Raw genomic sequence first — 57,671 nt, forward strand, 5'->3', positions numbered from 1 at the left:
ACATCTGCTGGAGGAGCTGAAGTGCGACGTGATGCAGGGTTACCTGTTCGCCAAGCCACTGGCGCCAAAGGACCTGGAACAGTGGGTGCGCCAGCGCCGCACGATCAAGGAACTGGCAGATCCCGCAAAAAAGCCAAAGACGGTATCGGAAAAAAATAAACCGAATTAAAGTTACGACATCATTTCAGCGTATTGTTCTGTTCCGAGGTTTCATATGTCCGCCAGACACGACGACCGGCTCCGGGCCCTTACACATGAAGATGCCGATTTCTGGGCTGATGTCGTCGATAATGTCCTGATTGTCGCCGTAACCGACAGGGCGGGCGTCATAACCTACGTCAACCAGAAATTCTGCGATGTCAGCCAGTACTCGCGCACGGAACTTCTGGGACAGACGCACCGCCTGCTGAATTCGGGAATGCACAACCGCACGTTTTTCCGCGACATGTACCGCACCATCTATTCAGGGCGGACATGGCACGGAAACCTGTGCAACCGGGCCAAGGACGGCAGCCATTACTGGGTGGCGACCACGATCATTCCCCATCACGGTTCGGACGGAAACATCATCGGCTTCGTTGCCGCGCGCTTCGAAATCACCGAACTGATGAACACCAAGGAGCGGCTGAAGGTCCAGGCCGCCACCGACACGATGACCGGCCTGCTGAACCGTGGCGGGTTCAATGCCAGCCTGATCGCGACGCTGGAACAATGCAAGCTCACCCCCACCGAGGAACGGGTGCTGGTGATGTTTGACCTCGACGGTTTCAAGCAGATCAATGACATCCACGGCCATCACGCGGGCGACATGGTGTTGCGCACGATCGGGCGGCGTATTGTCGAACTGGTCGGCACGGAGGAAGCCACCAGCCGTCTGGGCGGGGATGAATTCGCGATCATCCTGCACAAGAGCCTGCGCGAGAACTCGCTTGAAAGCATCCTCACGCGGCTTCAGGCGCTGCTGGAGGAACCGATCGAGCTGGAATCCGCCACGGTGCGCGTATCCGGCAGTATCGGGGCCACGCCGCTGACCGCGTCCGACACGCTGGAGGATGTGCAGAAGAACGCCGACGTGGCGCTGTATGCCGCCAAGCAGGCGGGGGGCAAGCAGGCCCGGATGTTCAGCGCCAGCCTGCACAAGACGGCGCTGGAACGCGCCAAGATCCTCAAGGAAGCGCGCGCAGGCGTAAAGCAGAACCAGTTCGAGGTGTATTACCAGCCGATCCTGAACTGTCGCACCGGACAGATCGAACAGGCCGAGGCCCTGATGCGGTGGCACCATCCGCAGCGCGGCCTGCTGTCGGCGGGGGCCTTTACCGACGTATTCGCCGATTCGGGGCTGGCGCAGGAGATGGAGACCCATCTGGTGCAGTCGTTCCATGACGACATCGCCATGTGGAAAAAGGCCGGCCTGCCGAACCTGCGGCTGGCGGTGAACCTGTCGCACCTCGACCTGCTCAGCCTGGACCAGCAGGTCGACCTGCTGAGTGAAATCCGGCACCTGAAGATGGATCCCGGCACCTTCATGCTGGAGGTGACCGAACACATGCTGCAGGGACGCCGCGCCGAAAAGAGCCAGTTGCGGCTCAAGAGTCTGGCCGAGGACGGCTTTGGCCTTGCGCTGGACAATTTCGGCCATGGTACCGTGCGCCTTGCCACGCTGAAGAACCTGCCGCTGAAATCACTGAAGATCGACCGCAGTCTCGTGCGGCATATCGACACGCGCGAACAGGATCGCGACATCCTGGCGTCCCTGATCCGGCTGGGGCATGGCTTTGGCCTGTCGGTCACGGTCGAAGGGGTCGAAACGCGTGAGCAGTTCGACATCGCGACGGAACTGGGGGTCGATTACATTCAGGGATTCTTCATTTCCCATGCGGTATCGGCCACGGAACTCGTCCGGGTCACGCGGGAACATGCATGGGAAAATGTGCTGGACTAAGAGCCCACCCGCAAACAATCCCTTGATAAAAAATAAAAGTTTCTGGGTGTCGCCTTTTTTCAAAAAGGCGACGTCTTCGTGATGCTTCCCGCAAAAGCCCCACCGGAAACCTGTATGACCCCAGCTTATTCCAAACTACCCCTGCGCCACACTGACGGACATATTCCCAGGGATACGCCTTCATTTCCGGCAAACGGCGCACCGGCTGCCTTTTGCTGACAGAAAAAGAAAAAGCCTTCTGCACGATCGGGGATTTCCCCGCCCATGCGGAAGGCTTTTTCATGCGTCCCAATGATCACCTCCGTCCGGGACGGGACGACCTGTCCCATCCCGGACGAAGCGCGGATCAGATATGGATGGCGCGCTTTTCCACGTCCAGCGCAGCTTCCTTGACCGCTTCGCTCAGCGTGGGATGCGCATGGCAGGTCCGGCCGATATCTTCCGACGATGCGCCGAATTCGATCGCCATGGTGCATTCGGCAATCAGTTCGCCCGCCATCGGACCAATGATATGCACGCCCAGCACCGCGTCGGTCTTGGCATCCGCCAGCACCTTTACGAAGCCATCGGTCATGCCGATTGCGCGCGCACGACCATTGGCGGTGAAGGGGAACTTGCCAACCTTGTAGGAAACGCCCTCTTCCTTAAGCACTTCCTCGGTCTTGCCCACGGTCGCGACTTCCGGCCATGTATAGACGACGGCCGGAATGGCGCCGTAATTGACATGCCCGGCCTGTCCGGCCAACAGTTCGGCCACGGCAACGCCTTCTTCTTCCGCCTTGTGCGCCAGCATCGGCCCCGCAATCACGTCACCGATGGCGTAAATGCCCGGCACGTTGGTCGCGTAATGGGCGTCCGTCACGATACGGCCACGCTTGTCCAGCGCGACGCCCGCTTCTTCCAGGCCCATGTTCTTGCTGGCGGCCGTGCGGCCGATCGCCACCAGGACGATATCCGCGTCGATCGTTTCAGCAGCACCACCCGCCGACGGTTCCACCGTCAGGGTAACGCCCTTCGCGCCCTTGACGGCTTTCGTCACCTTGTGGCCCAGCTTCATCTGCAGGCCCTGCTTGGTCAGGATCCGCTGGAACTGCTTGGCGATCTCGTTATCCGTGCCCGGCACCAGCCGGTCGAGATATTCGATCACCGTGACTTCCGCGCCAAGGCGATGCCACACGCTGCCCAGTTCGAGGCCGATCACGCCGCCGCCGATCACAACCATCTTTTTCGGCACAGCGGAAAGTTCCAGCGCGCCGGTGGAGGTCACGATCTGCTTTTCATCGACCTCGACACCCGGCAGGGCGGCGCTGTCGCTGCCGCTGGCAACGACGATATGCTTCGCCGTCACGGGCTTGCCATTGACGGTGATGCGGCCCGTGCCCTCGACGCGGCCTTCGCCCTTCAGCCAGGTGATCTTGTTCTTCTTGAACAGGAACTCGACACCCTTGACGTTGGCGTCAACCACCGACTGCTTGCGCGCCATCATGCGGGCAAGGTCCAGCTTCACGCTGTCGATGATAATGCCCATGTCGGCATATTCATCCTTGGCGGCATGAAAATTCTCGGACTGCTGCAGCAGCGCCTTCGACGGGATGCAGCCGACATTCAGGCACGTGCCACCAAGGGTCGCGCGCTTTTCAACGCAGGCCACCTTGAAGCCCAGCTGTGCCGCGCGAATGGCGCAAACATAGCCACCGGGACCTGCGCCGATCACGATCACATCGTAATCCGTTTCGGCCGGGGCTTCGGCCGCGGGCTTCGCCGCCGGGGCGGGCGTGGCGGCAGGGGCAGCGGGTGCCGAAGGTGCTGCGGCCTTCGGGGCCGCTGCTGGGGCCGCAGGCCTGGCGCCGGCGCCGCCGGGTTCCAGCGTGGTCAGGACCGCGCCGACCTCGACCTCGTCTCCTTCGGCCACCTTATGCGCGCCCAGCACGCCGGCCTGCGGGGCGGGAACTTCCACGCTGACCTTGTCCGTTTCCAGTTCGACAATCGGGTCATCGGCGGACACCGTATCACCCGGCTGCTTCAGCCACTTGCCGATTGTTGCGGTGGTGACGCTTTCACCCAGCGTCGGAACCTTGATTTCAATGGTCATTCTATCTCTGTCCTGCTTGCGGTGATCATGGAGGATCAGGCGGGAGACCGCAAACCGGCCATCCCGCCCGCCGCATCAGACCTGCAGCAGCAGACGGCGCGGATCTTCCACGTTCTGCTTGACCCGGACCAGGAAGCTGACGGCTTCCTTGCCATCGACGATGCGATGGTCATAGGTCAGCGCGATATACATCATCGGACGGATCACGACCTGTCCGTCCACGGCGACGGGGCGATCCTGGATGGAATGCATGCCAAGGATGGCCGACTGCGGCGCGTTGATGATGGGGGTGGACATCAGGGAGCCATAGATGCCGCCATTGGTGATGGAGAACGTGCCGCCCGACAGTTCGTCGATCTTCAGCGTGCCTTCGCGCGCCTTCTTGCCAAAGCCCGCGATCGTGCTTTCGATTTCGGCAAAGCTCTTCTGGTCGGCATCACGGATCACCGGCACGACCAGCCCGTTCGGGCCGCCGACCGCGATGCCAAGGTTGACGAACTTGCGATAGATCACGTCATCGCCGTCGATTTCCGCGTTGATCGCGGGGAATTCCTGCAGTGCCGCAATGACCGCGCGGCTGAAGATCGACATGAAGCCCAGCTTGGCGCCGTTATGCTTCTTGGCGAACGCGTCCTTGTATTCCGCGCGCATCGCCTTGACGGCCGACATGTCCACCTCGTTGAAGGTGGTCAGCAGCGCCGCCGTGTTCTGCGCGTCCTTCAGGCGACGCGCGATGGTGCGGCGCAGGCGCGTCATCTTCACGCGTTCCTCACGCGGGTCGTCCTGACGCGGCGGACGCGGCGCGACGGGGGCGGCAGCCGTGCGGGGCTGCGACAGGAACGCCTGCACGTCGCCCTTGGTGATGCGACCGTCCTTGCCCGAACCGGTGCCGACCTGTGCCGGGGAAACACCCTGTTCCGTCATGATTTTCTGCGCGGCGGGGAACGGCGCGTGCGCGGCACCCTGGGCCGCGACGTCGGATGCGGGCGTCGCGGGACGCGCGACGGGGCCGGTGCTCAGCGGCTGGGCCTGCACGCCAGCGGCGGGCGCGGGGGCCGGCGTCGCCTTCGGCGCGGGGGCCTTGCCCGTGCCCTTCTCGACGGTGGACAGGACGGTGCCGACCTCGACTTCCGCCCCTTCGGGAACCAGAAGCGGACCCAGCACGCCCGCCTGCGGGGCCGGAACCTCGACGCTAACCTTGTCGGTTTCCAGTTCGGCCACCGGGTCGTCAGCGGACACGGCATCGCCCGGCTGCTTCAGCCATTTCGCAACGGTTGCGGTAGTTACGCTTTCACCCAGCGTCGGCACCTTGATCTCGGCAGACATTCCTATTTTCCAATCCCTTTGCCGATCCATCCCGCATCCACGCTGTTTCGTGAACCGGGATGGATCAACGTGACAGTTCCTGAACCAGACCTTGTTCGCATGGCGGGGTGACCGCCATCCGGCCTGTTAACCCTGCCCGGCCCATGGCATGGACCGGACCCTGTTTCATGCCGTGCGCCAACATGTCCATGCGACGATGTCCATGTGGCGCCCGGCGCAATACCTGACCGGCGCGACGGAAAAGCATGTTCCACGTGGGTGCATGTTTCCCGCCACATGGTCCGTTACGCCACGCCCAGCGCCTGATTGACCAGCGCGGCCTGTTCCGCGAGGTGAACCTTCGCAAGGCCGGTGGCCGGACTGGCGGCAGCGACGCGGCCGACATATTCGGGACGCGCGCTCTTGTGCTTGATGCTGCCCAGGACACCTTCGATACGACGGTCCACGAAGTCCCAGCCCCCCATGTTGGCGGGTTCTTCCTGGCACCAGATGACCTTTGCATCCGGATAGCGCGCCAGTTCGTCGCCCAGCAGCTTTGCCGGGAACGGATAGAACTGCTCCAGCCGCACGATCGCGACCGTATCGAGCTTGCGCTCCCGACGTTCGGTCAGCAGGTCGTAATAGACCTTGCCCGAACAGATCACGACGCGCTCCACCTTCTTCGGGTCGGCGATGGGATCGATTTCCCCAATCACCGGCAGGAAGGTCGTATCCGGCCCGAAATCCTTCAGTTCCGACACCGCGAGCTTGTTCCGCAGCAGCGACTTCGGCGTCATGATGATCAGCGGCTTGCGATAGTCGAGGAACAGCTGCCGGCGCAGCGCGTGGAAATAGTTGGCCGGCGTGGTCAGGTTGCACACACGCAGGTTGTCCTCGGCGCAGAGCTGCAGGTAACGCTCCAGACGGGCGGAGGAGTGTTCCGGCCCCTGCCCTTCGTAGCCGTGCGGCAGCAGCATGACGAGGCCCGACATACGCAGCCACTTCGTCTCGCCCGAGGCGATGAACTGGTCGATGATGACCTGCGCGCCGTTGGCGAAGTCACCGAACTGCGCTTCCCACAGGACCAACGCGTTCGGATCGGCCAGGGAGTAACCGTATTCAAAGCCCAGCACCCCGAATTCGGAGAGCAGCGAGTTGTAGATCTCGATATGGGCCTGCTTGGGGTCGATATTGTTCAGCGGCACATAGGTGTTCTGGTTGATCTGGTCGATCAGCACGGCATGACGCTGGCTGAAGGTGCCGCGCTGGCAGTCCTCGCCCGACAGGCGGACGTGGTGCTTGTCCAGAAGCAGCGAGCCGAAGCCCAGTGCCTCGCCCGTGGCCCAGTCGATCCCCTCGCCCGTCTCGAACATCTTCGCCTTGGCCTTGAGCTGGCGCACGATCTTCGGGTTGGCATTGAAATCATCGGGCACCTTGGCCAGCGCCGTGCCGATTTCACGCAGGCGATCGATGGCGATGCCCGTCTTGGGCATTGTGACGATGGCGTCGACCGGCGGCGGCTTCAGCCCCTGCCACGCGCCTTCGAGCCAGTCGGCCTTGTTCGGCTTGTAACCCTGCGCCGCCTGATACGCCGCCTCCAGCTTTTCATGGAAGGCATTCCATTCGCCCTCGACCTCGGCCTCGGTCATGACGCCTTCGCGCACCAGACGCTGGGAATACAGCGTGCGGATGGTCGGGCGCGCGGCGATGGCCTTGTACATGATCGGCTGCGTGAAGGACGGCTCGTCCGACTCGTTATGGCCGTGGCGGCGATAGCCCACGATGTCGATGACGACGTCGGACGCGAACTTCTGGCGGAATTCCGCGGCAAGACGCGCGCAATAGACAACGGCCTCGGGCTCGTCGCCATTGACGTGGAAGATCGGCGCCTGGACCGCCTTGGCGATGTCGGTGCAGTACAGCCCCGAAAACGCATGGATGGATACGGTGGTGAAGCCGATCTGGTTGTTCACCACGACATGCACGGTGCCGCCGGTGCGATAGCCGATCAGCTGCGACATCGCCAGGGTTTCGTAAACGATGCCCTGTCCCGCGAACGCCGCGTCGCCATGCAGCAGGATGCCCATGTGGCGGCCGCGCTGGTGCGGGTCGTCATCGTCCTGCGTCGCGCGCACCTTGCCGATCACGACCGGGTCGACCGCCTCGAGGTGCGAAGGATTGGGCTGGAGCGAGATATGGACCGGCTTGCCGCCGATCTCCACGTCGGTGGAGGTGCCGAGATGGTATTTCACATCCCCCGAGCCCTGCACGTCGTCCGGCTTGAACGAGGCGCCGGCGAATTCGCTGAAGATCGCGGTATAGGGCTTGCGCACGATGTTGACGAGCGTGTTGAGGCGCCCGCGATGCGGCATGCCGATCGCGACCGAACGCACGCCGCCGCTTGCGGCCTGGTCGATGACGGCATGCAGCGCGGGGATGGTGACGTCCTCGCCCTCGAGCCCGAAGCGCTTGGTGCCGACATAGCGTTTCTGGCAGAAAGATTCGAAACCTTCCGCCTGCGTCAGGTGTTCAAGGATGACCTTCTTTTCCTGCGCGCTGGCACCCTGGCGCCAGTTGTCGCCCTCCAGACGGGCCTGCACCCACATCCGCTGTTCGGGATCCTGGATATGCATGTATTCCGTGCCGATCGGTCCGCAGTAAACCGCGCGCAACGCGTCGAGCACCTGATTGATGGTCGCGGTTTCCGAACCGATCAGGCTGGCGACGATACGACCCAGATAGATGGGACGGTCCATGTCCTTGGGGCCGAAGCCATAGGTCGCGGGGTCAAGGTCGGCATGGGGCTTGGGCACCTGCAGGCCCAGCGGGTCCAGCCGCGCCTCCAGATGACCGCGCACGCGGTAGGCGCGGATCAGCTGCGTCGCGCGCAGGCTGTCATCCGCCGCCGCATGCAGGCTTTCGGCGGAAACCTTGCCACCCGCCGGGGCGGGCGGGGGTTCGTCGCCGGTAATCATGGGCGCGCGCGGGGCCCACGACGCGCCTTCGGCATCATGTTCGATTTCCGCGCTCTGTTCATCCATTTCGGAGAACAGGGACGCGAAAGAGGGATCGACACTTTTGGGGTCCGCCGCCCAGCGTGCATACAATTCGGCCAGATAGGCCGTATTGGAGCCGCTGAATGCGGTCGAAAGAATATCTACGCCCGCCATCTTGAAGACATCTCCTCACTGACGACCTTGTCGGCCGCGTTATTTATCCGGTCCCGCGATGGGAAAAGCGTAACGATCTCCCCCTCCCGCAGGCCAGCTTATGGCCCTTACCCTAGCGACACCCGGCCATGGGTGTCGCCATCATTCATCAAGGTCAGGATTGCTGTGGACGCATGCTGACATTTTCGTTTACCGCCCGCGCGGCGCGGGAAAACATGATGAAAACACAGCGCCACACGGCGCAATTCCGACACTGGGAACTTCCATGACTACCCAAGCAAAGACCGGCTGCTTTGCCTACCGCCCCGCCAGTCACAGCCGCGCCATGGGCGTCACGATGGCGTGACCCCTGCGCCCCCTACGCGTCATCATGACGCCCATGGCGCGCGGCACCGTCGCGACGCCTATGCCGACAGGTGGGGCAGCTGCATGTAGGCCGCGCTCTGCATCTCCTCCAGGCGCGATGCGGTGCGTTCGAACGCCTTGGCGCCCTGCCCGCGCTGGTATAGGGAATCGGGCTGGTCCTCGGCCGAGGCGAACAGCTTCACGTTCTGTTCGTACACCGCGTCGATCAGCACGATGAAACGCCGGGCCTCGTCAAAATTGTCGGGTCCCATGCGCGGCACGTTGTCGATGATCAGGTTGGGAAAGCGCGTCGACAGCGCGAGGTAGTCGCCCGCCCCGAGGAAACGCCCGCACAGTTCGGAAAAGTCGAAGCGCGCCACCGGCCCCGCCGCGCGCGCGACGTGCAGGATGCGGCCCATGATGTCCAGGTCGACCGGCTGCACCGGCGCGCCTGCGGCAAGGTGGGTGAAGATGGTATCGAGTTCCGCCTTCGCCGCCGCGTCGGGAGGCACGATCCATGTCCGCATCCCCCGCACGCCGCCACGGCGGTAATCACGCGGGGAATCGAGGATGACGGTATCGACCTCGCGCATGATGATGTCGATGAAGGGCTTGAACGCATCCGCGCCGGGACGGTCCTGGAACAGGTCCTCCGGTTTGGTGTTGGAGGTCGCGACCACCACCACGCCATCCGCGAACAGGAATTCGAACAGCCGCCCAAGGATCATCGCGTCGGCAATGTCATTGACCTGGAATTCGTCGAAACACAGCAGCCACGCCTCCTGTGCGATCTGGCGCGCCAGCGGCGGTATTGGATCGGCAAGGTCGGGCTGCGCCACCTTCATGTCATGCAGGCGCTGGTGGACGTCCTGCATGAAACGGTGGAAATGGACCCGACGCTTGTGCGCCACCGGGGCAAGGTCGAAAAACAGGTCCATGAGCATCGTCTTGCCACGTCCGACCTGCCCGACCATGTAAACGCCGCGCGGTCGCGCGGGACCTGACTGCGCCCCACGTCCCGCGCCCAGCCCCAGCCGCGCGCGCAGGCCGCTGAACAGGCCATGGCGCGCGGCCGTGCGCTGCATCACCACAGGGTGGTAATCGCGCAGTTCGCGCCACAGCTGGTCCAGGCGGCGGGCCGCCTTTTCCTGTTCCGGATCGCGGTCGAGCTTCCCCGCAGCAACGCGGGCCTCGTACACTGCGAAGGGGCCGGCATCGCCTTGCGGAACCGGCTGTAGGGGGGCGGAAGCGGTGCGAATTTCGGTATCCATGTCCAACGCCGATAATCCCTCCGCGCACCCCCCGCAAGGGCACAAAACCGCCATATGCCGCCGTTGCGGGGGTTCTCTCCATCTGGTGAACGCAAAGGGCGGGAAATGGAGCATTTGTGATGGGTCCTTCCCACCCCGCGCCGCGTTCATTTCCCATCATGGCCCATCATTGCGACACCAGCCCCGGCGACACCGGCATGACGCCAGCCTTGCGGGGCGGATCACTCAGCCGTAATCTCGATCCCCGTACCTTTGCCGTGGCCACACAGGATCGCATGACCATACCCATCACGCCCGACTATGCCGCGCTGGAAAACGCCGGGATCATTACAGATCCGTTCCCCCATGTGGTCGTGCCCCATTTCATCGGGGCTGCGGACCTTCACGCGGCGGTGGCGTCGCTGCCGGCATTCCCGTCGGGCGGATCCTACCCCCCCGACGCGCTGAACCTTTCGCCGCTGATCCGCCAGCTGGTGGACCAGCTTGAAGGGCCGGAGCTGCGCGATATCATCGCGACGAAATTCGGGCTGGACCTGCATGACGCGCCCACGATGCTGACCCTGCGGGGACGCACGCGGGCGCAGGACGGGCGCATCCATCGCGACTCGGCCTCCAAGCGCGTGACGGTGCTGCTGTACCTCAACACCGACGACGGCGCGTGGGGCCGGCACGAAGGCTGCCTGCGGCTGTTGCGCGGCGAACATGATATCGAGGATTACGCGGCGGAGATCCCGCCCGTGAACGGCACGCTGGTGGTCTTTCCCAACGGGAAGAACACATGGCATGGCCACCGCCGCTTTGTCGGGGTGCGCCACACCATACAGCTCAACTACATGACCAACGATTCGCGGGCGCGCAGCGAACTGCGCCGTCATCGCCTGTCGGCATTGACGAAACGTCTGGGGATTGCGGCATAAGGGAGGCCATCACAGCCATGATTTCGACATGCCGGATGTTATGATGATGATCGGCTGACACGATTATCCGGCTTTATTTCCTTTTTACGCACCATTGGATAAGGGTCCTCGCATTGAAGCGGTTTTCACGATTTCCCAGGTTCCTTGCCGTCGCGGGCGCAGCGCTGACGCTGATGACCGCGACCCTTCCCCTCGCGCCCGCGCAGGCACAGGGCTGGGGCAGGCGCGGCGGTCCGCCGCCGCCGCCACGTGGTGGATGGCATGACGGCCGGGGCCGCGGCGGTGGTGCCGGGCTTGCGATCGGCAGTGGCATCGCGGGCCTTGCGATCGGGACGATGATCGGCAGCACGCTGGCGGACCGCGCCGTGGCCCCGCCGCCTGCCTATTACCCGCCGCAGCCGGTCCCGCCGCCGCCGCCGCCGACCTATTATTCCCCTTCCCCTTATGGTTACGGATACTGAACCCCGGTCTTGTCCACCGCGTTTGCATCCCACCCGACCACCTGAACAGATCTGAAGGGATACTGTCATGATTCTTCGCCGTATTCTGCCTGTCGCCGCCCTCCTGCTGCCGGGCGTCGCCATGGCCGCCGTTCCCCCCACGCAGCCCGCGCCCGCCGCCGCGACGGCCCCCCTTGCCCATACGCCGCATGACCCCACGCCGGAACAGCTGGAAGAACATATCAGCACCCTGCATCAGCAGCTGCACATCACCAAGGCGCAGGAAAAGCTGTGGGCACCGTTCGCACAGGACATGCGCGACAATGCCAGCCGCCTGCATGACGCGATCGAAAACCGTCGCTCGTCCCTCCCCACGCTGAGCGCGACCGACAACATGCAGTCCTATGCCGCCCTGGTGGCGGAACGCGCGCAGGACATGCAGACGCTGAACCAGGCGTTCGTGCCGCTTTATGCCTCCTTCTCCAAGAAGCAGAAGAAGAATGCCGACGCCCTGTTCCGCATGGGCGACGAACAGCATGGCGAGCATCAGGCCACCGCGCAGGACGGACAGGCCGCGTCCGACGCCTCCACCGCAGCGAAATAACGCGCCGCCTGCCCACGTGGCAGGAAACCGAGCGGTGGACAGCCGCCCATATGGGGTTGTGGCCGGACGACGGCCACAACCTTTTTTTGATCCGGTACCGTTCCCCTTCAGGAAACGCCGCGCGGATCAGGCCCCGTCAAGCGGATACCATTTCCGCCCGTCGCGTTCGAGCAGTTCGTCCGCGCCCTTTGGCCCGGTCGCGCCCGCGGGATAGATTTCGAGGCCCGTGCCATTGCCGGCCCATGCCTGCAGCACGGGATCAACCGCGCGCCATGCCGCCTCGATATTGTCGGCGCGCTGGAACAGGGTCGCATCGCCCATCAGGCAATCATACAGCAGGGTTTCATATCCGACGTTCGGGGACTGCGCGAAAACGTCCTCGTACCGGAAACGCACCTGCACGTCGGCAAGGTCCATCCTCGGTCCGGGGCGCTTGGCCCCCATTTCCATCGTCAGCCCCTGCGCGGGCTGGATATTGAGGATGATGCGGTTGGGCGGCAGGTCCTGCGTTTCGGTGTCGCGGAACATCATCATCGGCGGCTTCTTGAACTGGACCACCACCTCCGTCCGGCGGCCACCCAGCGACTTGCCGGTGCGCAGGTAGAACGGAACCCCGGCCCAGCGCCAGTTATCGACATGCAGTTTCAGCGCGACATAGGTTTCCGTCGTGCTGTCGGCCGCGACACCCGGACTGTCGCGATAGGCGATGACCGGCTTGCCTTCCACCGTGCCGGCCGCGTACTGCCCGCGCACCGCATCGGTGGGGGGAATGGGGCGCACCGCCTCGAACAGTTGTTCCTTGCTGGTGCGCACCGTATCGGCGGAGAAGGAATTCGGCGGCTCCATCGCCACCATGCCGAAAAGCTGGAACAGGTGGTTGGGGATCATGTCGCGCAGCGCGCCGGTGGGTTCATAGAACGCGCCGCGCTGCTCCACGCCGATCGTCTCGGCCGCGGTAATCTGGACATGGTCGATGAATTCGTTGCGCCACAGCGGCTCGAACAGCAGATTGCCGAACCGCATGGCAAGGATGTTCTGCACCGTTTCCTTCCCCAGGAAATGATCGATGCGATAGACTTGGCTTTCCTGCAGCACCGCAAGGATCCGGCGGTTGAGTTCACGCGCGCTGCGCAGGTCGGCGCCGAACGGCTTTTCGACCACCACGCGGCGGAAGTGGCCGCCCGTTTCGGTCACGAGTCCCGCGCGGCCCAGAATTTCGATCACCGGGGCGAAAAAGCGCGAGGACACGGCGAGATAGAAGATCGCATTCCCGTCGATTTTTTCCCCCAGCGCGCGGATCTGCGCCAGGTCGCCGAAATCGGCCTGGACATAATCCAGCCGGTCGCACACCCACTTCCACTGCGTGGCGTTGATGCTGGGGGCGTGGAATTCGGCGTTGGGGTCGTGGGTAAAGGATTGCATCATCTCCGTCAGGCCATCGCGCCACTGCGCGGTGGTGCTGGCGACATGGTCCACGCCGATGATGCGGAAAGCGGGATCCAGAAGCCCGCTCCCGGCGAGGTTGTACAGCGCCGGCATCAGCAGACGCTTGGTAAGGTCACCATGCGCGCCGAAAATCACCAGCGTGCAGGCCGGGGCCGGCCGGACGCCCGCAGGCGCGCGCGGCGTCGGAGAGGCAGGGTTGGCGTCAGGTAAAGACATGATCCGTGACAGTCCTTTGTCTATGTTTTCGCGCAGGGGGGGCTGTCTGCCGTGACAACGCGCCGCCCACGCAGAAAATCCGCCCGGGCGCGGGAACACGCCACCGGACACGACGGACCATACCACCATGTCGGGACCGCGCGCCTTGCGCCTGCTCAAAGAGCATCATGTGCAAAGACAGGAAGGATGTCCCGGCAATAGATAAAAACATTCGGGAAAAATATCGTGTTGCTTGCACCACCCGCACGCAGGCTCTAGGTGTCGGGACGCTTAACGACTGTCTGCCAATCCGCGTCGGCGCGTCCTTATCTGATCTGGATATACTCCAGGGACACCGGCGCATCATCAGGGGATTATCCAATGGGTTACCGCGTTGCGGTGGTAGGTGCCACCGGTGCCGTCGGGCGTGAAATACTCAAGACACTGGCCGAACGGCGCTTTCCGGTGGACGACATCGTGGCGCTGGCCTCCGCCCGGTCGGCCGGGCAGGAAGTCTCGTTCGGGGAAAACCGGGTGCTCAAGGTGCGCAACCTTGAACATTTCGACTTCACCGGATGGGACGTCGCGCTGTTTTCGCCCGGCGGGAAGGTTTCCGCCATGTATGCCCCCCGCGCGGCCAAGGCCGGATGCGTGGTGATCGACAATACCTCCCACTTCCGCATGGAACCCGACGTTCCGCTGGTGGTGCCGGAGGTCAATCCCAATGATGTGAAAAAGGCGAAGCGCAACATCATCGCCAACCCCAACTGTTCCACCATCCAGATGGTCGTGGCGCTCAAGCCGCTGCATGACCTGTTCACGATCCGGCGCGTGGTCGTCGCGACGTACCAGGCCGTCGCGGGCGCGGGCAAGGGCGGGATGGACGAACTGTTCACCCAGACGCGCGGCAGTTTCGTGGGCGACCCGGCGCAGGCCGAGCAGTTCACCAAGCAGATCGCCTTCAACTGCATTCCCCATATCGACCGTTTCATGGATGACGGCGCGACGAAGGAGGAATGGAAGATGGCGGTGGAGACACGCAAGATCCTCGACCCCGATATCGCCGTCTTTGCCACATGCGTGCGCGTGCCGGTGTTCATCGGCCATGCCGAGGCCGTCAGCGTGGAGTTCGAGGAACCTGTGGACCTTGCGCGCGCGCGCGAAGCCCTGCGCGAGGCAACCGGAGTCGTGCTCCACGACAAGCGCGAGGATGGCGGTTATGTCACCCCGGTCGAGGCGGTGGGAGAGGACGCGACCTATGTCTCGCGCCTGCGGATCGACCCGACCGTCCCCAACGGACTCGGCTTCTGGTGCGTGTCGGACAACCTGCGCAAGGGGGCCGCGCTGAACGCGGTTCAAATCGCGGAAACAATGATTGCGCTCGACCTGCTGGGACCCGGCAGGCGCGCCTGAATACATGCCTTTTTGGCGCGGATCTGCCATGCGTCCGCGCCAATGCTTGGATCAATACATTCGGGGCGTCTCTCAACCTCGTGTTCCGGGCCTGCGTTGACCACACCCATCGGGGGGCGTAGGACCGAATAATACAAGGCAACGGAACAAACCGAAGCCATAACAGGGAAATTGACGAGACGACCATGCAGGATGTCCGTGATGCGCTCTATGTAGGGCACCGAAGCGACGGAACTCTGACCAGGCGGCCAATGTCCCCGCACCTCCAGGTCTACCGCTTCCGTCTTTCCATGTTCCTTTCAATCGCGAACCGCGCGGCCGGCGTTGCCGCCACCGTGGGGTCCGCGCTTGGCATCTGCTGGATCAGCGCTGCCGCAAAGGGACCGAAATCATTTGCCAAGGTCCAGAAGGTGACCGGCCATCCGCTGGGCAAGCTTGCCCTGGCTGGCTGGGCCCTGGCCTTGGTCTATCACTTTGTGGCGGGGATTCGCCACCTGATGTGGGACAGCGGCGCCCGCTTCGAAAAGAAGGAAATCAACGAGGACGGTCCCGTGGCCGCAGGTGTGACCGTGGGCGTCACGCTGGCGCTGGTTGCCAGCATCCTTGGCGTCGCAGCCTGTCGCTCGAAGAAGAGGGCCTCCTGACATGAGTACTCAGCACAAACCGCATATCACTGTCATGCGTTCGCAGCTGTCGCGCGCGCGCGGGCTGGGTTCCGGCAAGAGCGGCGTCGCGCACTGGTGGGCTGAACGCGTGTCGGCCGTGGCGCTGGTGCCGCTGTCGGGCTGGTTCGTGATCCAGGTCTTCCGCCTTGCCGGGGCGTCGCAGCCGGAAGTCGCGAAATGGGGCGGCAGGCCCGTCAACGCCACCATGATGATGGCGCTGGTGATCCTGACATTCTACCACACGCAGCTGGGCCTGCAGGTCATCATCGATGACTATGTGCATGGCAAGGCGCATGTCCCGGCAAGCCTGCTGATGAAAAGCGTGATTTTCCTGCTGGGCGTGTTCGGCGCGATTTCCGTTCTGAAGCTGGCGCTTGCCACCACGCGCGGGCGAATCGCCGCGAGCTGACGCGCGCGCCACGCCACCGGCAAGACAGAGACATTCGCGGACTGGCGGTCCGGTCAACCCCGCCCGGCAGTCCGAACGAGCATCGGGACACGTCCAAACAATGAATGCGATCACATCCCCAATCCCCGGCAATTACAAGATCGTCGATCACGCCTATGACGTGGTCGTGGTCGGTGCCGGCGGTTCCGGCCTTCGGGCCACACTTGGCATGGGTGCGGCCGGCCTGAAGACCGCCTGCATCACCAAGGTTTTCCCCACACGCAGCCACACCGTCGCCGCACAGGGCGGCATTGGCGCGTCGCTTGGCAACATGGCCGAGGACAACTGGCGCTGGCACATGTACGATACCGTCAAGGGATCGGACTGGCTGGGTGACCAGGACGCCATCGAATACATGTGCCGCGAGGCCGTCCCCGCCGTGTACGAGCTGGAACACATGGGTGTTCCCTTCTCCCGCACGGAAGAGGGCAAGATCTACCAGCGTCCCTTCGGCGGACACATGCGCAATTATGGCGAGGCCCCCGTGCCCCGCGCCTGTGCCGCGGCCGACCGCACGGGCCATGCCATCCTGCACACGCTGTACCAGCAGTGCCTGAAGCATAACGTCGAATTCTTCGTCGAATATTTCGCCATCGACCTGATCATGGATGAAAAGGGCGCGTGCAAGGGCGTTGTCGCATGGTGCCTTGATGATGGCACGCTGCATCGTTTCCGTGCGCAGATGGTCGTTCTGGCGACCGGCGGCTATGGCCGTGCCTACAACTCCTGCACATCGGCCCATACCTGCACCGGCGACGGCGGCGGCATGGCGGTGCGCGCGGGCATCCCGCTGCAGGACATGGAATTCGTGCAGTTCCACCCCACGGGCATCTTCCCGGCGGGCTGCCTGCTGACCGAAGGCTGCCGTGGTGAAGGTGGCTACCTCACCAACTCCGAAGGCGAGCGTTTCATGGAACGCTATGCCCCGACGGCCAAGGATCTCGCATCGCGCGACGTCGTTTCACGCGCCATGACGATCGAGATCAACGAAGGGCGCGGCTGTGGTCCGAACAAGGACTATATCCTGCTGCATCTGGAACATCTCGGCGCGGACCTGCTGCATGAACGCCTGCCGGGCATTTCGGAAACGGCGCGCATCTTTGCCGGCGTGGACGTGACCAAGGAACCGGTCCCGGTCCTGCCGACGGTGCATTACAACATGGGTGGCATCCCCACCAATTACCATGGCGAGGTCATCCGCCCCACCGCCGACGATGTCGATGCCGTGGTGCCCGGCCTGATGGCCGTGGGCGAGGCCGCGTGCGTGTCCGTGCATGGCGCGAACCGCCTTGGCACGAATTCGCTGCTGGATCTGGTTGTCTTTGGCCGTGCCGCGGCCCAGCGCGCGGCCCAGATCATCAAGACCGAGGAAACCATCCCGCCGCTGCCGCCCGGTGCGGGCGACAAGGCCATCGAGCGTTTCGACCGCCTGCGTAATGCCAAGGGCAAGACGCATGTCGCCGCGATGCGCGCCAACCTGCAGCGCACGATGCAAAAGCATGCCGCCGTGTTCCGCAATACCAAGAGCCTTGCGGAAGGCGTGGAAAAGATCGCGGAAATCTGGAAAGAGCTTCCCGACATCTCCATTTCCGACCGTTCGCTGATCTGGAACAGCGACCTGATGGAAGCCCTGGAGTTCGAGAACCTTCTGGCGAACGCGACCGTAACGATGGCCGGGGCCGAAGCCCGTCACGAAAGCCGTGGCGCACAGGCGCACGACGATTATCCCGAACGTGACGACAAGAACTGGATGAAGCACACCGTCGCCCACATGGACGACAAGGGACAGGTCACGCTGACCTATCGCCCCGTGCATATGAAGACCCTGACTGACGACGTTCAGGTCTTCCCCCCCAAGAAACGCGTTTACTAAGCGCACGGCGGAAAGGGAACGAGACGATGGTCGAATTCAGACTGCCAAGAAACAGCACGGTGGGCAAAGGGCGCATCTTTACCGCCCCCACCGGCGCCAAGAACGTCAAGTCATTCCGGATCTATCGCTGGAGCCCGGATAACAACGACAACCCCGTGATCGATACGTACGAGATCGATCTGGACCGCATTGGTCCGATGGTCCTTGATGCGCTGATCCACATCAAGAACGATATCGACCCCACCCTGACCTTCCGGCGGTCCTGCCGCGAAGGGATCTGCGGGTCATGCGCGATGAACATCGCGGGTGAAAACACGCTGGCCTGCCTCAAGCCGATCCGTGACCTTGATGGCGACGTGGCGATCTATCCGCTGCCGCACATGCCGATCGTCAAGGATCTGGTGCCCGACCTCGATGGCGCCTATGCACAGCTGCGCTCCATCGATCCGTGGCTGAAGTCCGACACGCTGCCCCCGCCCGACGGGGAACGCCTGCAGAGCATCGAGGAACGCGCGGAACTGGATGGCATGTGGGAATGCATCCTGTGCTTCTGCTGCTCCACCTCCTGCCCGTCCTACTGGTGGAATGGCGACCGTTACCTTGGTCCGGCCACGCTGCTTGCGGCGTATCGCTGGATCGCGGACAGCCGCGATGAATATGCGGGCGCGCGTCTGGATGCGCTTGAAGATCCGATGAAGCTGTATGCCTGCCGCACCATCATGAACTGCACCCAGACCTGCCCCAAGGGTCTCAACCCGGCCAAGGCGATCGGGCGGCTGAAGGAACTTCAGCTGGAACGCAAGGGCTGATCCCCAGGGACTGATCCCACGGCGCATGGACCGTGACGGATTGACGAACGAAGCGCCGGATGGGACATATCCGGCGCTTTTTTCGTATCTGCACCCATGAAAGGATGCGCCCGTGTTCGATGGAACCCTGTCCAGCGCGTCAGGACGTGGACGTGCCTGGATCGACAGCCTGTTCGTGGATCATGCCATCCTGCGCATGACATGGACGAATTTCCGCACCGTCATTCCCGGCCGGGTCTATCGCTGCAATCACCCCACCCCCTGGCGGCTGGCCATGGCCACCCGGCGGCTGCGCCTGAAAACGCTGGTCAACCTGCGCGGACATCGCAAATGCGGTTCCGACGCGCTGTCGCGGGATGCCGCGCGACGGCTGGGGCTGAAGCATATCGACATGGCGTTCGAAAGCCGCAACGCCCCCCATCGCGACCGGATCGAACGGTTCGAGACCATCTACCGCTCCATCACGTTCCCCATGCTGATGCATTGCAAGTCAGGGGCGGACCGGACGGGCCTTGCCGCGGGGCTTGTCATCCTGTTCGAAGGTGGAACCGCGCGGGAGGCGCTGCGTCAGCTTTCATGGAAGAACGGGCATTTCAACAGTTCGCGCACCGGCGTGCTGGATGCTTTCTTCCTGCGCTACCAGGCCGAGGCGGAGGGACGCATTCCCTTCATGCAGTGGGTCCGCACCGAATATGACGAAGACCGCCTGCGCCACGATTTCCGCGCGGGGAAAATCGGCGCCTTCCTCAATGACAGGGTCCTGCGCCGGGAATAGCGTGGGTCAGGCCGCCATCGAGCGCACAAGTTCAAGCACGCGCCTGCGTACGGCCGGGTCGCTGATGCGATAATACGAACGCACCAGATCGATCGTCTCCCGCCGCGACAGCAGGGCCAGTTCATTGCTGGCGAAACGGTCCTCCGTGCCTTCGGGCTGGCTTGCGATCGGCACGCCGCCAAAGGATTCGCGCGATTCGGCAAAGGACGTCATCGCCGTGCCCGGCGGGACATCCGACTGCGGCGCATTGTCCTGCGGCATTCCGTCGAAAAAGAACGCGATCGGAACATCAAGCACACGCGCAAGATCATACAGGCGCGAGGCACCGACACGATTTGCGCCACGTTCATATTTCTGGACCTGCTGGAATGTCAGGCCAAGCGCCGTCCCAAGCCGTTCCTGCGACATGCCGAGCAATGTACGGCGCAGTCTGATGCGACTGCCCACATACACATCTACAGGACTGGGAGAACTAGACAGCTTGCTATTCACAACAGATGTCCTATGCCAGAAATACCATTTTCTGATAAATTATCAGTTAGTTATATATTAAACAAAACAGTTATAGGGTTCATCGTTAACCTTTTGTAAAGGGAGAATTTATATCATCCTCAAAAGACCAGCGATAATTCTTTTTATTTACAACCCCTTAACCATAAGGGCGCAAACAAGACTTTTTTTGTGCCCTTTTATTTCGCTATGTAATTTCGTTTCATATATCGGAATTTTACAGACTATCCGCAGTGGCGATCCTAACGGGACGTATGGCGAATCGTTCCGCCGGCCTGTCCCCGTACATGTTAGGACCGGCGGGTCATGCCCCGGCCACGCAGTCCCGCCACCAGTGCGGCTGTCAGCGTCAGCAATGCCAGCAGCAACGGCACCAGCCGCCCCCACCGTGCAAAGAATGGGGGGGACAGCGCCTCTGGCATGGGCTGGACTATAGTACCCGTACGATCCCAGCCCAGCCATGCCGTTTCATGGCCGTAACCATCAAATATGGCTGAAATGCCGGTATTCGCGGCACGGGCGACAGGAAGCCCTTCCTCCACCGCGCGCATCCTGACGGCGGCAAGATGCTGGCGCGGTCCCGCGCTGTTTCCGTACCAGCCGTCGTTGGTGCTGTTGAGCAACCATGCGGGACGGTCATGGGGATCGACCGTCTGTCCTGAAAAAATGACTTCGTAACAGATCAGGGGACCAAACGGGGACACGCCCGGCACGTGCCATGTCCGCACGCCCCCGCCTGCCGCCATGCCATCGCCCGGCACGACGTGAAACGGCAGCAGGGCGGGCTGGTATTCGCCAAAAGGCACCAGATGGGATTTGTCATAGATATCGGCAACCCGCCCGTCCGGCGGCACAAGCATCACCATGCTGTTGCGCCAGCGATCCTGATCATCCTGTCGCAGGGTGCCGATCACGCCCGCAGCAGCCCCCTGCCCGGCCTGCATGATCATGCGCCGCGCGATCGCATCTTCCAGCAACAGGCCGGGAAAGGCGGATTCAGGCCAGGCGAACACGATGGGCCGTCCCTGCGTGCCCTGACGCAGGGCCTGATCCACCCCCTGACGGGTCAGGCTCAGATAACGGCGGAAAATCGCCACATCCTCGTTCCCCGCCATCTTTTCCGCTTCCGGCACGTTTCCCTGCACCAGCACCACAACGGGATTGTGCTCCGAAACAGCCCTGTCCGGGTGCAGGGACAGCCGCGTGATCCCTGCCACCACCCACAGCGCAAGGGTGGCCGACATGAACATCCACCCGCGCCGTCCCCATAATGGCGCCAGCGCCAGCAGCACCGTCAGCAGCGTCAGCCCATCCACGCCAATCCATGCCGCGGGCTGGATCATTACATCCCCTGCATAACCGGGGAATTCCCATACGCTGCCTGGGGGATTCCATGGAAATCCGCTGAATATGAAAACACGCATCATATCCGCGATCGTCCACGTGGATGCCAGCACAAGGCAGCGCGCCATTCCCGCAGGGACAATCCGCGCCAGCGCCGCCGGCACGGCAGTAGTGGGCGTAAGGATCAGCGCGCATCCGGGCGAGGCCAGCGGCACCAGCCACCAGAACGAATCCATGCGCAGCATGATCGCATCCGTCAGCCAGTACAGCCCGGCCGTATGGAACCCGAGGCCAAACATGAACCCGCATCGCGCCGCGCCGCGCCAGTCCGGGGCGGCATCGATCATGCGCATCAGGACCGGGAAGCACAGCGCCAGCACCACGACCACATGCACCGGCGGCAGCGCCAGCGCCGCCAGTGCGCCCGTCAGCAGCAGCGCGACATCCGCACGCCATCCCCGCAGATGCACCAGTGCGTCGTATCTTGCGCGCAGAACAGCCGGGATCGTCATTCCGGCGCGAATATCCGCAGGCTGCTGCCCCGGCCCGTTCCCTTAATCAAGGGCGTCACGCAGGCGACGTTCGTAATGACGGTAATATTTGTCCGCCAGCAGTTCGCTTTTGACCAGCACGGCGACATCTGTCGTATTGAACTGCGTATCGATCACCGCGCCATCGCCGACATAACCACCCAGACGCAGGTAACCCTTGATCAGCGGTGGCAGCCCCGCAAGACAGCGGCGATGGTCCAGCGTCTGCGGATCACGGCGCAGCATTTCCACCCGGCGTTCCGGCAGGGCGCGCACACGCAGCGCCGGCGGCGCAAGATGGTTATGATACAGATAGGTCAGTTCGTTGCTTAACGGTTCGGGATCGGTGCCCGGCAGGCTGGCGCACCCGAACAGCACGTCGATGCGGTGCAGGAAGATATAGGATGCGATCCCGCGCCACAGAAGCTGCATCGCCGCACGACCGCGATAGGCACGATCGACGCACGACCGCCCCACCTCCAGCAGGCGTCCGGGGAATTCCGTCAGCGGCGAAATGTCATATTCGCCCGAGGAATAGAAACGGCCAAGCCTGCGTCCCGCATCGCCTTGCATCAGGCGATACGTGCCGACCACTCCCTTCGCGCCAGAGGAAATGGCGTGGTCGATGACCAGGAGGTGGTCGGCATATTCATCGAATTCATCGACGTCGCGACGTAGGCGCCGGGTGCGCTCATCCGGCTGCGCGCCCATTTCCTCGTAAAAGACGCGATAACGCAGGGCCTGCGCGGCATCGCGTTCCTCGTCCGTGCAGGCAATACGGACCCGGAGGTTACCGCCCCGCAGTTCGGGAAAGCCGTTACGCTCCAGATCCAGCGTGGAAAGGGAGTGCATGCTTTTCTCCACACTCATCGTTTTGACCTGCCTGTCGGACGCGCCGTCGTCGTGCGGGGGGGCGATTCGTCCTTTGTATCCGCAGTCCTTTTCCGGGCGAAAAGTTCCAGCCGGTGCGATACGAGATCGAAACCAAGGTCATTGGCGATCCGGCGCAGCAGCCGGGCATGCTCCTCGTCCTCGAACTCGATCACCTTGCCCGTATCGACATCGATCAGGTGATAATGGTCGCCTTCCTCCGTGGCCTCGTAGCGGGCACGGCCACCGCCGAAATCGCGGCGTTCGAGGATTCCCTTTTCCTCCAGCAGACGCACGGTGCGATAGACCGTGGCAACCGAAATACGCGAATCAAGCGTCGCCGCGCGGCGATACAGTTCTTCCACATCGGGATGATCCTGCGCTTCGGACAGGACGCGCGCGATCACCCGCCGCTGCCCTGTCATCTTCAGGCCCCGTTCGATACACATGCGCCCGATGCGCGATTCCATTACGTCATTACCTGCTGCCATGATTACAGGCGTAGCCTATCATCAGATCGATTGTCCAACGACACCGTTATTCTTCGCGCTTGGTTCCCAACCCGATCTTCCGCGCCAGGGACGAGCGGTGGCTGGCATAGCTGGGCGCGACCATGGGGTAGTCATGCGGCAGTCCCCAGCGTTCGCGATATTCCTCCGGCGTCATGTTATAGGCCGTCTTCAGATGCCGCTTGAGCATCTTCAGCTTCTTTCCGTCCTCGAGACAGACGATGTAATCGGGAAAGACCGACTTCTTCAGCGGGACCGCCGGAACCGGTTTTTCAGGCGCGGCCTCCACCTTTCCAAGCGCGGCCATCGTTTCATATACCTGATGAATCAGATCCGGCAGGGTTTCGGCATCCAGCGTATTACGCGCGACATAGGCAGACACGATTTCCGCGGTCAGTTCCCGCAGTTCCACATCCGCTGTTTCATCAGCCATCAACTTGATCCTGTCAGTAGAAATACATGCGTCTTATATAAATAATCCAGACAAGACCGCAACCATACTCATGAAAGAATGTCAGGTAACATGGCCGATACTGGTATGATGGAAATAGATATCACGCATGAGGTCTGTCCCATGACATTCGTGCGCACCCGGCTTGCGCTGGACCGGCTGCCGCCGGGGGGACACCTGCAGGTGCGGCTGCGTGGTGCCGAACCGCTGGACAATGTCAGCCGCAGTGTGCGCCTGCTGGGCCATGACATCGCACGGCACGAGACGCTGGCCGATGGCGTGACGCATGTCCTGCTCATCATCAAAAAAACGTCATCGCCCGCCGGATGATCCCACCTATGCCACGGACGGCGCGATATCGCAGGCCATGACCAGCGCGTCCGACCCGTCCGGGTAGTACCGGCGCCGCTGTCCCACCGTGCGAAATCCCGCGCCCTGGTACAGCGCGATGGCGGCGGCGTTATGCGTCCCGACCTCCAGGAACAGGCGCGCGACACCGTGGCTGGCCGCCACGTGCCGCAACCATGACAGCAGCGTGCGGGCCATGCCCCGCCGCCGGAAGGCGGGATCCACCGCCAGCGTCAGGATTTCGGCCTCATCAACGACATGCCGGGCCATGAGGAACCCGGCAGGCACCTGCGCGCCATCCGCCACGGTCATGACCACGCCCAGCCAGGTGCCGGGCATGGCCATGACCGCCTGCAACGCCTGCGCATTCCATTGCTGATCGGCGGAAAAGGCCGCCGCGTGAATCCGCGCCAGCACGGACAGGTCCGCCGCGTCGGCCGACAGGGCAACGACGTGGCGGTCATCCTCCACCATGTCCTACTCCGCCCTGCGCGGGGGCGGACGCAGCCCCGCCGCGGGCAGCCTGGCCTCCGGCGGATCAACATAGAGGGGCTGCACGTCGCGCGGCGGCAGTTCGCCCTCGCGACGCTGCAGGGCGGCATGGACGATCTGGCACGCATCCGGCCCCGTCAGGGCGGACAGGATCATGTCGTCACGTCCCGGCCCGTCATGCCCTTGCCCGCAGGCGTCGAAGACCTGTCGCGCGGCATTGCCCGCCAGCAGGACGGGACCGGGGGGAATGGCGTCGGGATCATCCAGCATGACGGCACGGATATCGCCACGTCCCGTCCCGGCGGGAATGGATTCGACAAAGGCGCGTCCACGCCGCGCAACGGAACAGCACAGGATGCGCGTGCCCGGCGGGACGGCCTGCGCACGCAATGCATCGGCCATGGCCTCGCCCGTCGTGACGCCGATCACCTCACATCCCAGCCCCAGCGAAAGGCCCTGCGCAAACGCGACCGAGGCACGCAGCCCGGTAAACGATCCCGGCCCCACCACCACGGCCACCATGTCCAGCGTCGTCACCGACCAGCCACATGCGGCGATCAGTTCGCGCGCCAGCAGGGGGAAGGCCTCCGACCCGCCCCGGCCTTCCACCTCGCGCACCTGTTCAACCCGGCACCCCGCCGCGGGCGTGACTTCCACACAGGCGATCAGCGCGCGCGCCTGCGCCCCGGCAGAAGCCCCGTCAAGAACCAGAACCCGCATCATGCGTCAGGCCATCACGCAGGCATCGTCGAACTCAAGCCTCGGGGCGCGGGGCGTGTCGAACGCATGGTCGGCATAGCCAAGGCTGACGAGGAAATTGGCCCGCCAGCCATGCGCCTGCAGGAACGTTTCCTCCACCATCAGGGAATCGAATCCCGACATCGGCAGCGCATCCAGCCCCAGCGCGCGGGCGGCCATGATCAGATAGCCGCCCTGCAGCGTGCTGTTGCGCACGGCGGTTTCTTCCGCCAGTCCCACGTCGGCGGCAAACCATGACCGTACCCCCGGCGTGGGATTGAGGACATCCATGCGGTCGAAGAACAGCGGGTCATAGGCCACGATCACCGTGACAGGCGCGCTCATCACCCGTGCGACATTCCCCTCCGACAGGGCGGGGCGAAGGCGTTCGCGGCTGTCATGCGTGCGCAGGAAGACAAAGCGCGCGGGACAGCAGTTGCCCGATGTCGGCCCCAGCCGCACCAGATCGTACAGACGCCGCAGCGTCTCCTCCGTTACGGGACTGTCATTCCATGCCGCGGGCGTCCGCGCGGCACGAAACAGCAGGTCCAGTCCGGCATCCTCAAGAACCATGAAACTTTCCCACTCCGGCGTATCAGGCTTCGACCTGCTCTACCGATACCACTTCGGGGATATAATGGCGCAGCATGTTTTCCACGCCATGCTTCAGCGTCGCGCGCGACGACGGACAGCCGGAGCACGCGCCCTGCATCGTCAGGCGCACGATCCCGTCGTGATAGCCGCGAAAGACGATATCGCCGCCATCGCCCGCAACCGCGGGGCGCACGCGCGTATCCAGCAGTTCCTTGATCTGCTTGACGATTTCCTCATCCCCCGGGGCGATGACATCCTCGATCACCACGGCTTCCTGCTCCACCGGGGCCTGTCCAGTGGCGAGGTAGTCGGCAATGGCAGAAAGGACCTGCGGCTTCAGGTCATCCCATGCCACCGCATCGGCCTTGGTCACGGCGATGAAATCACCGCCAAAAAATACCCGCGCCACGCCATCAAGGTCGAACAGGACCTCCGCCAGGCGGGAACGTCCGGCCACCGAATCCGCGTCGATAAAGTCCGCCGTGGCGCCATTGGGCATGATATCCCGCCCCGGCAGGAACTTCAGGGTGGCGGGGTTGGGGGTATCTTCGGTTTCTATGAACATGCTGCGGTCTTTCCCGACAGGTAAAGGAAGGCGGATCTCTCCGGTCCTGTTAGCATCCACATGTGCCATGGTCCACGCCCGCACAAGCCCCTGTCGCAGGATAAGCCGGACGTGAACACGCCGGAACGGGGGACAGGCATGTCACAGGACGACCGCCCCCCGCGCCTGTCCACATCAGGAAGCGGTGATTTTACGTTCCGCCGTGCCGATGGCCTGCGTGGCGCGCGGCAGCACGATTTCGGCGCACAGGCCCCCGCCCTCCCGGTTGTAAAGGCGGAAGCTGCCGCCCTCGCGCATGATTTCGCGGTTGACGATCGCAAGGCCCAGCCCCATGCCGCCGGTCGCGCGCGAGCGTGATCCCTCCACCCGGTAAAAGGGCGTGGAAACCCGCGACAGTTCCGCCTCCGGCAGGCCCGGCCCGTCATCCTCCACGCGGATATGGATGCCATCGGCCGCCACCTGCAGCACGACATGGGCATTGCCGCCGTAATTCAGGGCATTGTCGATCAGGTTGCCGATCACCCGCTTCATCGCCAGCGGCCGCACGACCGCATGGGCCTGATGCGGTCCCTCATACGTCACGGGCCGTCCCTGATCGGCGTCGTCATCGACACGGGTCGCGATGATGGAGGCAAGGTTGACCGAACGCGCGGGTTCGGGGTCATTTTCCCCGGCAAGATAGGCCAGCACGCCCGCGATCATGGCCTCCATCTCGCTCACGTCGGCCTCTATTTCCGCCTGCACCGCCGTATCTTCCAGAAACCCCGCCCGCAGGCGCAGGCGCGCCAGCGGCGTGCGCAGGTCATGCGACACGGCGGCCAGAGCCTCCGTCCGGTCGGCGATCAGGCGGCCGATACGCTCCTGCATCGCATTGATGGCACGCGCGAGGTAGCGGACCTCACGCGGGCCCTTGTCCTCCAGCGGCACCCACTGGCCGGATCCCACCGTATCCGCCACCTGCGCCAGAGCGCGCAGCGGCATGCTGAGCGCGCGGACAAGCATCCCCGCCGCCAGCAGCACCGCCCCCGCCAGGACGGCGGCGGAAACGATGCCCCGGCGCATATGGTGCGGCTGCAGCAGGTCGGGGGCGCTGAACCCCATGAAGCTGCCGTCGGGCAGGCGCAGGACGCCACGGATATCCGATGTGGCCCGCACCGTGTCGGACAGGTTGAGCACATTGCCCTGCAACGCGGGCACCGTCCCGGCCACGCGTTCATGCAGTCCCCGCAGCCCGCCGGGTTCGGGACGCACGACGCCTTCCTGCGCGCTGGTGCGCCAGTCGATGGTCAGGTCGGGGGTGGACAGCATCGCCGCCAGCACCATGCGCTGCGACGTGGGCGTGGCGGCCAGAACGCGCGCGTCGATGACCAGCCGTTCGCTGACCTGATCCAGCTGCGCATCGTCGATGGTATAGGTCTCGGCCTCTTCATAGAAAACCGAACTGCCGACAAAGACGAGCGCCACCGCCGCCAGCAGGACGAACATGACGCGCCCCACCAGCCCGCGCGGCCACAGCGTGATGCGACGGGAGGCCGGGGGAGCAGCGGGAGGAATGTTTTGCATGCGCGGATCCGCCGCCGGTCAGACCCGCTCCACCTCTGACGTGAAGATGTATCCCATGCCGCGCACCGTGCGGATCAGGTTGTCGGCATCCGGCCCTAGCTTGCGCCGCAGGCGGCTGACCAGCACGTCAACGCTGCGGTCGGACACATCCCCCAGACGCGTGCGCGACAGTTCCAGCAGGCGGTCGCGTCCGATCACGCGCTGCGGATTGTCCAGAAAGCTGGTCAGCAGGTCATGTTCGGCGCCCGAAATCTCCACCGCCGCGCCGGACGGGTCCGTCAGTTCGCGCCGGCGCAGGTCCAGCGTCCATCCGGCGAAGCGCAGCGTTTCCTTGCGCGGGCGACCGGCACTCGGCATCGTGATGCCCCCGCCCCGCCGCCGCAGGACGGCACGCACGCGCGCCAGCAGTTCCTTCTGCCCAAAGGGCTTGGGCACGTAGTCATCCGCCCCGAGTTCAAGGCCGAGCACCCGGTCCAGTTCCTCCCCCCGGGCGGAGACCATGATGATCGGCACCTCGTTCGTATCGGCGCGGGTGGCGGGATCGCCCCCTTCGCCCGAACGCAGGGCGCGGCACAGGTCCAGCCCGTTCGTGCCGGGCAGCATGACATCAAGGATGATGAGATCCGCGGGCTGCGCCGCCAGCGCGTCCCACATTTCCGAAGCATCCTGCACCCCGCGCACGCGATAGCCATCGCCTTGCAACGCCCGCACGATCAGGGTGCGCATGCCGGCATCGTCCTCGACAACCACGATGCGGGCGGGAAGATCAGGATCAACAGATGGATGTGTGGTCATGCCTGGCAGTATTTCCCCGAAATTCACAAATGATCGCTGAAAGTCCGGCTTTCACCATATCCAACGTATGGAAAGGGCAAAAGGGTGCGTCATATGTCATAAAATGTCAGGGACATGCCCTGTCGCAATCGCGACAGGCAACGGCAGAAGGGACGCTGCCGTGCCCTTCCCGCCGGATATGACCGCCCCGGGGCCGGAAAACCGGTGATCCCGGGGCGGAGTGGCCTCAACTTATGGTTCAGGCCTCCTGTGATTTCAGGACTGGGAGCCCAGCTTGACCACCCAGAACTGCGCAAGGTCACGCGCGCCATTGTCGCCGCCGACGCTCTTCAGCGTGGCGATCGCCGCGGCCTTCTGCCCGGCCGCCGCCTGCGCCAGCCCCAGATGCAGTCTGGCGATATTGATGTCGGTCGGCCCCTTGGCGATGCCAGCGTTCATCAGCTGCAGGCCCTTGTCCGCCTGTCCGAACGTCACGTAGTTGTAACCGACCGTCAGCAGGGCATTCCCGTTGGGCGCGGCCTGCGCCTGCGTTTCCGCCGTGGCGATGTTGGCCTTGCGGTCCGCGACCGTCTGGACAATCATCTGCTTCAGGCGATCCTCACGCGCGGCACCCGCGTCATGACCCAGCACGTTCGTGCTGTAGCCCTCGTTCATCACATCGAGGGCGATCTGCGGCAGGCCCGCCTGCATCGCCAGTTCCGCAATGTCGATATATTCCGCCGGCGTCTTCACCAGACCCGCCGCCACGCGCACCCGGTCCACGTCCAGACGCAGCGCCGGGGCCATGTGCGGGTTGCTCAGCGCGGAATGCACCACCTGCGCCCAGTAATCCGGCTTGGGATAATACGTCGCCAGCAGGACATAGGTCTGCATCAGGGCGGACTGGTCATGCAGCTGCGCCTGACATGCCGCCAGCAGCTGCAGCTGGTTTTCCGTCGGCTTCGTGCCCGCCTTGGACTGCGCGTCGATCTGCATCTGCTGCGCGCGTGCCGCGTTGGCGTAATCCTTCTGCAGGTAATAGGCCTGGATCAGGATCGTGTACATCTGCGGGTTCGTGCCCCCCGCCTTGATGTATTTTTCCGCGACCTGCGCCGCGCGCGTGTAATCCTTGGCGGTATAGGCCATGCCGGCTTCGGCCTGGACCATCTGTTCCTTGGTCGCGGCCGGCGTGCGCGGGGAGGCGATCAGCTTGTCATAGGCGGAAATCGCTTCGGGGACATTGCCCGACTGCGCCGCGACGGCCGCGCGCATCTGATCGATCGTATAGGATTCGTAATCCGTCTTGCCCGATACCGCCTCGGCCGCGTTCACGGCGGCCATTGCCTCGGGATATTTATGCGCCGCAAGGGCACTCTGCGCGGTCTGGAGGTTCTTGCCCACCTTCTCGCCCAGGACATCGGCGGCCTGCGCGGGCTGCGTCATCAGGAACACAGACAACGGCAATGCCGTCACCGCCCCGGCAAACAGCATGCCACGCGACAGGAACGACGATTTCAACTTACTGCTTTTCAACTCATTGTCCTTTCCATGAATCGGTCATGACCCGTGATCGCAGATCACGCCACCAGTCTGCGACAGGGCGGCGCGGTACTGATCATCCCGCAGGCGGGAGGCAGCCGTGGTGACACGTAATGTATGGCATCCCATGGGCCCGGCAGGAACCGGCGTTGCGATCAACGCCGGCGACACGCCCCGGATGCGCGGCCCGATGCCCTGCGGGGGCAGCGGACCTGCCAGTCTCATTTCTCGTTGGGGTCAAGGTGACGGTAACCACCCAGCAGCACCGACTGCACGTCGGCGGCGAAGTTGCGGACCTCGTCCATCGCGCCCTTGTTGCGGCGGACCAGCAAGTTGTAACCCAGAACCGCCGGAACCGCGGTGCCAAGGCCGATGGCCGTCATGATCAGCGATTCACCGACCGGACCCGCGACCTTGTCGATNCGACGCGTTACCCGCGATGCCGATCGCCGTCAGCGCGTGATAGATACCCCAGACCGTGCCGAACAGACCCACGAACGGGGAGGTCGAACCCACCGTCCCGAGGAAGGCGAGGCCNGCCCTGCAGGCGCGTCTGGATCAGTTCGACAGAGCGGATGATCGACATCGTCGTCCATGTATGCAGGTCGATGGCTTCCTGCATCGTGCCTTCGTGATGTTCGGCCGCCGTGATCCCGGTTTCAGCGATATAGCGGAAGGGCGAGGCCTCCGGCATCGCGTCCGAACCGGCCTGGATGGTCGGCTTGTTCCAGAACTCGCTCTTCATGATCTTCGCATCCTTGAGGATGCGGGCCTGTTCGATGAACTTGCTGATCATGATGTACCAGGTGCCGACCGACATGACGACCATGATCAGCAGGACGGTACGGGCAATGAAATCACCGTTCGACCACAGGGCGCCCAGACCATACGGATTGGAGTCCGCCCCCCCTCCGCCTGCGGCGAAGGCCATGGCCGGCGCGGCCGTCATCAGCACAACGGCCGCGGTAAGAAGGGTACGATGCTGTCGGGTCATTGTAATCAAGATCCTCTGACGGGAAAAAAACGGTGCGGGGCCCCGGCGACACGAGGGACCGGCTGGCGACTGGGCCGGGACTGGCCCGTCATGGGGTGAAACGGCCATTTCAATGAACCGGGCGGTCGCGCGCCTGCATCATGCGCGCGATATCGGGCGGAGCGATATGCGGCACGACCGGGGTCACAAGAACGGGACCGCGCGGCAGCGCGGCGGCAGGCAGGAAGGACGGCGCGTCCCTGACGATCCGCAGCGGGATCAGCTGCGCGCGCGGGGGGGCGGGAAACATGTTCCATGATTTGGGATGCAGGCCATAGGCAAGGACGCCGACCGCAAGGACATGCAGACCCGCGACACCCGCGATTACCCGCCCGAATGGCGTCTGGCGGCGCTGCAGCCTTACATAATCCATTCCCGGAACCATCCTATCCCAATCAATGCCAGTGGCATCGCTGCGCGTATCCACCCCTCCGGAGGATGAAGGGGTGATGCATGATGGATGCCGGTTCCTGAATTGGGCGGCTTCCGCCGCCGCATGTCAAGGCGGTTATACACCGGGAACGGAACAATTTTACCCACAACCCCTTCATACCCCGGCGGAAAAGGCATCGTGACGAGACCATTTTCAACCGATGGAGGTATCGTGAATATGAATGGATGACCGGCCCGCCACTGACGGCGGGCCGGTTGGTCACTGCGCCTGCGCGCTTGCTTCCGAACGGGTGGCGCCCACCTGTGCGGCAAGGGCGGCCGCCATGAAGTCATCAAGGTCACCGTCAAGGACGGCGCCCGGATTCGTCTTTTCCACGTTTGTCCGCAGGTCCTTGACCAACTGATACGGCGCCAGGACGTAGGAACGGATCTGGTGCCCCCATCCGATATCCGTCTTGGCGGCCTCGGTCTGGGCGGCGGCGGCCTCCCGCCGCTGGAGTTCCTGTTCGTACATCCGCGCCTTGAGCATCGCCATCGCGGTTGCCCTGTTGCGGTGCTGCGAACGGTCGGTCTGGCAGGCCACGACGATGCCGGTGGGAATATGCGTGATGCGGATGGCCGATTCCGTCTTGTTGACGTGCTGCCCGCCCGCGCCGGACGCGCGGAAGGTATCGACACGCAGGTCGGCCTCGTTGATGTCGATTTCGATGGAATCGTCAATCACGGGATAGACCCACACCGATGCGAACGATGTCTGTCGCCGCGCCGCCGCGTCAAAGGGGGAAATGCGCACAAGGCGGTGGACCCCGGCCTCCGTCTTCAGCCAGCCATAGGCGTTGGGGCCGCTGACCTGGATGGTGGCGGATTTCAGCCCCGCCTGTTCCCCTTCGGAACTTTCCATCATGGTCACCTTGTAGCCGTGCTGCTCCGCCCAGCGGGTGTACATGCGCAGCAGCATTTCGGCCCAGTCCTGCGCCTCCGTCCCGCCTGCGCCGGCATTCACCTCAAGGTAGCAGTCATTGCCGTCCGCCTCGCCCGAAAGCAGGCTTTCGGTCTCGCGCCGCTTGGCTTCCTCGGCAAGGGCGCGCAGGGCCTGCACCCCTTCGGTGACGACATCGCCGTCGCCTTCCATTTCCGCCAGCTCCACGAGTTCGAGCGTATCGCGCACCTCGCCCTCGAGCTTCTGCACGCCCTCGATCTGGTTCGCCAGCAGGGTCCGCTCGCGCATCAGCTTCTGCGCGGCCTCGGCGTCATTCCACAGGTCGGGATCCTCGACGCGGTTGTTCAGTTCCGCCAGTCGTTCGATTGCGACATCCCAGTCAAAGATGCCTCCTCAGCAGCGCCACGGACTGCTTGATCTGGTCATTCAGGGCCTCGGTCTCGGCAGACATCGGGGCTTACTCCTAAGCTCGTCGTGATAAAAACACGCATGGCCGATGGACATGCGCGCATGCCCGCCGACCCGTCACGCGTCAATACAGGCCACCCATCCCGATGTCACCCCCGGAAGGCGAGGACGCGGCGGATGGCGCGGCGGCAGGCTGCCCCCCCGCCCCCGGCACGCCGTTGCCCACCGGGCCATGCCCCGGCATCGTGGCCATGTCGCTTTCGGAATCGGGCATGTTCTCGGCCCCCGTGTCGGCGGCGGTCAGGGTACCGATCGCGCCAGCGCCCATATCGACGCTGATGCCGGGCTGCTGGTCAGGCTTGAAGGCGTCGATCGCCATGCCCATCCCGGTGTTGTACTGCGCAAGACGCATGCCGGGCGGGGTGCGGAAATCCAGCCGGGGACGATCCGCCAGCGCCGCCTTCATCACCTCGTTCCAGATCGGCCCGGCGATCACGCCGCCGGTCTCGTTGCGGCCCAGGCTCTGCGGCGTGTCGAAACCGACCCAGACCACCGTCACCAGATCGGGGGAGAACCCGGCAAACCACGCATCGTTGAAGTCCTGGCTGGTGCCGGTCTTGCCCGCTATGGGCCGGTCGATGCCAGCGCCCGCGCGCACGCCGGTGCCCCGGCGGATCACGTCACGCATCATGGTCACGACCTGATACGCGCTGTCGGCGGAAACCACCTGCGGGCGCGTATCCTCCAGCACCGGCCCGTCATCGGGGGCGGACGTTGGCGTTGGCGTTTCCCCGGCCGCCGCCGCGGGACGAAGCTGCAGGCCCGGCGCGCGCCAGATGACGTTGCCGTTGCGGTCCTTGATGTCGTCAATCAGCGTCGGCGCGACCAGATGGCCGCCCGCCGCAATGGTGGCATAGGCCCCGGCCTCACGCATTACGGTGGTTTCCACCGCGCCAAGGGCGGCGGGCAAGACCAGCGGCATGGAATGCACGAGGTCAAGCTTCTGGGCCATGTCGGCCACCGACTTCATCCCGATCTGCGCGGCAAGGCGGATGGTGACAAGGTTGCGCGACTCCCTCAGGGCGTCATGCAGCATCGTCGGGCCCCAGAAATCCTTCTCGTAATTGTTGGGATGCCATTCGCCGTAGGAAACCGGGGAGTCGTCGAATTTTTGCGACGGGGAAATCCCCTGTTCCATCGCGGCAAGGTACACGAACGGCTTGAACGACGAACCGGGCTGGCGCGCGGCCTGCGTCACGCGGTTGAACTGCGACGCGCGAAAGGACCATCCCCCCACCATCGCCAGCACGCGCCCGGTGCGCACGTCGATGGTCGTCAGCGCGCCTTCGACACGCGGCACCTGCCGCAGGGCCACGCCATTGCTGTCGGCCATGGATTCGATCATCACGACATCGCCGGTCGCGATCCCCTTGCCCGCGTGCATCCACGAACGGTCACGCGCCGGAAGCTCGCCGGTATGGGGAATGGCAGGCGACGCGCCCTCCAGCCAGCCGACCTGCCCCGTCGTGGCCGAAAGCACGACCGCCAGCCGCCATGTCGTCAGCATCGACGCCGGCGCGCCGACCCGCGCCAGCGCATTGGCCCAGTCGCCGTGCGGGTCCACGCCATCAAGATGCGTCACCGGGCCGCGCCAGCCCCCGTGCGCGCGGTCATAGCGCATCAGCCCTTCATGCAGGGCGTTCGCCGCCACCTGCTGCAGGTGGGGGTCCATGCTGGTATGGACCGACAGCCCCCCTTCCATCGTGGAGCTCATGCCATAATGCTCGATCAGTTCGCGGCGCACTTCCTCGGAAAACCATTCCGAACCGGGAACGGGACCGGGACGGGTAAACGATGACGGGATCAGCGGTTCCTGTTCCGCCGCGCGGGCCTCTTCGGGGCTGATGTCATGGAGCTCCGCCATGCGTTCAAGAACCCAGTTGCGGCGTCCGGTCGCCGCCTGCGGGAAACGCACGGGGTTATAGTTGGTAGGTGACTTGGGCAGTGCCCCGAGGAACGCCGCCTCCGCATTGTCGAGCTGGTCGAGGGGTTTGTTGAAATAGGTCTGGGCCGCGGCCCCGATGCCGTACGCGCCGTCGCCCAGATAGATTTCGTTGAGGTAAATCTCAAGGATCTGCTGTTTGGAGAGCGTCTGTTCCAGCCGCATCGCCAGCAGGGCTTCCTTGGCCTTGCGTTCCATGGACACCGCGTTGGAGCCCAGCAGCATGATCCGCGCCACCTGCTGCGTGATGGTGGACGCGCCGATCGGACGATGCTTCGTCCCGCGCATCATCACGTCCGTCAGCCCCGCGCGGATGATCGCCAGCGGGTCAACGCCGCCATGGGTGAAGAATTTCTGGTCCTCCGCCGCCAGGAACGCGCTGCGGACCCGTTCGGGAATCGCGCTGTAGGGGACGAAGATACGACGCTCCGCCGCCAGTTCCGCCATGATCTGGTCATCGCCCGAATAAAGGCGGCTCATCACCGGCGGCTGGTAGGTACGCAGCCCGTCAACGGTCGGCAGCCCTTCCGACAGGTGCTGGTATTCCTGCCACGCGGCGACGCCCCCGACGCCGGCAAGCAGCAGCACGACGCCCAGCGCCCCGCCCGCCACCCGGCGCACCAGCCGGTAGCGCGGGCGCGGCCCCCCGGTGGGCGGACGGGGACGGTCCGAAGCGCCATTGCCGTCCCCGCCACTGCGCGAGACATCTGAAGTTCCATGCACCCGGCCATCGCGGCCCGATCCGTCAGCAAGCGTCATCCGGTGTCCAATAGGGAAATAGGGAGTGTCGTATGCCTCTGTCCTAGCACCGTCCGGCGTCCACGTCGCCCCCGATCCGCGATCGGCGCATGTAAGCCTTCAGCGGCGGGGGCCGGGACCTGTGCCGGCCCCCATCCGCATCAGGCGTTGAGGCGATCCCATTCCGCGCGGCCATCACGGTCAAGGGCATGGAATTCCTCGTCCGTCAGCGACAGCGTCGCCGCCTGCGCGTTGGCGCTGACGTGATCGGGATTGGACGTGCCCGGAATGGGCATCATGACCGGCGAACGCCGCAGCAGCCACGCCAGCGCCACCTGCCCGGTGGATACGCCGCGCGCCTGCGCCACGCGGGTCAGCACGTTATCGCCCCGCACAAGGCCCCCTGCCGCCAGCGGCGCCCACGGGATGAAGCCGATATTTTCCCGCGTGCAGTAATCCAGCACCTCCTCCGAATAGCGGTTGACGAGGTTGAAGCGGTTCTGGACCGTCGCCACGGGAAAATACAGGCGCGCGCGCTCGATCATCTCCACCGTGACTTCCGACAGGCCGACATGGCGGATCAGTCCCTGCGCGCGCATCGTGGCAATCGCCTCGAACTGTCGTTCCGGGGTCGTGTCGGGCCCCACGCGGTGCAGCTGCCACAGGTCGATGCGCTCCACGCCCAGCCGGCGCATGCTCATCAGCACGCACTGGCGCAGGTAATCGGGATTGCCGACAGGACACCAGATGTTGGGACCATGCCGGGTGTGGCCGCCCTTGGTCGCGATCACCATCCCCCTGTAGGGCGACAGCGCCTCGTGGATCAGGTCCTCGCTGACGAAGGGGCCATAGGCATCGGCGGTATCGACAAAGTTGATGCCAAGTTCCGGCAGGCGCCGCAGGGTGGCAAGGGCCGCGTCGCGGTCGGCCGGTTCCCCCCAGATGCCTGGCCCGGTAATGCGCATCGCGCCGAAGCCCAGGCGCGCGACCTCCAGATCACCGCCAATCCTGAAAGTACCGCCGGGGCGTGATGTGGACAGGGTCATGGCTTCATTCCTTTCTGCAACGTCACGACATGGCGCGACACCGTATGGCATGATGACGGACGGGATCACCGGGGGTTGCGTGGACCCAGCCCTGCGCCCTGACGGACGGGTCGATCAGCCCAGCATGCGCCCGATGACGCGCGCCGTGTAATCCACCACGGGAATGATGCGGCCGTAATTGATCCGTGTCGGGCCGATGACGCCAATCGCGCCGACGATACGGTTGGAATCGGTACGGGCCGGGGCCATGACCACTGACATTCCCGCCATCCCGAACAGGCCGCTTTCCGCGCCGATGAAAATCCGCACCCCCTCGGACTCGCAGGCAAGGTCCAGCAGGCGGAGCATCGTTTCCTGCGTTTCCAGACGGTCGAACAGCATCTGGATGGTCGAAAGCCGCTCGATCTCCGTCACGTCCGACAGCAGCCGCCCCTGCCCGCGGATGAACAGCGTGCCGCCACGCTCCTCCGCGTCGCTCCATGTCGCAAGACCGCTTGAGACCACCTCCGTCGTCAGCTGGTCCAGTTCGGTGCGGTTGGCCGCGATGTCGCCGCTGACCTTTTCACGCAGGATGTCGAGCGTGCGGCCCGACAGGTGGGCATTGAGATAGTTTCCCGCCTCCACCAGGGCGGAGGGCGGCAGCCCGGACGGGATTTCGATCACGCGGTTTTCCACCTGCCCGTCGGAGCCGACAAGGATGACCAGAGCGCGCCCCGGACCCAGCGCGACGAATTCGATATGCTTGATCGTCCCGTCGCTCTTGGGGGCAAGCACCAGTCCCGCCGCCGAGGACAGGCCCGACAGCATCAGCGACGCCTCCCCCAGCATGTCCTGCAGCGAGCGGCCGCGCACCTCCAGCGTGCGGGTGATGGTCTCGCGCTCCTCCTCGCTCAGGCTGCCGAACTGCAGGAGGCCATCCACGAACAGGCGCACCCCCTTTTCCGTCGGCAGCCGCCCGGCGGACGTGTGCGGTGAAAACAGCAGCCCGGCCTCCGTCAGGTCCGCCATGATATTGCGGATCGTCGCGGGCGACAGCGACAGCGGCAGCCGCTGCGACAGGGTGCGCGAACCCACGGGACCGCCGGTTTCGACATACTGTTCGACAATTTCGCGCAGGATGGCGGCGGATCGCGCATCCAGCCCCGGCGGCAGGGCAGGACGTGAAGACAGCGCTCCGATATCCATGTCGTTCTCCCTCCTCTCCCCAGGCCATCACGGACATGATGGCAGCATGGATCTGGCGTGACCGCCCGTTCATGACAAGGTCCGTTCATGACAACGATAGGGACAATGGATTATTGCGACAATCACATGATGTGACGACCGCGCCCCCATGCCGCCCCTGCCCACGCCCGGACGGCGGGACTGGAAAAGGACAGGGGTTGCGCGCTATGCCGCGCATCAGGATTTTATCGGGAGTTTCCTTCATGCGCCCATCCGGCCGCGCCATCGACGCCCTTCGCCCTGTTTCCATCCAGACCGGCTTTGCCCGCCATGCCGAAGGCTCCGCCCTGATCCGCATGGGCGGGACCGAGGTCCTGTGCGCCGCCACCATCGAATCGCGCGTGCCCTCCTTCCTCAGGGGCAAGGGACAGGGCTGGGTCACCGCGGAATACGGCATGCTGCCGCGCGCGACCCACAGCCGTGGCCCGCGAGAGGCCGCCAAGGGGAAACAGGGGGGGCGCACCCACGAAATCCAGCGCCTGATCGGACGCGCCCTGCGGGCGGTCGTGGACCTGCGCGCGCTGGGGGAAATGTCCGTCACGGTGGATTGCGACGTGCTGAACGCCGATGGCGGCACGCGCTGCGCCGCGATTACCGGCGCGTGGGTGGCGCTGCGCATCGCGCTGGACCGGCTGGTGCGCGCGAAGGTCCTGCCCGCCCTGCCGATCACGGCACAGGTCGCGGCCGTATCGTGCGGCCTGACCCCGGCGGGCGCGGTGCTGGACCTTGATTACGAGGAGGACAGCAATGCCGCGGCGGATGCCAATTTCGTCCTGACCGAAACCGGCGGCATCGTCGAAATCCAGGGCACGGCGGAACAGGCCCCCTTTTCACAGGAACAGTTCGGCGAACTGATGCGTCTGGCACAGGCAGGCACGTCACGGCTGTTTGAAATCCAGCGCGACGCCGTGGCGCAGGCGGTGGCGGCATGAGCGGCCAGCAGCAGCGCGGCCTGCGCCGGGGCGACACCCTGGTGCTGGCCAGTCACAATGCCGGGAAACTGGCCGAATTTTCATCCCTGCTGTCGGGGTACGGCATCAAGGTCGTCTCGGCCGCGACACTGAACCTGCCGGAACCCGACGAAACTGCGGACAGCTTCGCCGGCAATGCCGAAATCAAGGCGCTGGCGGCGGCAAGGGCGGCCAACCTTCCCGCCCTTGCCGATGATTCGGGATTCTGCGTCCGTGCGCTCAATGGCGATCCGGGCATCTTTTCCGCCCGCTGGGCCGGCCCGGAAAAGGATTTTCCCGCCGTCATGCGCCGCATCCATGACCTGATGGGCGACAGTCCCGACCGGGGCGCGTGGTTCATTTCCGTCCTGTGCCTTGCATGGCCCGACGGACGGACCGAAACGTTCGAGGGACGCATCGACGGACAGGTCGTATGGCCGCCGCGTGGCGAACATGGCCACGGGTACGACCCCATCTTCGCCCCCGATGGCAGCAGCCAGACCTTTGCCGAGATGAGCGACGCACAGAAAAACGCCGTCAGTCACCGCGCCATCGCCTTTCGTCTTTTCCGCGACGGGTGCCTGCAACCGTCATAAGGCCCGCGCGCTATGCCATCAAAAAACCCCTGCCACGACATCGTGGCAGGGGTTTTTTCATAAGGATCGTCTGGCCCGGACCTGTTGGTGGCGCCCTGTTTTTCTCCTGCGCCATGAAGGTCGTCAGGGTTCGGGATCTGGTGGTGAAGAATAATAAAAGTTTCTGGGTGTCGCCTTTCGTCTGAAAAGGCGACGTCTTACGAAGCTTTTTACAAAAAGCTTCACCAAAAACTTTTATCACTTCAGGGTGTTGCTGGGCCGGCCTGTTTAAACAGGCGCTCAGCGCCCGGTCATGATCCGTTCGACCAGTTGCCCCACCGTGGGGACGAACCCGTTGGCGTAATAGGGATCCGTCGCGAAACGCCATGCGTTGGTGCCACCGAACATCAGGTTGTGTTCCATGACATCCCCCGCGTCCGGACCGTGGGCATGGGCCACCGTCTGGAGCGTTTTCTGGATGCAGTAGGAACGCGGATCGGCCTTGTGCCCGTTGGTATAGGACGGTCCACGCTGGCTCCAGTTGGAAAAGCGGCATTCCGACAGGCACCCCATGCAGCCCGCCTGATCCGCCAGGATCTCGCGCGCCTTTTCCGGCGTCACGAAAACCAGCGTGTTGTCAGGCGTGCGCAGTCCCTCGGTATATCCCTCACGCTGCCACAGAAGGGCACGCTCGCTGTCTGCGGCGGTGACATAGACGACGCGGCCACGCGCGCCCACGCTGAAGGGTGTGGTATGTTCGCCCACCGGTTCGACCACGAAGGCGATCTGGCGTTCGGAACGCGCGCGCAGTTCACGCAGGAACGCATTATTGACCGCCGAGGAATAGAATCCGGTCGGGGAGAAGCGGTTCAGGAACACATCCCCCTTCTTCAGCGTCATCAGCCGCCGTTTCCAGACATCCGGAATGGGGCTTTCACGTGTCAGAAGCGGACGGGTACCAAACTGGAACGCCACCGGGCCAAGTTCCGGATTGTCGATCCAGTCCTCCCACTCCTCCAGCCACCATACGCCACCCGCCATGATGATGGGGGTATCATCAAGCCCGAACGCACGCATCTGCTTGCGCAGGGCAAGGACGCGCGGAAGCGGATCCTCGGGCGAGAGGGGATTTTCCGTGTTCGACAGGCCGTTATGACCGCCCGCGCGCCACGGATCCTCGTACACCACACCGCCAAGTAGCTCGCCGCTCTTGTGATAGGAACGTCGCCACAGGGCGTTGAACGCCCGCGCCGACGACACGATGGGATAATAATGGACGCCATGTTCGGCCGCGATGTCCGACAGGCGATAGGGCATGCCCGCGCCGCAGGTCAGGCCGTTGATAAGGCCCTTCGTGCCCTCGAGCACGCCACGGATCACACGTTCCGCCCCGCCCATTTCCCACAGGATGTTGGCATGGATGCGTCCCCTGCCACCTGCGATCTCGTGCGCGACGCGGACCTGGTCGATGCCGCCGCGAATGGCGTAATCGATCAGTTCCTCATGCTTTTCCAGACGGGTGCGCCCCCGGTAGATCTGGGGCACGATATTGCCGTCCGCATCATACGAATCGGCATTCACGATCGATACCGTCCCCGCGCCGCCCGCCGCGGCCCAATGTCCGGACGAGGCCCCGGTGGAGATCGAAACCCCTTTCCCGCCCTCGACCAGAGGCAGGATATCCACCCCGCCCATCCGGATCGTGTTGATCGCCTTCATCGCCATTCCATCGTCATCTGTAAAACCGGTCCGCGCCGGCCATGTCGCGGGGACCGGGGCGCGCGACAACGTCCATCGCGCCCCGCCCCGTCATGCTGTCGGTCGGTTTCCGCCAACACGCGCTCAGCGCGCGCCGCGGCCCGCCTTGGCACCGACCACATCACCGATATCGGCACCGGTTTCCTGATCGACAACCCGCATGGACAATTTCACCTTGCCGCGGTCATCAAATCCAAGAACCTTCACCTTCACCTCGTCGCCCTGCTTGACGACATCGGTGGTCTTGGCCACGCGGCCCTGCGACAGTTCGGAAATGTGGACCAGCCCGTCACGCGGCCCGAGGAAGTTCACGAACGCGCCGAAATCGGCGGTCTTGACCACCTTGCCGTTATAGATCTTGCCGACCTCGGGCTCCGCAACGATGCCACGGATGCGCTCGATCGCCTTTTCGGCCTGATCCTCGGACGATGCGGCGATCATGATCGTGCCATCGTCATTGATGTCGATCTTGGCCCCCGAATATTCCACGATCTCGCGGATGACCTTGCCACCCTGACCGATCACGTCGCGGATTTTTTCCTTGGGCACGGAAATCGTGGTGATCTTCGGCGCGGAGGCGGAGACGTCGGAACGTCCTTCCGTCAGGGCCTTGGACATTTCACCCAGAATATGCATCCGGCCTTCGCGGGCCTGACCCAGCGCGATTTCCATGATTTCGGGCGTGATGGACGTGATCTTGATGTCCATCTGCAGGGCCGTGACACCCTTTTCGGTGCCCGCGACCTTGAAATCCATGTCGCCGAGGTGATCCTCGTCGCCAAGGATGTCGGACAGGACCGCGAACTCTTCCTCTTCCTTGATGAGGCCCATCGCGATGCCCGCGACCGGACGCTTCAGCGGAACGCCCGCATCCATCAGCGCCAGCGACGTGCCGCACACCGTCGCCATGGAGGACGAACCGTTGCTTTCCGTGATCTCGGACACGACGCGCATCGTGTACGGGAAGGTGTCCTTGCCCGGCAGCAGCGGATGCACGGCGCGCCATGCCAGCTTGCCATGGCCGATTTCACGACGACCGGGCGAACCCATGCGACCACATTCCCCGACCGAGAACGGCGGGAAGTTGTAGTGCAACATGAAATTGGTGCGGTATTCGCCTTCCAGCGCGTCGACCACCTGTTCGTCCTGCCCGGTGCCCAGCGTGGCCACGACCAGGGCCTGCGTTTCCCCACGGGTAAACAGGGCGGAACCATGCGCGCGCGGCAGGATGCCGACTTCGGAGACGATCGGACGGATCGTCTTCAGGTCGCGCCCGTCGATGCGGTGGCCCGTCTCCAGCACGGCGGAGCGCACGACGTTGGCCTCCAGCTCCTTGAGCAGCGGCTTGGCCGCCTCGGCATCGGCGGGATCGAGCTTGGCGAGGATCGCGTCCTTGGCCGCCGCGACCTTCTTGTAACGCGCCTGCTTGACGCGCTCCTTGTAGGCATCGGCGATCGCGGCACGGCCCAGCTTGTCGATCTTCTTGCGCAGCTTGATTTCCTCGGCGGTCGGCTCGACGAGGTCCCACGGCGCCTTCGCCGCGTGTTCGGCGAGGTCGATGATCGCGTCGATCACCTCCTGGAACGCCTCATGGCCGAAGGTCACCGCGCCCAGCATGACCTTCTCGCTCAGCTCAACGGCCTCGGACTCGACCATCAGCACGCCTTCCTCGGTGCCGGCGACGACGAGGTCAAGCTCGCTGTCCTTCATCTGCCCGATGGTCGGGTTGAGGACATACTTGCCATCGATGTAGCCAACGCGGCAGGCGCCGACGGGGCCGAAGAACGGCACGCCCGACAGCGTCAGCGCGGCGGAACAGCCGATCAGCGCCACGATCGCCGGGTCGTTTTCCATGTCGTGGCTCAGCACCGTGGCGACGACCTGGACCTCGTTGCGGAAATTGTCGGGGAACAGCGGGCGGATCGGACGGTCGATCAGGCGGGAATTCAGGACCTCGGCCTCGGACGGGCGTCCTTCACGCTTGAAGAAGCCGCCGGGGATCTTGCCCGCGGCATACGCCTTTTCCTGATAGTTGACCGTCAGCGGGAAGAAGTCCTGCCCCGGCTTGACGCTCTTGGCGCCGACGGCGGTGCACAGCACGACCGTGTCGCCATAGGTGACGACGACCGCGCCATCGGCCTGCCGGGCGATCTTGCCCGTCTCCAGCACGAGGGGGCGGCCGCCCCACTCGATTTCCTTGCGAAAATAATTGAACATGCAGACACGTCCTGTCCGTTGGCTACCGCAAACGGAACAGAGCGGTCCGAACATTGGGATATCGATGGCAGCGCCTCGGACGGCATGGAGCGATGACGGACCGGCCGCCAATACACCATGTGGCCTGAAACGCTGCGACCCTGTCCGGGTGTCTCCGCCGTCATGTCGGCAGCGTTGTTTGCGGCATTCACCATTGAACGCCACGAAAATGCGCAACCGCGCGGCTGCGCGACATCGCTGTCACGCCAGCCCGCACGGTTACGCGGCGGGCCGCATTATGAATGCGATCCCGCCATGCCGCAAATCAGCGACGCAGGCCCAGACGCTTGATCAGCGTTTCGTAACGCGTCTGGCTCTTGCGCTTGACATAATCCAGCAGGCGGCGACGGCGGCCCACCAGCATCAGCAGGCCACGACGCGAATGGAAATCCTTCGCATGGGTCTTGAGGTGTTCCGTCAGGTTGACGATCCGTTCCGTCAGCAGCGCAACCTGCACTTCCGGCGAACCCGTATCCTTGGCCGCGGTCTGGTATTCATCAATCAGCGCCGTACGGCGTTCCGGGGTAATCGACATCGTGGTGCTCCGTTTACAAAAAGGTATGAGGTCACAGCATCCGCACGGGCCGCAGCCATCCATCCTGCGGACGGCACAACCCGACGACATGCGCCCCGTCCATCGCGCGCACGACCCCGCTGCGGGGATCGACGGCGTCCGGCATCCGGCCCATCAGGTCAAGCAGGCTGAGAGCCTGCCCATGTGACAGGGAGTCCGCTTCTTCCGGGGTCAGGGCCAGCGCCGGGATGTCGTCCAGCGCGGTCGCGACCGGAAGCAGCAGATCCGGCGAGGCAGGCGCGTTGTCGGCGCTGGCGACGATTTTGTCCAGCAGAATCGCATCCGATTCCCCAAAAGGCCCCACCTGCAGCCGGCGCAGCGCCGCCACGTGCCCCACCGTCCCGCAGGCACGCGCGATATCGCGAGCGAGCGAGCGCATGTACACGCCCTTCCCGGACTCCACCTCGAACACCGCCGTATCGGCGTCCGGACGCGCGATCAGCTCGAAACGGTCGATGCGCGCGGGTCGCGGCGGCAGGTCCGGCGGGCGGCCGTCACGCGCCATGTCATAGGCGCGCTCCCCCCCCACCTTCAGCGCGGAAAAGACCGGGGGCACCTGCATGATGTCGCCGCGAAAGGCCGCCAGCGCCGCCTCGAACGCCGCGTTGTCGGGACGCACGTCCGATGTCGCGGTGACACTGCCATCCGCGTCATCACTATCGCGTGCCTCCCCGATGCGCAGGGTGAAGTGATAGCGCTTGGTTCCATCCATGACATAGGGCACGGTTTTCGTGGCCGCGCCAAAGGCAACCGGCAGCAGCCCCGTCGCCAGCGGGTCCAGCGTCCCGCCATGTCCCGCCTTGCGCGCGTCGAACAGGTGACGGACGCGGCCGACCACCTGCGTCGACGTCATTCCAGACGGCTTGTCCACAATCAGCCAGCCATCAATCGGGCGTCCACGCCTGCGTCGCATGAGCACAAGAACCTTTCGCGCAAGAACCAAGGCCCGTGCGTGTAAACGACGCGCCGGTACGGGGCAATGCCCTAATTCCTGCCCCGGGGGGATGGCCGTTACGCCACCGTGTGATAAAAACACCCCGGCGGGAACATGCCAGCCATCCGGTGCCCCCGCTTTCGCGACAGGCATTCTGGTGTCATCCTTGATGACCGGTCGCGTAACGCGGATTGGACTGTAACCTCTTTAATATTGCGTCGTAGGGAGACCTGAACACATGGCAGAACGGCAGACCACGGTCGGCGCTTTCGTGTTGGGTGGTGCCCTGCTGGGTGTCGCGGCGGTTGTCCTGTTCGGCAAATTCCACCCGTTTTCGGCCACCAACAACGCCGTCGTGATTTTCGACGGCGCCATCAACGGGCTGGGGATAGGGGCTCCTGTCACGCTGGAGGGCGTGCAGGTCGGCACGGTGGAAAATATCGGGATCAGGTTCGATCCCACCTCCCACAAGGCGTACATTCCCGTTACGATCCAGTTGCAGGCAGACCGGGCGAAATCCACGCAGCACAGCCAGGGCCTGACGGCCGACGGCCTGCCGGACATGATCAGCCATGGCCTGCGCGCGGAACTTCATATGCAGAGCTTTGTCACGGGACAGGAAGAAATCGACCTGTCCTTTGACCCCGCAACGCCGCCACGCCTGCATCCGGGAATTTCCGACCTGACGGAAATCCCTGTCCGCGAATCGGAAATGCAGAAGCTGACCGATACGCTGACGACGCTGCCGCTGAAAACGATCGCGACCAACGCCGATGAAATGCTGGTCAGCATCCGCAACCTCGCGGACCGGCTGGACAAGGATCTGCCGCCGCTGGTCACCAGCGTGCGTGAGACGTCCGACCGCAGCCGCGTGACCGTCGATACCGCGACAGACACGATCCGCGACCTGGACAAGCGTCTGGATGTCACCCTGACCTCCATCAACCATCTGGCCGACAGCGGCACGCAGCAGCTTGATGCACGCGGGGGCGAGCTTCATGACCTGCTGATCAATTCCAACAACACCGTGACCGAGGCACGACAGACGCTGGCGGGCCTGCACGATGTTACCGCGCCAAGCTCCGCTGATCGCGCCAACCTCGATTCCTCGCTGCGCGACCTGGCGGCAGCGGCGTCCGCCCTGCGCGGCTTTGCCACCGATGTGGAACGCAATCCCCAGCTTCTGCTGATGGGACGCCGCAACTGATCCCCATATGAAGGCGGGCGCGCCCCCGCCATTTCCATCCATGGAACCATAGCCGTTGCGGCGTTCAGATGCCGGACGGTTACTGCTGTTTTTTGCTGATCATGAAAAATGCCGCGCCATCATCGGGGCGGGACAAAGCGTGTTTCGCATGAAACCGAAACACGGCAGCGACAGGCAGAGGGCAGCAGGATCGCCGCAGCCCGGACACGCGACAAAAACAGTCGCATGCCTGAGGTCCGGCGAAATCCGCATTCCCCGTCAGATTGTCGCGTCAGTCGTCCTTCAGATCCCGCGCCACGGCAGGATCACGCAGCAGGTCATCGACATGCATCGCGTAATCCAGTGCCGTATCCGGCTGGAAATGCAGGTCCGGCACCCCGCGCAGCCGCACCATATGCGACAGGCGGGAACGCAGGAACGAAGAAACACGCTTGAGCGCAGGCAGCAGGGCCTCGATATCGCTGCGGCCCAGCCGCGCGACAAAGACGGTTGCATGCTTGAGATCCGGCGAAATCCGCACTTCCGTCACGGTAATGCGGGCATCGACCAGTTCGGGATCGCGGAATTCAACCCGCGCGAAGATATCGGCCAGCGCGCGCCGGATTTCCTCCGCCACGCGCAGCTGACGTTGCGAAGGGCCAGATACACCATGACCGGCAAGTCTCCCTGCCGGTCCGGTGGTCTTTACCCTATCCCTGGACGAGTTGCGGCTCATGCCGGGACCAGTTCCATTTCAAAGCATTCGACCACGTCGCCTTCACGCAGGTCGTTATAGCCGGCAAAGGACAGGCCGCATTCGTAACCGCGCGCCACTTCCTTCACATCGTCCTTGAAACGCTTCAGCTGGCTCAGCTCACCTTCGTGGATGACGACGTTGTCACGCAGCAGACGCACGCCACAGCCGCGCTTGACCACGCCCTCGGTCACGTAACAGCCGGCAACCTTGCCCACGCGGGTAATGTCGAACACCTGACGGATTTCGGCATATCCCAGGAACTTCTCGCGATGCTTGGGCGCGATCTTGCCCCGCACCAGCTGTTCCACGTCGTCGGCCACCTGATAGATGATCGAGTAGTAGCGGATATCCACGCCCTCGCGCTGCGCAAGCTGACGGGCCTGCGCCGTGGCACGCACGTTGAAGGCAATGATGACCGCACCGGACGCCTTGGCAAGCTGCACGTCGCTTTCGGTGATCTGGCCCACACCCGCGTTGAGCACGCGGATCTTGACTTCCTCATGTTCCAGCTTCTGCACGGTGATCTGCAGCGCTTCCGCGGATCCCTGCACGTCGGCCTTGATAAGGACGGCCACTTCCTTCTGCGCGCCGGCCTGAATCCGGGCCAGCATCTGGTCAAGGGTGCCACGCGCCGCCGTCTGGCCGGCTGCGGTGCGTTCCTTGATGACGCGCTGACGGAACTCCGAGATTTCACGGGCGCGGTTTTCATTGTCGACAACGACAAACTGCTCACCCGCACCCGGGACGCCGGTAATGCCAAGTACTTCGACCGGCATGGACGGACCCGCATCCTGGATCTGGCGATTGCGGTCATCGACCATCGCACGCACGCGGCCCCATTCGGCGCCAGCCACCACGATGTCACCGCGATGCAGCGTGCCCTTCTGGACCAGAACGGTGGCCACCGGCCCACGTCCGCGATCCAGACGGCTTTCGATTACCGCACCTTCGGCCATGCGGTCGGGATTTGCCTTGAGGTCAAGGATTTCTGCCTGAAGGAGGATCGCCTCTTCCAGCTTGTCCAGCCCGGTCCGCTTGAGGGCGGAGACCTCGATGTCCTGGGTGTCGCCACCCATGCTTTCGACGACGATTTCGTGCGACAGCAGTTCCTGACGGACGCGGTCGGGATTGGCACCCGGCTTGTCACACTTGTTGATCGCGACGACGATCGGGGCATCGGCTGCCTTGGCATGCTTGATGGCTTCGACCGTCTGGGGCATGACCCCGTCATCGGCCGCCACCACCAGCACCACGACATCCGTCACCGACGCGCCACGGGCACGCATGGCCGTAAAGGCCTCATGACCCGGCGTGTCGATGAAGGTGATCTTGGCACCCGACGGCAACGTCACCTGATACGCACCGATATGCTGCGTGATGCCGCCCGCTTCGCCATTGGCGACGTCGGTCGTGCGCAGCGCATCCAGAAGCGAGGTCTTGCCATGATCGACATGGCCCATGACCGTCACGACCGGCGGACGCGGACGCAGGTCCTCGGGCCTGTCCTCGATCCCCTCAATGCCCAGTTCGACATCGCTGTCGGCGACGCGACGGACACGATGGCCGAATTCCTGCACGATCAGTTCGGCAGTATCCGCATCCAGCGACTGCGTGACGGTCGCCATGACGCCCATCTTCATCAGCGCCTTGATGACCTCGCCCTGACGGGCGGCCATGCGGTTGGCGAGTTCCTGCACCGTAATCGTCTCGGGCAGGACGACATCGCGCACCACGCGGACCTGATCCGAACGCAGGCGCTCCAGCTCCGCCTGACGGCGTTCACGCTCGCGCTGGCGACGGACCGACGCCAGCGAACGCGTCTTGTCGTCATCACCCTCGATCGCGGCCTGAACGTCGATGCGGCCCGAACGACGGCTGTCATTCTTTTTCGACCCGCCCGAAGGACGGCGTCCCGGCGCGACATTGCCACCCGGACGACGGCTGGGACGACGCTCTTCCTCGCCGCCATCGGCACGACCGCCCCGCAGACGCAGGGTCTCCGCCGGGGCAGCCCCCGCGCTGGAACGCGACGGCGCCGGACGTGACGGCGTGACCGGCTTGGCGGGCATGATCGCGCGCTCAGCCAGCGGACGCAGGCGTTCCATCGGCGGCGCCAGCGTCACCTCGCCGGGGATCGGCGTGGCCGACACGACAGGGCCCGGAGGCTCCGGCGCGGCGGGCGTGGCCTTTGACGCGGCGCGGGCCTGACTTTCCTCACGCTCGCGCGCTTCGGCCTCGGCGCGGACACGCGCGTTCTCCTCCGCCTCGCGGCGGGCATCTTCTTCCTTGCGGCGCGCTTCTTCCGCAGCGGACAGGATCGTGATCTTTTCCTGCTCGCGCCGTTCCTTTTCACGCTGGATCGCGGCCTTGCGCTGCTCTTCCAGTACCCGCTGGCGCGTCGCCAGTTCGGCCGCCGTCAGCGCACGTCCACCACCGGCGCGGCCACCGGAACGGCCACCCGACGGACCTGATCCGCTACCTGGAGTCCCGGCGCCGCGCTTTTTGCGCACCTCTACCTGGACCACCTTTGAACGACCATGGCTGAAGCTCTGCCTGACGGAACCGGCATCGACCGTCCGTCCGACTTCCCTCCGGCCCGCCGGCCGCAGGGACAAGCGTCCCTTACCCTGATCCTGATCGTTGCCTTCGCTCATGTACCCGCCTGTTCACACCGTCCGGCGGACTTATCCGCCGAATTCGGGTCCATCCTGCCGGACAGCCCCGCAAAACGTTCATTCTCGACACGAAAACGGCGCGCCAGTTCGCCATGCAGCATCGCTGCATGAACGACATGGTCGCGGCCGAATGCCGCCCCCAGTTCCAATGCCGTAGGAACAACCGCAACCGGAAGATCCCGTGCACCGGACAAAACTCTCATCCTCTCGTCCGGGCTCCCGTCCGCCGCCTGTATGACCAGCGCGGCGCGACCACCCACGACCAATTCCCGCACCTTGGCAAAGCCGCAGACAATCTGCCCCGCCCGCCGTGCAAGCCCCAGGACATCCATCATCCTGCGTTCCAGCCCGATTTCCACCACATGGGCCAGATCAGGCGGAATGACAACCTGTCCGCGCGCGGCGCGTGCAAACACGCCACGAGTCTGTGCCGTTTCTAGCACATCCCGCCGCGCGCTCAACCAAATTCCCCGTCCGGGCAGACGCGCAGAAAGATCGGGGGTCACGATCCGGTCCGGCGAAATGACGAACCGCACCATCGTTTCCCGCGGCAGCCGCGCGCGCGTTACAGCGCAACGGCGCAGCGGCCCCCGTTCCTCATCCGTATCCTGATCTTCGATGGGATACTCCTCAGACGTCGGAATTCTCCTGCTTTTCGGTGGCCTCGCCACCCTCCGACTCGTCATCGTCGAACCAGTGGGCGCGCGCGGCCATGATGATTTCGTTGGCCGCTTCCTCGTCGATGGCATCGGCGCCAAGGATATCGACAAGTTCATCGCCCGCCAGGTCGGCCAGGTCATCAAGCGTCTTGATGCCCTTTTCGCCCAGCGTCACCAGCATCTGGACCGTGAAGACGCCAAGGGCGACAATATCATCCGACACCCCGAGGGCGCGACGCTTTTCGTCCATTTCCTCCTCGCGACGTGCGAGGAAGCCTTCGGCGCGGCGCACCAGTTCGCTGGCCACGTCCTCGTCAAAACCCTCGATCCCGGCCAGTTCATCCGCATCCGCGAAGGCAAGCTCCTCGATCGAGTGGAAGCCTTCGGTCACCAGCAGCCCGGCAATCACGTCATCAACATCCAGCGCCTCGACAAACAGGTTGCTGCGGCGACGGAATTCCTCCTGCCGGCGTTCCGATTCCTCGGCCTCCGTCAGGATATCGATGTCCCAGCGCGTCAGCTGGCTGGCAAGGCGCACGTTCTGGCCGCGACGGCCGATGGCAAGGCTCAGTTGCTCGTCCGGGACGACGACCTCGACCCTGCCGGCCTCCTCGTCCATGACGACCTTGCTGACCTCGGCGGGTGCCAGCGCGTTGACCACGAAGGTCGCGGCCTGCGGGCTCCACGGAATGATATCGATCTTCTCGCCCTGCAGTTCCTGCACCACGGCCTGCACGCGCGATCCGCGCATGCCCACGCACGCGCCGACCGGATCGATGGACGCGTCACGCGAAATCACCGCCATCTTGGCGCGCGAACCCGGATCGCGGGCGACGGCCTTGATTTCGATGATGCCGTCATAGATTTCGGGAACTTCCTGCGCGAACAGCTTGGCAAGGAAGGCCGGATGGGTGCGCGACAGGAAAATCTGCGGCCCACGCGGCTCGTCACGCACGTCATAGATATAGGCGCGCACCCGGTCGGAATTGCGGAAGCTTTCGCGCGGGATCAGTTCGTCACGACGCAGCAGCGCCTCGGAACTGCCGATTTCGACCATCAGGTTACCGTACTCGGTCCGCTTGACCGTGCCGTTGACGATTTCGCCCACGCGGTCCTTGAAGTCGTTGTACTGGCGCTTGCGCTCATATTCGCGCACGCGCTGGACGATCACCTGCTTGGCCGTCTGGGCCGCGATGCGCCCGAAATCGATCGGCGGCAGGGGATCGATCAGATGTTCGCCAAGCTGGATTTCGGGCCGGAACTTGCGCGCGATGTGAAGCGGGATCTGGGTTTCCTCGTTCTCCACTTCCTCGACCGCCTCGGTCCAGCGCGACAGGCGCACGTCGCCGGTCTTGCGGTCGATCGTGGCGCGGATGTCCTTTTCATGGCCGTACTTGGCGCGACCGGCCTTCTGGATGGCCTGCTCCATCGCCTCGAGCACTTCCTCGCGGTCGATCGACTTCTCACGCGCGACGGCATCCGCCACCAGCAACAGTTCAGGACGGGAAACGGACGTATCCATCAGGGTCTCCAGAGCGTCTTTCAGTGGGCCTTGCGCGGCGGCCTTGCGCCACGCCGACCGCCAGTCTGTTCCAACATCCCGTCCGGCGACTCGGCCGTCGGGTCCTCATCAGTCTGCTGCGCCGCGCCATCGGGCCGCGCCATACGGGCGCTCGCCTCGATCAGCGCGTCGGTCAGCACCAGCCGCGCCTTGCGCATCTCGTCGAAAGGCAACGCCACCTCAAGCCCATCGTCAAGGCGCATCAGGCCGCATCCGTCACGCGCGCCCAGCACGATGCCCGAAAACCGCTTGCGCCCGTCGACGGGCATGTTCATTTCCGCCCGCGCCAGATGCCCGGCGAAACGGTCCCAGTCCTTGGGCCGCGTCAGGGGACGGTCGATCCCGGCGGAAGAGACCTCCAGCGTCCATTCCCCCGGCAGCGGATCCTCCACGTCGAGGATTGCGCCGACCGCGTGGCTGATCTGCTCGCAGTCATCAATGGTAATCTGGGAGCCATCGGCGCGATCGGCCATGATCTGGACCGTGGGGGTTTCACGTCCCAGGACCGAGACACGGACCAGTTCGAACCCCATATCCACCAGCGCGGGGCCGATCATCTCGGCAATGCGGGCGTCAAGGCCGGTCAGGAAAGGCAGATCTGCGTCCAATGCAAAAAAGGCGGCCCTGCGGCCACCCCCCAAATAAACGTAAATTGAAGGAATTGCCCGAATATCTAGGGCATGATCGTCCACTTCGCAAGTTCTATAATAATAAGGCGCCGCGCAAATGCAGATGTGAACGCTTTTTTACACCCCGCGTAACATTGTGCGCCGCTTAAACGCTTGCCTCCCCTAACGGCCCCCATCATTATGAATGACATGATGCCGATGTCCGCCCCGCCGACGGAACCATCCCGCCAGCCACAGCGCCCGCGTAGCAGCAGTCGCATGGTGGTGGCGGGGCTGCTGGCGGCTGTGGTGGCTGGCGGGTTCGGCGTCCACAGCCTGGGCGGCGCCTCCGACGCGGGGGGCGGCGGCAGTTCCACCACCCCGACCGCGCTGGCGGGACAGGGCGGCGACACCAGCGGCGGCAGCCTGCGCACGGTCGTGAACCATACCCGCGCACATGCGGACCTTCTGGGTGAAATGCCCATGATCGCGCCGGAACGCGCGGCCGACATGCTGCAGTTCACCTCTTTCGACATCAACCAGAAGAACGCGATCCTCGCGGCGCTGAAGCGTCATGAAATCGTGCTGGCGGAAATGCCGCTGTATGACATGGGAACGGGCAGTTCTGTCGTCAGCGTGGAATCCATGGGTCTGACCCAGATCGTGCACCTGACGGGACGGCCGCGCACGGTCGTCCTGCCGATCCGCATCGCGGGGGAGGTCACGATCCGTGCCGTCAATGACCCGGGGGCGGCGGGACTGCATGCCGGGGCGATTTTCGTTCCCGGCCCGACGCCCCTGCCGGTATTATACAAGGACGGACAACTTGTGATCGGGGTCGTCGTTCAATGAAAGCGCTGTATCCGGCATTTGAACGCATGCTGCCAGTTATCATGGTCATATTCCTGATACTGGGCAGCATACAGGCCGCCGCGGCCCTGCATCTTTCACTCGCCAGCATACGGCATTTCATGGAATGGTGTGCGCCGGCCTATCCGGTCATGGCCGCGGGTGGTGCAATTTTGACGCTGGCCGGTCTCTGGTTTGAAAACCGCGCAGAGAGACTGGCCAGAAAGGGACTCCGACGCAGACGGGGATGGATGATGGACGTACTGGCCAGACTGACCAATCGTAGTGCGCTGGAAGAAATGATGGCGCGCGAGCAGAAAGAAACCATCATAGATGCCGAGGAACTGGCGGCGAGCCTGCGCGCACGGGTGATCGGCCAGGACCAGGTGTGCGAGGATATCGCCGCCCAGCTGCGACGCCGGCTGGCGCTGCATGTCCGGGGCAAGCCGGTGGGCATCTTCCTGCTGGCCGGGCCGCCGGGCACGGGCAAGACCTATCTTGCCAAGCAGCTTGCGCGGCAGCTTGACCGGCCGCTGCTGAGCTTTGACATGACGCAGATGAGCTCTCCGCATGCTGCGACGCAGCTCTTTGGTTCGCCCAAGGGGTATGTCGGCTCCGACACCTATGGCAAGCTGACGGGCGGGCTGAAGGAAAAGCCGGACGCCGTCGTGCTGCTGGATGAAATCGAGAAGGCGCATCCTGACGTCTTCAAGAAATTCCTGACCGCGTGGAACGATGGCCACGTGACCGAAGCCTCCACCGGGCAGCATATTTCCACCGTGCGTTCGATCTTCATCCTGACATCGAACATCGCGACGGACGCGCTGTCGGACATCGCGGACCGTCTGGCCGATGAACCCGACAAGATGCGTGCCGAGTCGGTGGAAGCCCTGCGACAGGCGGGCTTCGCGCCGGAAGTGCTGAACCGTCTGGACCGGATTTTCGTGTTCCGTCCGCTCGAAGGGCTGGATATCGCGCGCGTTTCCGCCTTGGAAATCGAGGCGATGATCGACAGCTATGGCCTGAAGGTGGAGACGGGCGGCATCGATCCGTCCCTGCTGTTCCAGGTCATGCGCCGTCAGGATCGCATCGGACCGGCCGCCAGCGCGCGCGACCTTGCCCGCTCCATCGAGGACATGATCAGCGACTCCCTCATCACCGCGCGGCAGCAGGGCGCGAAGCTGGTCCGCATCGTATCGAACGAGGACGGGGTGGTGGCGGAAATCGCCAATGATAGCGAGGCCCAGAAAGCACGTATCATCCAGTAACCGGCCCCCGGCCCCGTCAGGGGCCGGGATGACCGCGATCATGGCGCCATGATTGCCTTGTGCCCATCGGGAACACCAGCGTAAGGCGAAATGGTCTTTTCTATCCGTCCGTCCGTGGGTTTCGGGGCGGATATCGCGTCAGGATATGAATTCCGGAATGTCTGCTGTCTCCCGTCTGTGGCACCGTGCCCCCCTGTGGCGTCTGTGCCTGTATTCCATTTTCATCTTTTCCATCCTGATGCTGGTGTTTCCACCCGCTTACCTGTCACGCCTGTGGCCGGGGGTGCAGAACATCACCCAGCGCATCCATCACGCGCTGGGCATGAATGACGCGCCGCCTGCCGCCGACAATGCTGGCGGGGGGGACGACGGGGTCGTGACCATGATGCCGATCACCGATCGCCTGACCAAGGCGATTCCGTTCGCGGGCCGCATCCTGCCGCTGCCCGCCGGGGTGTGGCATCCGGTCATGAACGTCATCACCGGTCCCCATGGCGAAATTCTGGAAAATATCCTTGTCCGCGTTCATGACCACGTTGTCACGGGCCTGATCGGGGCGGAAGCCAGCACGCAGGCCGTGCCGGAAAGTGCTGCGCTGACGATGGATTCAAGCTGTCATGATGACCGCAACCTCGCGGCCCATACCCTGCCCGCGAAACCGCCCGGTGTGGAATGCTGGTTTACCGCCGCCGTCTATCCCACATCGATCACGCGTACCGCCATCATTGCCAACCGCCTGAAGGAACTGGGCTTTACGCTGCCGAATGTTCTGTACAAGGCAAGCTGGACCTATGCCGCGCCATCCCCCGATCATACGGTCAATGTGGAAACGGTGACGATTTTCCTTAACCCCGTGGCCACGGAAAAGACCGCGTCCCTGCAAAGTCCCGATGACTGGGCCAAGGAAAACCTGTCGCAGCATCCCGCCGCCCTCAATTTCGTTCAGAAGGGCAACAGCTGGATGGAGACATGGGCGCACATCCTGCATGACGGCTTCAACAGCGACATGATGGCCTCAAGCGAGGAGCAGCGCGCCCGCGCGGCACAGGACCCGGCAGCCCCGACCGATACGAAGAACGCCAACAGTTCCCTCGACTGAGAGGCCGTTTGAAAAGGCTGACCTGACAACCCTCTGGAATCATAAAAGTTTTTGGTGAAGCTTTTTGTAAAAGCTTCAAAAAGACGCCGCCTTATTTAGATGAAAGGCGACACCCAAAAAAACCTTTGTTATTTATTATCAGCAGGTTGTTTTCAAACAGTCTCCAAGTGAGACGGCTGGCGGACAGCATAGTCAGCCGCATTATCCCCTATCGCAGGACGTCCGAAATATCGATCAGGAAGTCCAGCACCGTGCGGGTCCGCAGGGGCAGTGTGCGCGGCCCGGTATGCACGGCATAGAACGGCAGTTCCGGGACGGTCCATTCCGGAAAAAGATGGATCAGTCGGCCACTGGCGATATCTTCTTCCACCTGGAAGGAAGGCAGCATGCCGATTCCCAGCCCCGAACGGACCGCCTGCAGGACGGCTTCGCTGCTGTTGGCACGGAAAGGACCGCTGGCGGCCACGACGTTTTCCTCGCCCTTGCAATCGAAATGCCAGTCATGGCGCGACCCGCCATAGCTGTAGGCAATGCAGGGATGGTTCAGCAGGTCGCGCGGATGCGCCGGCGTGCCGCGTCGGGCCAGATAGTCGCTAGACGCCACGACATAGCGCCGTACGGAGCCGAGTCGCCGTGCGATCAGGGACCCTTCGGCAATCGCGCCGACCCGCACCGCAAGGTCGAGTCCCTCTTCCACCAGGTCGCCGAATCCGTCACGCATGACCAGTTCGACCGACAGGTCGGGATGTTCCTCCAGCAGCTTGCCCAGCTTGCCGGTCAGATACAGGCCGAACGCCGTCGTAACCCCCAGCCGCACCAGCCCCGATACGGATGCCCGGCGGCGTCCCAGCGCGGTTTCCGCCGTCTCCAGGATTTCCAGCACTTCATAGGCATGGGGTAGCAGGCTGCGACCATCCTCGGTCATCATCAGGCTGCGGGTCGTGCGCGCGAACAGGGTGGCGCCATAATGCGCCTCCAGCAGGGCGATATGACGTGAAATCGTCGGCTGGCTGGCCCCGGTTTCGCGCGAAACGGCGGAAAATGAGCCAGTTGCGGCCACGCGAACGAAGCTGTGCAAGGCAGAGAGCAGATCCATGAGGCCCCGGTACGTCCAGCATGTTATTACAACATCTAGGGTTTTAAACGATGCCGTATTTATACACAATATGGCGTAAAGGCACCGCCGACATGTGTTTGTTGCAAGGATCCCCGACACAGGGCGAATTCCCGCACTTCCACTCATGATCCCGGCTGGATGCCCGTCTGGCCTGACGGGAATGTGCATTCCCCGCACAAAAAAACGGCGGCCCGCTGAACGGACCGCCGTCTTTAATTGTTCATGCTGGCGAAAACGCCAGACGTCCCGTGGGAAATCAGGCCGCCTTTGTCATGCCACGCAGAACGGTCTGCAGAATGCCGCCATTGCGGAAATACTCGACCTCGTCCAGCGTATCGACACGGCACAGCAGGGGAACTTCCTGCTTGGAGCCATCGGCGCGGGTGATGGTCATCGTCATCGTCATGCGCGGGGTGATGTTGTCCAGCCCCTTGATTTCGATGATTTCATCGCCCTTCAGGCCCAGCGTCTTGCGCGTCGTGCCGTCCTTGAACAGCAGCGGCAGGACGCCCATGCCCACCAGG

The 57,671-nt window shown here is 63.9% G+C and carries 50 protein-coding genes and 2 pseudogenes (1 of these 52 only partly in view); 17 read left to right on the forward strand and 35 right to left on the reverse strand.

Annotated elements, in window-relative coordinates; genetic code table 11:
• Window positions 1-214 precede the first annotated feature (214 nt).
• Window positions 215-1,942 (forward strand): putative bifunctional diguanylate cyclase/phosphodiesterase, encoded by a 1,728-nt coding sequence (locus tag NJLHNGOC_RS09965; protein WP_113596227.1) that lies wholly within the window; start codon window positions 215-217, stop codon window positions 1,940-1,942.
• Window positions 1,943-2,288: 346 nt separating this feature from the next.
• Here NJLHNGOC_RS09965 and lpdA read toward each other — a convergent pair whose 3' ends face one another.
• The 4 genes from lpdA to zapE form a co-directional block, all read right to left on the reverse strand.
• Complete coding sequence (gene lpdA, locus NJLHNGOC_RS09975) at window positions 2,289-4,034, reverse strand: dihydrolipoyl dehydrogenase (protein ID WP_113596229.1); 1,746 nt, start codon at window positions 4,032-4,034, stop codon at window positions 2,289-2,291.
• Window positions 4,035-4,109: 75 nt separating this feature from the next.
• A complete protein-coding gene (gene odhB, locus NJLHNGOC_RS09980) occupies window positions 4,110-5,360 on the reverse strand; it encodes a 2-oxoglutarate dehydrogenase complex dihydrolipoyllysine-residue succinyltransferase (protein WP_113596230.1) in 1,251 nt (416 codons plus the stop codon).
• Window positions 5,361-5,644: 284 nt separating this feature from the next.
• On the reverse strand, window positions 5,645-8,509 hold the full coding sequence (locus tag NJLHNGOC_RS09985) for a 2-oxoglutarate dehydrogenase E1 component (RefSeq protein WP_113596231.1): 2,865 nt from the start codon (window positions 8,507-8,509) through the stop codon (window positions 5,645-5,647).
• A 404-nt stretch (window positions 8,510-8,913) separates the two neighbouring features.
• Complete coding sequence (zapE, locus tag NJLHNGOC_RS09990; RefSeq protein ID WP_113596232.1) at window positions 8,914-10,125, reverse strand: cell division protein ZapE; 1,212 nt, start codon at window positions 10,123-10,125, stop codon at window positions 8,914-8,916.
• A gap of 275 nt (window positions 10,126-10,400) precedes the next feature.
• Between zapE and NJLHNGOC_RS09995 the strand changes: the two genes are divergently transcribed.
• From NJLHNGOC_RS09995 to NJLHNGOC_RS10005, 3 genes are all read left to right on the forward strand, one after another.
• Window positions 10,401-11,042, forward strand: coding sequence for a 2OG-Fe(II) oxygenase family protein (locus NJLHNGOC_RS09995; protein ID WP_113596298.1), 642 nt, complete (start codon window positions 10,401-10,403; stop codon window positions 11,040-11,042).
• Window positions 11,043-11,155: 113 nt separating this feature from the next.
• Window positions 11,156-11,503, forward strand: a complete 348-nt coding sequence (locus tag NJLHNGOC_RS10000; RefSeq protein WP_206057956.1) for a hypothetical protein — start codon at window positions 11,156-11,158, stop codon at window positions 11,501-11,503.
• A gap of 67 nt (window positions 11,504-11,570) precedes the next feature.
• Window positions 11,571-12,086 (forward strand): Spy/CpxP family protein refolding chaperone, encoded by a 516-nt coding sequence (locus NJLHNGOC_RS10005; protein ID WP_113596233.1) that lies wholly within the window; start codon window positions 11,571-11,573, stop codon window positions 12,084-12,086.
• Between the two features lie 126 nt (window positions 12,087-12,212).
• Here the strand turns inward: NJLHNGOC_RS10005 and zwf are convergent, their stop codons facing one another.
• Complete coding sequence (zwf, locus tag NJLHNGOC_RS10010; RefSeq protein ID WP_113596299.1) at window positions 12,213-13,748, reverse strand: glucose-6-phosphate dehydrogenase; 1,536 nt, start codon at window positions 13,746-13,748, stop codon at window positions 12,213-12,215.
• Window positions 13,749-14,108: 360 nt separating this feature from the next.
• Between zwf and NJLHNGOC_RS10015 the strand changes: the two genes are divergently transcribed.
• From NJLHNGOC_RS10015 to NJLHNGOC_RS10040, 6 genes are all read left to right on the forward strand, one after another.
• The gene (locus tag NJLHNGOC_RS10015) at window positions 14,109-15,140 is read left to right on the forward strand and encodes an aspartate-semialdehyde dehydrogenase (RefSeq protein WP_113596234.1); all 1,032 of its coding nucleotides are present in this window, start codon (window positions 14,109-14,111) and stop codon (window positions 15,138-15,140) included.
• Window positions 15,141-15,391: 251 nt separating this feature from the next.
• A complete protein-coding gene (gene sdhC / locus NJLHNGOC_RS10020; protein WP_239021459.1) occupies window positions 15,392-15,784 on the forward strand; it encodes a succinate dehydrogenase, cytochrome b556 subunit in 393 nt (130 codons plus the stop codon).
• Window position 15,785: 1 nt separating this feature from the next.
• Window positions 15,786-16,214, forward strand: coding sequence for a succinate dehydrogenase, hydrophobic membrane anchor protein (gene sdhD, locus NJLHNGOC_RS10025; protein WP_110528112.1), 429 nt, complete (start codon window positions 15,786-15,788; stop codon window positions 16,212-16,214).
• A gap of 100 nt (window positions 16,215-16,314) precedes the next feature.
• Window positions 16,315-18,126: a succinate dehydrogenase flavoprotein subunit gene (gene sdhA / locus NJLHNGOC_RS10030; protein WP_113596236.1), complete on the forward strand. Its 1,812-nt coding sequence runs from the start codon at window positions 16,315-16,317 to the stop codon at window positions 18,124-18,126.
• Between the two features lie 26 nt (window positions 18,127-18,152).
• Window positions 18,153-18,935, forward strand: coding sequence for a succinate dehydrogenase iron-sulfur subunit (locus tag NJLHNGOC_RS10035; protein ID WP_113596237.1), 783 nt, complete (start codon window positions 18,153-18,155; stop codon window positions 18,933-18,935).
• Between the two features lie 112 nt (window positions 18,936-19,047).
• On the forward strand, window positions 19,048-19,710 hold the full coding sequence (locus NJLHNGOC_RS10040) for a tyrosine-protein phosphatase (RefSeq protein WP_113596238.1): 663 nt from the start codon (window positions 19,048-19,050) through the stop codon (window positions 19,708-19,710).
• A gap of 6 nt (window positions 19,711-19,716) precedes the next feature.
• Here NJLHNGOC_RS10040 and NJLHNGOC_RS10045 read toward each other — a convergent pair whose 3' ends face one another.
• The 5 genes from NJLHNGOC_RS10045 to NJLHNGOC_RS10065 form a co-directional block, all read right to left on the reverse strand.
• Window positions 19,717-20,157: a helix-turn-helix domain-containing protein gene (locus NJLHNGOC_RS10045; protein ID WP_239021460.1), complete on the reverse strand. Its 441-nt coding sequence runs from the start codon at window positions 20,155-20,157 to the stop codon at window positions 19,717-19,719.
• 353 nt (window positions 20,158-20,510) lie between these two features.
• On the reverse strand, window positions 20,511-22,076 hold the full coding sequence (gene lnt / locus NJLHNGOC_RS10050) for an apolipoprotein N-acyltransferase (protein WP_113596240.1): 1,566 nt from the start codon (window positions 22,074-22,076) through the stop codon (window positions 20,511-20,513).
• 42 nt (window positions 22,077-22,118) lie between these two features.
• Window positions 22,119-22,964 carry a GNAT family N-acetyltransferase gene (locus tag NJLHNGOC_RS10055; protein WP_113596241.1) on the reverse strand — a complete coding sequence of 282 codons (846 nt, stop codon included), beginning with the start codon at window positions 22,962-22,964 and terminating at the stop codon, window positions 22,119-22,121.
• Complete coding sequence (locus NJLHNGOC_RS10060) at window positions 22,961-23,455, reverse strand: Fur family transcriptional regulator (RefSeq protein ID WP_113596242.1); 495 nt, start codon at window positions 23,453-23,455, stop codon at window positions 22,961-22,963. The genes NJLHNGOC_RS10055 and NJLHNGOC_RS10060 overlap by 4 nt, the downstream gene beginning before the upstream one ends.
• A gap of 46 nt (window positions 23,456-23,501) precedes the next feature.
• Window positions 23,502-23,906 carry a MucR family transcriptional regulator gene (locus NJLHNGOC_RS10065; RefSeq protein ID WP_110528133.1) on the reverse strand — a complete coding sequence of 135 codons (405 nt, stop codon included), beginning with the start codon at window positions 23,904-23,906 and terminating at the stop codon, window positions 23,502-23,504.
• A 90-nt stretch (window positions 23,907-23,996) separates the two neighbouring features.
• Here NJLHNGOC_RS10065 and NJLHNGOC_RS10070 point away from each other — a divergent pair, with 90 nt between their 5' ends.
• Entirely contained in the window at window positions 23,997-24,254 is a 258-nt protein-coding gene (locus NJLHNGOC_RS10070) for a sulfurtransferase TusA family protein (RefSeq protein ID WP_113596243.1), read from the forward strand.
• 6 nt (window positions 24,255-24,260) lie between these two features.
• Here NJLHNGOC_RS10070 and rimI read toward each other — a convergent pair whose 3' ends face one another.
• From rimI to hrcA, 14 genes and pseudogenes are all read right to left on the reverse strand, one after another.
• Window positions 24,261-24,746, reverse strand: a complete 486-nt coding sequence (gene rimI / locus NJLHNGOC_RS10075) for a ribosomal protein S18-alanine N-acetyltransferase (protein WP_113596244.1) — start codon at window positions 24,744-24,746, stop codon at window positions 24,261-24,263.
• Between the two features lie 3 nt (window positions 24,747-24,749).
• Window positions 24,750-25,487 carry a tRNA (adenosine(37)-N6)-threonylcarbamoyltransferase complex dimerization subunit type 1 TsaB gene (gene tsaB, locus NJLHNGOC_RS10080; RefSeq protein WP_338045548.1) on the reverse strand — a complete coding sequence of 246 codons (738 nt, stop codon included), beginning with the start codon at window positions 25,485-25,487 and terminating at the stop codon, window positions 24,750-24,752.
• Between the two features lie 3 nt (window positions 25,488-25,490).
• Window positions 25,491-26,075, reverse strand: coding sequence for a malonic semialdehyde reductase (locus NJLHNGOC_RS10085; protein WP_110528146.1), 585 nt, complete (start codon window positions 26,073-26,075; stop codon window positions 25,491-25,493).
• Window positions 26,076-26,097: 22 nt separating this feature from the next.
• Window positions 26,098-26,661 (reverse strand): NifU family protein, encoded by a 564-nt coding sequence (locus NJLHNGOC_RS10090; RefSeq protein WP_113596245.1) that lies wholly within the window; start codon window positions 26,659-26,661, stop codon window positions 26,098-26,100.
• A gap of 174 nt (window positions 26,662-26,835) precedes the next feature.
• On the reverse strand, window positions 26,836-28,224 hold the full coding sequence (locus tag NJLHNGOC_RS10095) for an ATP-binding protein (RefSeq protein WP_113596246.1): 1,389 nt from the start codon (window positions 28,222-28,224) through the stop codon (window positions 26,836-26,838).
• Window positions 28,225-28,242: 18 nt separating this feature from the next.
• The gene (locus NJLHNGOC_RS10100) at window positions 28,243-29,019 is read right to left on the reverse strand and encodes a response regulator (protein WP_113596301.1); all 777 of its coding nucleotides are present in this window, start codon (window positions 29,017-29,019) and stop codon (window positions 28,243-28,245) included.
• 255 nt (window positions 29,020-29,274) lie between these two features.
• Window positions 29,275-30,559: pseudogene (locus NJLHNGOC_RS10105) on the reverse strand (tetratricopeptide repeat protein).
• The gene (locus tag NJLHNGOC_RS15695) at window positions 30,556-30,762 is read right to left on the reverse strand and encodes a hypothetical protein (protein WP_133258725.1); all 207 of its coding nucleotides are present in this window, start codon (window positions 30,760-30,762) and stop codon (window positions 30,556-30,558) included. Before NJLHNGOC_RS15695 ends, NJLHNGOC_RS10105 begins: the two are co-directional and overlap by 4 nt.
• A pseudogene (locus NJLHNGOC_RS16690) lies at window positions 30,759-31,639 on the reverse strand (MotA/TolQ/ExbB proton channel family protein). The gene NJLHNGOC_RS15695 and the pseudogene NJLHNGOC_RS16690 overlap by 4 nt, the downstream one beginning before the upstream one ends.
• Window position 31,640: 1 nt before the next feature.
• Window positions 31,641-31,943: a hypothetical protein gene (locus NJLHNGOC_RS10115; RefSeq protein WP_113596247.1), complete on the reverse strand. Its 303-nt coding sequence runs from the start codon at window positions 31,941-31,943 to the stop codon at window positions 31,641-31,643.
• Window positions 31,944-32,222: 279 nt separating this feature from the next.
• Window positions 32,223-33,354 (reverse strand): peptide chain release factor 2 gene (gene prfB / locus NJLHNGOC_RS10120; RefSeq protein WP_113596248.1). Its coding sequence is split into 2 segments (ribosomal slippage): window positions 32,223-33,284 and window positions 33,286-33,354, totalling 1,131 coding nucleotides; the frame shifts between segments, so codons are not numbered across the junction.
• 81 nt (window positions 33,355-33,435) lie between these two features.
• On the reverse strand, window positions 33,436-36,072 hold the full coding sequence (locus NJLHNGOC_RS10125) for a penicillin-binding protein 1A (protein WP_113596249.1): 2,637 nt from the start codon (window positions 36,070-36,072) through the stop codon (window positions 33,436-33,438).
• A 140-nt stretch (window positions 36,073-36,212) separates the two neighbouring features.
• Window positions 36,213-37,097, reverse strand: coding sequence for an aldo/keto reductase (locus NJLHNGOC_RS10130; protein ID WP_113596250.1), 885 nt, complete (start codon window positions 37,095-37,097; stop codon window positions 36,213-36,215).
• A 114-nt stretch (window positions 37,098-37,211) separates the two neighbouring features.
• A complete protein-coding gene (gene hrcA, locus NJLHNGOC_RS10135) occupies window positions 37,212-38,282 on the reverse strand; it encodes a heat-inducible transcriptional repressor HrcA (protein ID WP_113596251.1) in 1,071 nt (356 codons plus the stop codon).
• Window positions 38,283-38,524: 242 nt separating this feature from the next.
• On the opposite strand from hrcA, the gene rph reads away from it, so the two are divergent.
• Both rph and rdgB read left to right on the forward strand, forming a co-directional pair.
• Complete coding sequence (rph, locus tag NJLHNGOC_RS10140) at window positions 38,525-39,253, forward strand: ribonuclease PH (protein ID WP_113596252.1); 729 nt, start codon at window positions 38,525-38,527, stop codon at window positions 39,251-39,253.
• Entirely contained in the window at window positions 39,250-39,867 is a 618-nt protein-coding gene (rdgB, locus tag NJLHNGOC_RS10145) for an RdgB/HAM1 family non-canonical purine NTP pyrophosphatase (RefSeq protein WP_113596253.1), read from the forward strand. Before rph ends, rdgB begins: the two co-directional genes overlap by 4 nt.
• 279 nt (window positions 39,868-40,146) lie before the next feature.
• Here the strand turns inward: rdgB and NJLHNGOC_RS10150 are convergent, their stop codons facing one another.
• The 4 genes from NJLHNGOC_RS10150 to truB all read right to left on the reverse strand — a co-directional run bounded on the left by NJLHNGOC_RS10150 (window position 40,147) and on the right by truB (window position 45,347).
• Window positions 40,147-41,565, reverse strand: coding sequence for an NAD(P)H-dependent flavin oxidoreductase (locus NJLHNGOC_RS10150; RefSeq protein ID WP_113596303.1), 1,419 nt, complete (start codon window positions 41,563-41,565; stop codon window positions 40,147-40,149).
• Window positions 41,566-41,688: 123 nt separating this feature from the next.
• Window positions 41,689-43,821, reverse strand: coding sequence for a polyribonucleotide nucleotidyltransferase (pnp, locus tag NJLHNGOC_RS10155; RefSeq protein WP_113596254.1), 2,133 nt, complete (start codon window positions 43,819-43,821; stop codon window positions 41,689-41,691).
• Between the two features lie 304 nt (window positions 43,822-44,125).
• Window positions 44,126-44,395 (reverse strand): 30S ribosomal protein S15, encoded by a 270-nt coding sequence (gene rpsO / locus NJLHNGOC_RS10160; RefSeq protein WP_003617029.1) that lies wholly within the window; start codon window positions 44,393-44,395, stop codon window positions 44,126-44,128.
• 31 nt (window positions 44,396-44,426) lie between these two features.
• Window positions 44,427-45,347, reverse strand: coding sequence for a tRNA pseudouridine(55) synthase TruB (gene truB, locus NJLHNGOC_RS10165; protein WP_113596255.1), 921 nt, complete (start codon window positions 45,345-45,347; stop codon window positions 44,427-44,429).
• Window positions 45,348-45,606: 259 nt separating this feature from the next.
• Between truB and NJLHNGOC_RS10170 the strand changes: the two genes are divergently transcribed.
• The gene (locus NJLHNGOC_RS10170; protein WP_113596256.1) at window positions 45,607-46,575 is read left to right on the forward strand and encodes an MlaD family protein; all 969 of its coding nucleotides are present in this window, start codon (window positions 45,607-45,609) and stop codon (window positions 46,573-46,575) included.
• Between the two features lie 271 nt (window positions 46,576-46,846).
• Here the strand turns inward: NJLHNGOC_RS10170 and rbfA are convergent, their stop codons facing one another.
• The 5 genes from rbfA to rimP are packed head-to-tail and all read right to left on the reverse strand — an operon-like array spanning window position 46,847 to window position 52,814.
• Window positions 46,847-47,290, reverse strand: a complete 444-nt coding sequence (gene rbfA / locus NJLHNGOC_RS10175; protein WP_113596257.1) for a 30S ribosome-binding factor RbfA — start codon at window positions 47,288-47,290, stop codon at window positions 46,847-46,849.
• Entirely contained in the window at window positions 47,287-49,965 is a 2,679-nt protein-coding gene (gene infB / locus NJLHNGOC_RS10180; protein ID WP_113596258.1) for a translation initiation factor IF-2, read from the reverse strand. Before infB ends, rbfA begins: the two co-directional genes overlap by 4 nt.
• Window positions 49,962-50,672 carry an RNA-binding protein gene (locus tag NJLHNGOC_RS10185; protein WP_408890803.1) on the reverse strand — a complete coding sequence of 237 codons (711 nt, stop codon included), beginning with the start codon at window positions 50,670-50,672 and terminating at the stop codon, window positions 49,962-49,964. Before NJLHNGOC_RS10185 ends, infB begins: the two co-directional genes overlap by 4 nt.
• Window positions 50,617-52,167 carry a transcription termination factor NusA gene (gene nusA, locus NJLHNGOC_RS10190; RefSeq protein ID WP_113596259.1) on the reverse strand — a complete coding sequence of 517 codons (1,551 nt, stop codon included), beginning with the start codon at window positions 52,165-52,167 and terminating at the stop codon, window positions 50,617-50,619. The genes NJLHNGOC_RS10185 and nusA overlap by 56 nt, the downstream gene beginning before the upstream one ends.
• Window positions 52,168-52,187: 20 nt before the next feature.
• Entirely contained in the window at window positions 52,188-52,814 is a 627-nt protein-coding gene (rimP, locus tag NJLHNGOC_RS10195) for a ribosome maturation factor RimP (RefSeq protein WP_110560652.1), read from the reverse strand.
• A gap of 219 nt (window positions 52,815-53,033) precedes the next feature.
• On the opposite strand from rimP, the gene NJLHNGOC_RS10200 reads away from it, so the two are divergent.
• From NJLHNGOC_RS10200 to NJLHNGOC_RS10210, 3 genes are all read left to right on the forward strand, one after another.
• The gene (locus NJLHNGOC_RS10200) at window positions 53,034-53,666 is read left to right on the forward strand and encodes a hypothetical protein (RefSeq protein ID WP_113596305.1); all 633 of its coding nucleotides are present in this window, start codon (window positions 53,034-53,036) and stop codon (window positions 53,664-53,666) included.
• On the forward strand, window positions 53,663-54,931 hold the full coding sequence (locus tag NJLHNGOC_RS10205) for an AAA family ATPase (protein WP_113596260.1): 1,269 nt from the start codon (window positions 53,663-53,665) through the stop codon (window positions 54,929-54,931). Before NJLHNGOC_RS10200 ends, NJLHNGOC_RS10205 begins: the two co-directional genes overlap by 4 nt.
• 157 nt (window positions 54,932-55,088) lie before the next feature.
• Window positions 55,089-56,030, forward strand: a complete 942-nt coding sequence (locus tag NJLHNGOC_RS10210) for a hypothetical protein (RefSeq protein WP_206059763.1) — start codon at window positions 55,089-55,091, stop codon at window positions 56,028-56,030.
• Window positions 56,031-56,238: 208 nt separating this feature from the next.
• On the opposite strand, the gene NJLHNGOC_RS10215 is transcribed toward NJLHNGOC_RS10210, so the two are convergent.
• On the reverse strand, window positions 56,239-57,126 hold the full coding sequence (locus tag NJLHNGOC_RS10215) for a LysR family transcriptional regulator (protein WP_110528198.1): 888 nt from the start codon (window positions 57,124-57,126) through the stop codon (window positions 56,239-56,241).
• A gap of 277 nt (window positions 57,127-57,403) precedes the next feature.
• A protein-coding gene (acnA, locus tag NJLHNGOC_RS10220) for an aconitate hydratase AcnA (protein ID WP_113596261.1) crosses the window boundary here: on the reverse strand, window positions 57,404-57,671 show its final stretch. The gene runs 2,426 nt beyond the window's last position; 268 of the gene's 2,694 nt are visible here — the last part of the coding sequence; its start codon lies beyond the right edge, outside the window; the stop codon is at window positions 57,404-57,406.

It is taken from the genome of Novacetimonas cocois (assembly GCF_003311635.1).
In the GTDB taxonomy this organism is placed as follows: domain Bacteria; phylum Pseudomonadota; class Alphaproteobacteria; order Acetobacterales; family Acetobacteraceae; genus Novacetimonas; species Novacetimonas cocois.

Bases quoted from the DNA above. Each gene is read 5' to 3' on its own strand.
- NJLHNGOC_RS09965 (WP_113596227.1), top strand. From the start codon at position 215: ATGTCCGCCAGACACGACGACCGGCTCCGGGCCCTTACACATGAAGAT.
- lpdA (WP_113596229.1), bottom strand. From the start codon at position 4,034: ATGACCATTGAAATCAAGGTTCCGACGCTGGGTGAAAGCGTCACCACC.
- odhB (WP_113596230.1), bottom strand. From the start codon at position 5,360: ATGTCTGCCGAGATCAAGGTGCCGACGCTGGGTGAAAGCGTAACTACC.
- NJLHNGOC_RS09985 (WP_113596231.1), bottom strand. From the start codon at position 8,509: ATGGCGGGCGTAGATATTCTTTCGACCGCATTCAGCGGCTCCAATACG.
- zapE (WP_113596232.1), bottom strand. From the start codon at position 10,125: ATGGATACCGAAATTCGCACCGCTTCCGCCCCCCTACAGCCGGTTCCG.
- NJLHNGOC_RS09995 (WP_113596298.1), top strand. From the start codon at position 10,401: ATGACCATACCCATCACGCCCGACTATGCCGCGCTGGAAAACGCCGGG.
- NJLHNGOC_RS10005 (WP_113596233.1), top strand. From the start codon at position 11,571: ATGATTCTTCGCCGTATTCTGCCTGTCGCCGCCCTCCTGCTGCCGGGC.
- zwf (WP_113596299.1), bottom strand. From the start codon at position 13,748: ATGTCTTTACCTGACGCCAACCCTGCCTCTCCGACGCCGCGCGCGCCT.
- NJLHNGOC_RS10015 (WP_113596234.1), top strand. From the start codon at position 14,109: ATGGGTTACCGCGTTGCGGTGGTAGGTGCCACCGGTGCCGTCGGGCGT.
- sdhC (WP_239021459.1), top strand. From the start codon at position 15,392: ATGTCCCCGCACCTCCAGGTCTACCGCTTCCGTCTTTCCATGTTCCTT.
- sdhD (WP_110528112.1), top strand. From the start codon at position 15,786: ATGAGTACTCAGCACAAACCGCATATCACTGTCATGCGTTCGCAGCTG.
- sdhA (WP_113596236.1), top strand. From the start codon at position 16,315: ATGAATGCGATCACATCCCCAATCCCCGGCAATTACAAGATCGTCGAT.
- NJLHNGOC_RS10035 (WP_113596237.1), top strand. From the start codon at position 18,153: ATGGTCGAATTCAGACTGCCAAGAAACAGCACGGTGGGCAAAGGGCGC.
- lnt (WP_113596240.1), bottom strand. From the start codon at position 22,076: ATGACGATCCCGGCTGTTCTGCGCGCAAGATACGACGCACTGGTGCAT.
- NJLHNGOC_RS10055 (WP_113596241.1), bottom strand. From the start codon at position 22,964: ATGAGTGTGGAGAAAAGCATGCACTCCCTTTCCACGCTGGATCTGGAG.
- NJLHNGOC_RS10060 (WP_113596242.1), bottom strand. From the start codon at position 23,455: ATGGCAGCAGGTAATGACGTAATGGAATCGCGCATCGGGCGCATGTGT.
- NJLHNGOC_RS10065 (WP_110528133.1), bottom strand. From the start codon at position 23,906: ATGGCTGATGAAACAGCGGATGTGGAACTGCGGGAACTGACCGCGGAA.
- NJLHNGOC_RS10070 (WP_113596243.1), top strand. From the start codon at position 23,997: ATGGCCGATACTGGTATGATGGAAATAGATATCACGCATGAGGTCTGT.
- rimI (WP_113596244.1), bottom strand. From the start codon at position 24,746: ATGGTGGAGGATGACCGCCACGTCGTTGCCCTGTCGGCCGACGCGGCG.
- tsaB (WP_338045548.1), bottom strand. From the start codon at position 25,487: ATGATGCGGGTTCTGGTTCTTGACGGGGCTTCTGCCGGGGCGCAGGCG.
- NJLHNGOC_RS10085 (WP_110528146.1), bottom strand. From the start codon at position 26,075: ATGGTTCTTGAGGATGCCGGACTGGACCTGCTGTTTCGTGCCGCGCGG.
- NJLHNGOC_RS10090 (WP_113596245.1), bottom strand. From the start codon at position 26,661: ATGTTCATAGAAACCGAAGATACCCCCAACCCCGCCACCCTGAAGTTC.
- NJLHNGOC_RS10095 (WP_113596246.1), bottom strand. From the start codon at position 28,224: ATGCAAAACATTCCTCCCGCTGCTCCCCCGGCCTCCCGTCGCATCACG.
- NJLHNGOC_RS10100 (WP_113596301.1), bottom strand. From the start codon at position 29,019: ATGACCACACATCCATCTGTTGATCCTGATCTTCCCGCCCGCATCGTG.
- NJLHNGOC_RS15695 (WP_133258725.1), bottom strand. From the start codon at position 30,762: ATGAGACTGGCAGGTCCGCTGCCCCCGCAGGGCATCGGGCCGCGCATC.
- NJLHNGOC_RS10115 (WP_113596247.1), bottom strand. From the start codon at position 31,943: ATGGATTATGTAAGGCTGCAGCGCCGCCAGACGCCATTCGGGCGGGTA.
- NJLHNGOC_RS10125 (WP_113596249.1), bottom strand. From the start codon at position 36,072: ATGACGCTTGCTGACGGATCGGGCCGCGATGGCCGGGTGCATGGAACT.
- NJLHNGOC_RS10130 (WP_113596250.1), bottom strand. From the start codon at position 37,097: ATGACCCTGTCCACATCACGCCCCGGCGGTACTTTCAGGATTGGCGGT.
- hrcA (WP_113596251.1), bottom strand. From the start codon at position 38,282: ATGGATATCGGAGCGCTGTCTTCACGTCCTGCCCTGCCGCCGGGGCTG.
- rph (WP_113596252.1), top strand. From the start codon at position 38,525: ATGCGCCCATCCGGCCGCGCCATCGACGCCCTTCGCCCTGTTTCCATC.
- rdgB (WP_113596253.1), top strand. From the start codon at position 39,250: ATGAGCGGCCAGCAGCAGCGCGGCCTGCGCCGGGGCGACACCCTGGTG.
- NJLHNGOC_RS10150 (WP_113596303.1), bottom strand. From the start codon at position 41,565: ATGAAGGCGATCAACACGATCCGGATGGGCGGGGTGGATATCCTGCCT.
- pnp (WP_113596254.1), bottom strand. From the start codon at position 43,821: ATGTTCAATTATTTTCGCAAGGAAATCGAGTGGGGCGGCCGCCCCCTC.
- rpsO (WP_003617029.1), bottom strand. From the start codon at position 44,395: ATGTCGATTACCCCGGAACGCCGTACGGCGCTGATTGATGAATACCAG.
- truB (WP_113596255.1), bottom strand. From the start codon at position 45,347: ATGCGACGCAGGCGTGGACGCCCGATTGATGGCTGGCTGATTGTGGAC.
- NJLHNGOC_RS10170 (WP_113596256.1), top strand. From the start codon at position 45,607: ATGGCAGAACGGCAGACCACGGTCGGCGCTTTCGTGTTGGGTGGTGCC.
- rbfA (WP_113596257.1), bottom strand. From the start codon at position 47,290: ATGAGCCGCAACTCGTCCAGGGATAGGGTAAAGACCACCGGACCGGCA.
- infB (WP_113596258.1), bottom strand. From the start codon at position 49,965: ATGAGCGAAGGCAACGATCAGGATCAGGGTAAGGGACGCTTGTCCCTG.
- NJLHNGOC_RS10185 (WP_408890803.1), bottom strand. From the start codon at position 50,672: ATGACGAGTCGGAGGGTGGCGAGGCCACCGAAAAGCAGGAGAATTCCG.
- nusA (WP_113596259.1), bottom strand. From the start codon at position 52,167: ATGGATACGTCCGTTTCCCGTCCTGAACTGTTGCTGGTGGCGGATGCC.
- NJLHNGOC_RS10200 (WP_113596305.1), top strand. From the start codon at position 53,034: ATGTCCGCCCCGCCGACGGAACCATCCCGCCAGCCACAGCGCCCGCGT.
- NJLHNGOC_RS10205 (WP_113596260.1), top strand. From the start codon at position 53,663: ATGAAAGCGCTGTATCCGGCATTTGAACGCATGCTGCCAGTTATCATG.
- NJLHNGOC_RS10210 (WP_206059763.1), top strand. From the start codon at position 55,089: ATGTCTGCTGTCTCCCGTCTGTGGCACCGTGCCCCCCTGTGGCGTCTG.
- NJLHNGOC_RS10215 (WP_110528198.1), bottom strand. From the start codon at position 57,126: ATGGATCTGCTCTCTGCCTTGCACAGCTTCGTTCGCGTGGCCGCAACT.